This window comes from Microvirga terrestris (genome assembly GCF_015694425.1).
In the GTDB taxonomy this organism is placed as follows: domain Bacteria; phylum Pseudomonadota; class Alphaproteobacteria; order Rhizobiales; family Beijerinckiaceae; genus Microvirga; species Microvirga terrestris.
In genome coordinates, this window is sequence record NZ_JADQDN010000011.1 from 1 (window position 1) to 57,671 (window position 57,671).

Here is a 57,671-nt window from a genome sequence, read left to right on the forward strand (position 1 = left end):
GCCGAAGCCGGCGTTCACACCGACGTAGAAGCCGGTCCAGGTGAAGATCGGAGCAGCTGCAATGATCGGAGCCGGAGCGCGGCGAGAAGGAAGGTCAGCAGCGACAGCGCCGGTGGCGAGGCCGAGCAGAGCGACCGAAGAGAGGAGGATCTTTTTCATTGGTTTGGTCCATCTGTAGGAAGGATGTGGCCCAGCTTGTAACCCAGACCTGACGCTCCGTCTGTCACTTTCCTGCCACAGTCGAGATTTCGCCGACGCCTTCGCCGGTTTGTTTGCCGTCGTGCTTGTGGATCTCGCCCTAAGTAACCGGCATATGCGACCTAGTCCCGTCACAGTACCAGCTCAGAAATTTATTCTATGTCAATAACTTAACTCTGATCTTAACCGGCATTGCGATCTCAAAGATCAACAGTAACCAATCATTGACCATGATTGCGGAGAGCGCCGCAAGGAGCGTTCAGAACTATGGTTAATCCTTGTTCAGCCACAATCTGAGGGCCTGCGTAACCTGTTCGGGCTGCTCCAGGGTGGACAAGTGTCCCGACTCGGGCACGACAACCAGTGAAGCCCACTCGATCATCTCAGCCATTTCACGCGCGATCTCTGGCGGCGTGATCGCATCCCCCTCCCCGACGAGAACGATGGTTGGGATCTCGATACTCGGGAGATTCGGGCGCGAGTCGGCGCGTGCCATGATCGCCCGCTGCTGGCGGATATACGCGTCGACTCCCGTCTCCCGCATCATGCCGAGCACAACCTCCTGCAGTTCTCGATCGGCCTGACGCTCCGGATGGACGAGCCGCGGCCAGAGCTTCGAATGGATGTCCTCGAAGCGCCCGGCCTGCGCCAATGCGATCAGACGCTCGCGATCCTGGCTCGCTTCCACCGAGTCCGGGCGAGCGCTCGTGTCGAGCAGGGCCAGTCGTGCCACCCGCTCCGGTGCCTGACGCATGACCTCAAGAGCGATGTATCCGCCCATGGAGAGCCCGGCGACGGCAAAACGCTGTGGCGCCTCCTGCAGGAGCCGGGCCGCAATGGCCGGTATCGAATCATCTCGGGTGTGATCCGCAACCAGAATCGCGCGCTCCGACCCTAACGCGGCCATCTGCGGCTCGAAGAGGCGGGCAGTGCAGGCCAGACCGGGAATCAGAACGAGTGTTTCAGCCATCAAATGTTCCTTCGCCGCCCTCTGGCAACTTTCCTTGGATTGACAAGCTCATAGCTTCTCTTATGGTCCCGCCACTCCTTAACTTGAGCAAGAGCCTCAGGTGAAACCAGTTTCGCGCCTGTTTGTTGCCGTAGAGCGCGGCCGGCACTGAAGAGCGCGCCCAGCCCCAACGGTAATGAGAATTCATGTCCTTCGCCGAACTCGGACTTAGCGAGAAAGTTCAACAGGCCGTATCCAGCGCAGGCTATACGGAGCCGACACCGATCCAGGCTCAGGCCATCCCTCATGTGCTCGCCCGCCGGGACGTGCTGGGCATCGCCCAGACCGGCACAGGCAAGACAGCGGCCTTCACCCTGCCGATGCTGACGCTGCTGGAGACCGGCCGGGCCCGGGCCCGCATGCCGCGCACGCTCATCCTCGAGCCGACCCGCGAACTCGCCGCCCAGGTCGAAGACAATTTCGACAAGTACGGCATCAATCACAAGCTTTCCGTCGCCCTTCTGATCGGCGGCGTGTCCTTCGGCGACCAGGACGCCAAGATCACCCGCGGTGTCGATGTGCTGATCGCGACCCCAGGCCGCCTCCTCGACCATTTCGAGCGCGGCAAGCTTCTGCTCACGGGCGTCGAACTCCTGGTCATCGACGAGGCCGACCGCATGCTCGACATGGGTTTCATCCCCGATATCGAGCGCATCGTGAAGCTCGTGCCCTTCACCCGGCAGACCCTGTTCTTCTCAGCGACCATGCCGCCGGAGATTCAGCGCCTGGCGGACGCCTTCCTTCATAACCCGGTCAAGGTCGAGGTGGCCCGCGCCGCCTCGACGGCTTCGACGATCACCCAGCGCCTCGTGGCGACCGGCCGAGAGGATTTCGAGAAGCGCGAGACCCTGCGCGAGCTGATCCGTAACGCCACGGATTTGCAGAACGCCATCGTGTTCTGCAACCGCAAGCGCGACGTGGCGGTCCTTCACCGCTCCCTGCAGAAACACGGGTTCGCCGCAGCGGCGCTCCATGGCGACATGGATCAGCACGCCCGCATGGCGGCTCTGGACAGCTTCCGCACCGGGGAAATGCCCATCCTCGTCGCCAGCGACGTCGCGGCCCGCGGCTTGGATATTCCGGCCGTGAGCCATGTTTTCAACTACGACATCCCGCACCATGCCGAGGATTACGTGCATCGCATCGGTCGCACGGGCCGCGCCGGGCGTGCCGGCCAGTCCTTCACGCTGGTGGGTCCAGGAGATGAAAAGTCCCTCGCGGCAATCGAGAAACTGATCGGCCAGCCGGTCGAATGGCAGGGCCCGACACTCGCTGAGCGTCCGCAATCCGAGAGCTCGTCCCGCCGTCGCGGCGGACGTAGTGAGCGGGGCGAGGAACGGTCCCGCGGCCGCAAGGTCAAGGTGCGCTCTTCGGGACGCTCTCAAGAGCCTGCGGACGCGGCACGAGAAGAAGCTCCGGCCCCACGACTGGTTCCGCCTCAGGCTACGCGTGAGGAGCAGCCGAATCGCAGCCCGCGCCGCGAACGAGATCGGCCTGAACGCGCTAGAAGCTCAGATCAGGGGTATCAGGGCCGCTCGCGTCGGGAGGATGACGACGAGCGCATCGTCGGCCTCGGCGATCACGTTCCGGCCTTCCTGATGCGGCCGGTGACCGTCAAGAAGGTCAAGTAGCGGGCTCGGGGGCTTGCTTTCGGGACCTCGTTACCGGCTTTCTGGCTGAAGGCGCCTTGCCGCCTTTGCGAGCTTTGGCACGCTGGGCTGCAGTTCGGGCCATGGCCGCAAAGTCCCGAGCTTCATCAGGATCGTCAAGAGCGGACTCCGGCATGAGCCAAAAGCTCGTGATAGTTGTGCGACCATCCCGCGTCTCGAATGTAAACGGGCGGGAGCCTAGCTCCTGCAAGGCTTTGATGCCCTCCTCGTCTACTTTAAGGTACAGCTCGCCACAGCTCTCCATGGCAAACATCAGTTCGTCCCGGTAGATCCCTCTGCCGCCGAACATCCTGCGAATCTGAACAGGGCCGAAGCTACGGAAAATCTCACGAATGGCCTCGGCGTCCATATATCACTCCACAGATTGAAGGGCATTCGGCGTCGCGGGCGTGATGGCGACAGACTCGCCACAGCCGCAAGCCGAGGTCTGGTTCGGGTTGTTGAACACGAACTGGGATGACATCTTGGTGGTCTGGAAGTCCATTTCGGTGCCGAGCAGGAACAGGACCGCCTTCGGATCGATGAGCACCGTCACGCCCTTGTCCTCCACCACCTCGTCGAGAGGGTTGACGCTTTCCGCATATTCCATGGTGTAGGACATGCCGGCGCAGCCGCCGTTCTTCACCCCGACGCGAACGCCGACGATGGAACGGTCTGCCTTGCCGATGATATCCTTGACGCGGTTTGCCGCCGCGTCGGTCAAGCTAACGACCTTGAAGCCGGGTAGAGCCATAATTCTCTCCTGACAGCCGGGTTCAAGGCCCGGGCAGAACGAGTTCACATAATGACTAGATAAGGGGTCGAAGGCCAAACGTCGAGACCATTGAGGGTTGCCTGAACGGCCGAGGTCGACCATATCGGGATGAAGCCATCCCAAAAATCGACGGTCCGAAGGAGAGCAGATGCCGCATCACACGCCGCTGATTTCAACCATCGTTGTCGGCTTGGTTCTGGCATTTGTCTTTGGCGCTCTCGCGCATCGCTTCCGTCTTTCCCCTCTGATCGGCTACCTGCTCGCAGGCGTCCTGGTCGGTCCCTTCACCCCCGGCTATGTCGCCGACCAGGGACTGGCCAACCAGCTCGCCGAGATCGGCGTCATTCTGCTGATGTTCGGTGTCGGCCTGCATTTCTCGCTGAAGGATCTCCTCTCGGTCCGAGCGATCGCGATTCCCGGAGCGGTCGTCCAGATTACCAGCGCGACGGCTCTGGGCATGGGCCTCGCCTGGCTGATGGGCTGGAGCATCGACGGCGGCATCGTCTTCGGCCTGGCGCTCTCGGTCGCCAGTACGGTCGTGTTGCTCAGAGCCCTGCAGGAGCGCCGCCTCGTCGAGACCGAGCGGGGGCATATCGCCGTCGGCTGGTTGATCGTCGAGGATCTGGCCATGGTCCTCACCCTGGTGCTGCTGCCGGCCTTCGCGGAAGCCACCTCCGGGGGATCGGCCGATCTCGAATCCATCGTGATCTCCCTTGGCCTCACACTCGGCAAAGTCATTGCCTTCGTGGCCATCATGCTGATCATCGGTCGACGCGTCATCCCGTGGATCCTTCACTATGTGGCGCATACCGGCTCACGGGAACTCTTCCGCTTGGCCGTCCTGGCCATTGCCTTAGGCGCTGCTTTCGGCGCGGCCGAGCTATTCGGCGTCTCCTTCGCCCTTGGGGCCTTCTTTGCCGGCATGGTCTTGAGCGAGTCTGAACTCAGCCATCAGGCCGCTTCCGAGACCCTGCCACTGCGGGACGCCTTTGCGGTCCTGTTCTTCGTCTCGGTCGGCATGCTGTTCGACCCGATGATCCTGATCACCGATTTCGGTCCTGTGATTGCGACCGTCCTGATCATTGTCGTGGGTAAGTCGCTGGCGGCCTTCGCCATCGTACGGCTTTTCGGCCATCCAAACTCGACTGCGCTGACCATTGCCGCGAGCCTCGCCCAGATCGGCGAGTTCTCTTTTATCCTGGCAGGCTTAGGCCTCGGCCTTCAGATCCTGCCTGAGAAAGGGCACGACCTCATTCTTGCCGGCGCCATCCTGTCGATCCTGATCAACCCGTTCCTCTTTACGGTGCTCGACCGGTGGTTCGCAAAGCGAGAAACAATCCGAGCCCAAGCGAAGGCCGATGCTGTCGCGGCCGAGAAGGAAGCGATTGCAGCGCAGAAGGCGGCTACGGACGCAGCGCGCGAGCCGCTTCCTGTCACGTCTCTTACCGATCATGTGGTGCTCGTCGGCCACGGGCGGGTCGGCAAATATATCAGCTGCAAGATGGCGTCGATCGGCGCGCCCCTCCTCGTCATCGAGACCAACAAGGAGCAGGTTGTCGACATTCAGAAAGATGGCCGCGAGGTCATCGTCGGCAACGCGGCCGATCCCGAGGTGGCCGCGGCCGCCAATATCGGGAAGGCGCGCTGTCTCCTGGTCGCCATTCCCGATGCCTTCGAGAGCGGCCAGGTCGTCGAGCAGGCCCGCAGGATCAATCACGATTTGCCGATCATCGTTCGCGCCCACTCCTTCGCCCAGGAGGAGCATGTGATGAAGCATGGCGCGACCAGGATCGTGATGGGTGAGCAGGAGATTGCCCGCGCCATGTTCGCCGCCGTGCCCGACGCTCCCCGCACGCCGGTGCTGTCCTCGGTCGAGGAGGCCGATGACATCGTCGACGAGGATCATGACGGGACGGGGCCAGGCCACGACACAGCGGCATCGTCAGCGTACATGCTCCGGCCGAAAGCCGATGCCGACGAGGCGGGCGGGAATGCGCCGGAACAGGGGCTGTTGCGCCAGCCACCGAATGAGCCAGGGCGGTGAGACCGGCTGCGTGCTGTTGAGGAGTGGCGTGATCAGCCTGTTCTGAAGCAGCACCTGAAGCCTCTGGGTCATCCTCGTCGGCCACTCGCGTCGTTTCTGCACCAGGGCGAGTTGCTCAGCATCGACGGGGCCGTGCTTGAGCAGCGGACCGAGAATATTGGCGGTCGCCACCGCATCCTGGATTGCGAGATTGATGCCCACCCCACCTGCAGGCGACATGGCATGGGCCGCGTCGCCAATGCAGAGCAGCCCCGGCCGGTACCATTGCTTCAGTCGGTCGACGGCCACCGTCAGAAGCTTGATGTCATCCCAAGCCCCCAGTTCCTCCAGACGATCTCCCAGAAAGGGGGCTATCCGCGCGAGCTTTTGGTGGAAGGCAGGCAATCCTTCTTGCTTAATCCGTTCCAGCGATCCCTTGGCGATGAGGTAGGCGCATTGCCAGTAGTCACCCCGGTCGATCATCACCAGCATCTGACCGGCTTCGATGCGCCCGAGCAGCTGGCTCGGATCGCCGGGATGCTTTGATACCCGCATCCAAAGCACATCCATCGGCGCACCGACATCCAGCACCTCCAGACCCGCTTTCTCGCGTACCACGGAGCGCCGACCATCGGCAGCCACAAGGAGATCGGCTTTCACTTCCAGAAGTCCTTCAGGTGTGGAAACCCGTACACCCGTCACCCTGCCCTGCTCCTCGATCAGATCCGTTACCTCCGCCTGCATCCGAAGCTTGAAAGACGGGTACTCGCGGGCGTGATCGGCCAGGAAGTCGAGAAACTCCCATTGCGGCATGAAGGCGATGAACTTGCAGTGGGTCGGCAGATGCGAGAAATCGCCGAGCGTCAGCGGAACGCCGCCGACCACCAAGCTGACTGTCTGCGTCTGCTGATGCGGCCGGGCCAGGAACTCATCGAGCAGCCCAAGGTCATGCATGACCTCAAGGGTCGACGGGTGGATGGTATCGCCGCGAAAATCGCGCAGGAAATCCGCATGCTTTTCGAGGACCAGCACCTCGACGCCCTGCCGGGCGAGCAGAAGCCCCAGCATCATCCCGGCTGGCCCACCGCCAACGATACAGCAGCGGACCTGGAGGGTTTGAGGCGCTTGAGCTGTGTTCATCGGCTCCCTCGCGAGAATCCATAAATGTTCGGATGCAGGCCAGCCTACCGTCTTTTCTTCCTCAGCCAAACTCAATGAGGCGGGTGAAGGGAAACTATGCCCTTTCACAGAAATCGGGCGCAGAAAGCGGGTCGGAACCTAAGAGGGAATTTGAGATCCCAATCACGAGCCGCGTGCTCAATGAGGAAAGATCTCAGACATGACCATACTGAAGAACAAAACTGCCATAGTGACCGGCGCCAGCTCGGGCATCGGCTACGCGACAGCCCGACTGTTTGCGCGCGAGGGGGCCAACGTCATCGTCACCGCACGACGGCTGGATGCCCTCAACATGCTGGTCTCGGAGATCGAGGCGGAGGGCGGCCGGGCGGTCGCCCGTGCCGGCAACATCCAGGACGAGTCTCTGGCCCATGCGCTGGTCGAGACCGCGATCCGCCATTTCGGCGGCCTCGACATCGCCTTCAATAACGCCGGCATGAATGGTGAGATGGGGCCGACGCCGGGCGTCTCGCTTGCGGGATGGAACGAGGCTCTCGCGGTCAATCTCACGGCGGCCTTTCTGGGTGCCAAGTACCAGATCCCGGCCATGCTCGACCGCGGAGGCGGCTCCGTGATCTTCACCTCGACCTTCGTCGGCTACACGGCAGGATTCCCCGGGGCAGCCTCCTACGCTGCCAGCAAGTCGGGGCTGATCGGCCTCACCCAGTCTCTCGCCAGTGAATTCGGCCCACAGGGTGTCCGCGTCAACGCCTTACTGCCGGGCGGCACAGACACGCCTTTGGCCGAAGCCTGGATCAGCACACCCGAAGCAAAGGCGTTTATCGAGGGCCTCTACGCTCTGAAACGGCTCGCCAGGCCCGAGGAGATCGCCCGGTCGGCGCTTTACCTTGCCTCGGATGCGTCGAGCTTCACGACGGGAAGTGCGCTGCTCGTCGATGGAGGCGTGTCCATCAACCGGACGTAAATGCCCAGCTGTTATTCCGGGCTGCGCTCTGCGCTCCCGGAATAACAGCGGTGCCCGAAGCATCATGGCCGGGACAAGCCCGGCCATGATGCAAGAGAGTGATATTAGGGTCGAAGGCCTTACCACATGTCGAGCGCGACGCGCGCCTCGTCGGACATCCGGCTCTGGTCCCACGGCGGGTCGAAGACCATGTTGACCTTGACGCTCTGCACACCCTGAACGGTGGAGACGGCGTTTTCGACCCAGCCCGGCATCTCGCCGGCCACGGGGCAGCCCGGGGCTGTCAGGGTCATGTCGATGGCGACATTGCGGTCGTCATCGATGTCGACGCGGTAGATCAGGCCGAGTTCATAGATGTCGGACGGGATCTCGGGGTCGTAGACGGTCTTCAGGGCCGCGATGATGTCGTCCGTCATGCGGTCGAGCTCTTCCGGCGGGATCGCGGAGCCAGGGGACACCTGCAGCGCGTTGGATGGGGATTGATCGTTCACAGGTTCATCCTCAAGCAAACAGGGTTTCCGCCTTCTGCAGGGCATCCACCAATTTATCGACTTCTTGCATGGTGTTGTAGAGGCCAAAGGAGGCCCGGCAGGTCGAGGTCGCTCCGAAGCGCTCCAGCAGCGGCATGGCGCAATGGGTGCCGGCCCGCACGGCCACGCCCTGCCGATCAATGACGGTCGCTACGTCGTGGGCATGAGCGCCCTTCATCTCGAAGGCAATGATCGCGCCCTTGCCCTTGGCCTGGCCGATAATGCGCACCGAGTTCATGGCCCGCAGACGCTCATGGGCATAGGCCGAGAGCGCCGCTTCGTGGGCCTGAATGTTCTCCCGGCCGAGCTCCATCATAAAGCGGAGCGCCGCATTGAGGCCAATGGCCTCGATGATTGGCGGTGTGCCGGCCTCGAAACGGTGTGGTGGATCGTTGTATGTGATCGCGTCCTGGCGCACCTCGCGGATCATCTCGCCGCCGCCCGAATAGGGCGGCATCTTCTCCAGCCATTCGCGCTTGCCATAGAGAATACCAATGCCGGTCGGGCCATAGACCTTGTGGCCGGTGAAGACGTAGAAATCGGCATCGAGATCGCGCACGTCCACCTGGAGATGGACCGCGCCCTGCGCGCCATCAACCAACACCGGAACCCCATGAGCGTGGGCGATACGGATGATCTCCTTGATGGGAGTCACGGTGCCCAGCACGTTGGACATGTGGGTGATGGCGACGATCTTGGTACGGGGCGAGAACAGCTTCTCGAACTCCTCAACGAGGAAGTTGCCTTCGTCGTCCACCGGCGCCCACTTGATCACTGCCCCCTTCCGCTCCCTCAGGAAGTGCCAGGGCACGATGTTGGAATGGTGCTCCATAATGGAGAGGATGATCTCGTCGCCCTCGCCGATATTCATGCGCCCGCAGGAATCCGCCACGAGGTTATAGGCCTCGGTCGCAGATTTGGTGAAGACGATCTCGTCGGTCGACCCGGCATTGAGAAATTCCCGCACCGTCTCGCGAGCATGCTCGAAGCCTTCGGTCGCCACATTCGCCATGTGGTGCAGGCCGCGGTGAACGTTAGCGTAACCCGTCTGCATGGTGTTCACCATGGCGTCGATCACCGCGCGCGGCTTCTGGGCCGAGGCGGCGCTGTCGAGATAGACCAGCGGCTTGCCATAGACCTGCTGGCCTAGGATCGGAAACTCCGCCCGGACGGCTTCGATGTCGTATGGCTTCACTTGCATGTTCATCGCTGCCTCGTTCCCCTCCCCGTTGCGGGGAGGGGTCAGGGGTGGGGGGCGTGCAGGAGACGCTTAATGCAGTCTATTCTGCACGACCCCCACCCGACTTCCGTTCGCTGGCACTCACTCCAGCCGCCCTCCCGCAAGGGGGAGGGCAAAATCAGGTCCGCGCCTTCAACCAGCCCTCGACCGTCTCTATCAGAGCCTCTCGAGCAGCCTCGTTCTCGACGAACTCCAGCGCCTCACCCAGGAAGGCCTGAACCAGGAGCCTTTCGGCCTCCTTCTTCGGCAGGCCGCGGGCCATGAGGTAGAACAGGAGGTCCTCATCGAGCTGGCCGCAGGTGGCCCCGTGGGCGCATTGCACGTCGTCGGCGAAAATTTCAAGTTCCGGCTTGTTGTTCATCGAGCCACCCTCCTCCAGGAGGAGCGCTGCCGACATCATGCGGCCGTCGGTCTTCTGGGCATGATGCGGGACGATGATCTTGCCCTGGAAGACGCCGGTCGCCTCGTTGTCGATGACGGTCTTGAACAGCTCGCGGCTCTCGCAATGGGGAGCGGCATGCTCGACCACGAGGGTCGAGTCGGCGTGCTGCACGCCTTTCAGCATCGTCGCGCCGTTGACGCGCAGGTTCGTGTTCTCACCATCGAGAACGGCGAAGACCTGGTGCCGCGAAGTGGCCGAACCGGCCACCACGTTGATGCTGTTGAACAAAGCGTCCCCGCCGATCCTGGCGGCAAGCGTGGAGAGGGCCAGCGCCTTGTCGCCCTCGGCATTGATGCGGACATGCTGCACATTGGTGCGATCGCCTGCGATCATCTCGATCACGTCGTTGGGCTGGTGGTTTGCTCCATCGGTGCTTTCGTGTGTTTCAAGCAGGGTCACCGAAGCGCCCTCCTCCACGACCACGAGGATGCGGGTCGCGGTGGCGACCGCCGAAGCCGCAGATGTGACAAAGCGCAGGTGAACCGGCATCTCGACCGGTCCTGCGATCCGGATCATCACCCCGTCGGCCATGAAGGACGTGTTGAGTTGGTAGACCGGATTGTCGTTGGCCCACGGAACCGGACTCAGGCGGGCGAGCCAGTCATGGTTCTCGGCCAGAGCCTCGGCCAGCGGCACAATCTCGACATTCTCGGGCAGATTGTGGAAGTCCACTGCCTCGCGCACGAAGTGACCGTTCACGAACGGCACCTGCAGCGCCTTGACGCTCGCAAGGGCTTTTGCGCCTGCCAGGGCTGCCCTGGCCTCGTCCGCAGCGGGAACACCGGCGAACGGCGCGATCTCGCGCATCATGGCGCGCAGGTCGGTGTACTTGAACTCCTCGACCCGGCGGTGCGGGAGACCGCGCTGGGTGAATTGCTCGAAGGCCTGGGCACGCGACTCGGCCTGACCCGGCAGACTGGTCTTCGCGCTCTCGAAAGCCTGCGCCAGCGCGGTTTCCGCCGGCGTCTTCATGAGGGTGACGTCAGCCATGTTATGCGGCCTCGCTGTCCCGGTAATCGGCATAGCCGTTGGCCTCGAGCTCGAGCGCCAGTTCCTTGCCGCCCGTCTTCACGATGCGGCCGGACGACATGACATGCACCGTATCGGGCACGATGTAGTTCAGCAGCCGCTGGTAGTGAGTGATGACGAGGAAGGCGCGGTCGGACGACCGGAGCGCATTCACGCCCTCGGACACGATGCGAAGGGCGTCGATGTCGAGGCCGGAATCGGTCTCGTCCAGGATGCAGAAGGACGGCTGGAGCAGCGCCATCTGCAGGATCTCCATGCGCTTCTTCTCGCCGCCGGAGAAGCCGACGTTCAGGGCGCGCTTGAGCATGTCCTTCGGGATCTCGAGCTGGGTGGCGGCGGCGTTCACGCGCTTGATGAAGTCCGGCGTGGTCAGCTCTGCCTCCCCACGCGCCTTGCGCTGGGCATTCAGGGTAGCCTTCAGAAAGGTCATCGAGGCAACGCCAGGGATCTCCAGCGGGTACTGGAAGGCCAGGAACACGCCCGCGGCGGCGCGCTGATCCGGCTCCATCTCCAGCACGTTCTCACCGTTGAGGAGAATCTCGCCGTCGAGCACTTCGTAGTCCTCCTTGCCGGCGATTACATAGGACAGGGTCGACTTACCGGAGCCGTTCGGCCCCATGATGGCGGCGACCTCGCCCTTGTTCACGGTGAGGTTGAGGCCGTTGAGAATGCGCTTGTCCTCGATCTGGACAATGAGGTTCTTAATTTCGAGCATTGTTGAATTCCATTCGCGTCATCCCGGACGGCTGAAAGCCGATCCGGGATCGTTATCCGAGTTAAACTGGTTTCGCGATCCCGGCTCTTCGCTCCGCGACGTCCGGGATGACGTTTGTTCATTAACCGACCGAGCCTTCGAGCGAGATCGAGATCAGCTTCTGCGCCTCGACCGCGAATTCCATGGGCAAGTGCTGCAGCACGTCCTTCACGAAGCCGTTCACGATCAGCGCCGTCGCCTCCTCTTCCGAGAGGCCGCGCTGCTGGCAGTAGAACATCTGATCTTCGGAGATCTTCGATGTTGTCGCCTCGTGCTCGAACACGGCGGTGGCGTTCTTCGACTCGATGTAGGGCACCGTATGGGCGCCGCACTGGTTGCCGATGAGCAGCGAGTCGCAGTTCGTGAAGTTGCGCGCGCCGGTCGCCTTGCGGTGGGCTGAGACCAGACCCCGATAGGTGTTCTCGGAGCGGCCCGCCGCGATGCCCTTGGAGATGATACGACTCGTGGTGTTCTTGCCGAGATGGATCATCTTGGTGCCGGAATCCACCTGCTGCATGCCGTTGGATACCGCAATCGAGTAGAACTCGCCGCGGGAATTGTCGCCGCGCAGAATACACGACGGGTACTTCCACGTGATGGCAGAGCCGGTCTCGACCTGCGTCCAGGTGATCACCGAGTTCTTGCCCCGACAATCGCCGCGCTTGGTCACGAAGTTGTATATGCCGCCCTTGCCCTGAGCGTCGCCAGGGTACCAGTTCTGGACCGTGGAATACTTGATCTCGGCATCGTCGAGGGCGATCAGCTCGACCACGGCAGCATGAAGCTGGTTCTCATCGCGCTTGGGGGCCGTGCAGCCCTCGAGATACGACACATAGGAGCCCTTGTCGGCGATGATCAGGGTGCGCTCGAACTGGCCCGTGTTCTTCTCGTTGATGCGGAAGTAGGTGGACAGTTCCATCGGACAGCGGACGCCCGGCGGGATGTAGACGAATGACCCGTCCGTAAACACAGCCGAGTTCAGGGTGGCGAAGAAGTTGTCCGTCACCGGTACGACCGAGCCCATGTACTGGCGCACGAGGTCCGGATATTCACGGATCGCCTCGGAGATCGGCATGAAGATCACGCCGGCCTTGGCAAGTTCTTCCTTGAAGGTGGTGGCGACCGATACTGAGTCGAACACCGCGTCGACGGCGACCCGGCGCTGCGGCTCGACGCCGGCCAGGATCTCCTGCTCGCGCAGCGGAATGCCGAGCTTCTCATAAGTTTTGAGAATCTCAGGATCCACCTCGTCGAGGGACTTGGGCGCCTGGTTCTTCTTCGGTGCGGCATAGTAATAGATGTCGTTGTAGTCGATCTTGTCGTAGGACACGCGCGCCCAGGCCGGCTCCTTCATGGTGAGCCAGCGCTTGTAGGCGTCGAGGCGCCACTGGAGCATCCACTCGGGCTCGCCCTTCTTGGCCGAGATGAAGCGGATCACATCCTCGGAGAGGCCCTTAGGGGATTTCTCCATTTCGACTTCGGTCTCGAAGCCGTACTTATACTGATCGACGTCGATCAGACGGACCTGATCGATCGTTTCCTGCACTGCAGGCATCTGTCTCTCCCACCGCTCACGGCTTCAAGGACCGCGGGTTGATGACGTGGAATGCGAGAGCGAGGCCGTTCAGGCCGCACTCGCCTTCCGCTTATATAAGGTGCCGACAACCCTTTCGCACGCCTCCGCAAAGCGGATCACGTCCTCTTTCGTGGTCGACCACCCCAAACTCACGCGCAAAACGCCCTTAGAGAGGGCCGGCTCCACGCCCATGGCGTCGAGCACATGCGACCGCTTGACCTTTCCGGACGAGCAGGCCGAACCGGAAGACAGGGCAACCCCTGCCAGATCGAACGCGATCAATGCCGTTTCGGCCTTGAGGCCGGGTATGGCAAAGGCGAAGGTATTAGGCAACCGCTCAGCTTGCGCGCCCACAACAACCGCATCCGGCGCGATCCGGCGGACCAGAGCCTCTGCCTCGTCACGCAGGGTCCGAAGCCGTTCGGCCTCTCGCTCCAGCGCGCCTGAGGCTATCTCGGCCGCAGTTCCAAAGCCCGCGATGGCCGCCACATTCTCGGTGCCCGCCCTAAAACCCTTCTCCTGTCCACCGCCCCGGATCAGCCGCTCGGCGATCTCGAACTGGTCGGAAGCGAGAACCACCGCGCCGATTCCCTTCGGCCCGCCGATCTTGTGGGCCGAAAGCGTGAGCACATCGATGCCCAGTTCAGTCATGTCGACCGGTATCTTCCCGGCGGCCTGGACCGCATCGGTGTGGATCAAACCGCCATGCTCATGAACGAGACGGGCCGCCTCGGCCACGGGTTGGAGCACGCCAGTCTCATTGTTGGCCAACTGGACGGAGATCAGGACATGCTCGTCGCCAGCCTCCCGGAGGCGGGCTTCGAGCCAAGCCAGATCGAGGATTCCGTTGGAATCGACGGGGAGGATCTCGACAGCGTCTGAGGAGAACCTATGCCCGTTGAGCACGCAAGGGTGCTCGGCAGCGCCCAGGAGGAGCCGGGTGCATCCCGGCTTGCCGAGGCGCCGGAAGCCCGGTGTCAGAACGAGGTTGGCGGCCTCAGTGCCCCCGCTGGTGAAGACAACGTTTTTCGCTCTCGCGCCGACGAGGCGGGCCACCTGCTCCCGTGCCCTCTCGATCTCGGCCCGGGCGGCGCGGCCCTCGGCATGAACCGAGGAGGCATTTCCGGGAAGCTGAAAGGCGCGCAGCACGGCCTCGGCAACCTCCGGCCGCAGGGGCGATGTCGCGTTATGGTCGAGATATGTGCGCTGGCCTGCCGCCATAGCTGCCGTGAGCCTCACGAAATTCTTGCAATCGACCTGGGTTGCCGTGCTAAAGCACCGCAACCACATCTGTCCGATGTCTCGTCCGAGGGTGGAAGCCGCCCGGATAAAATGAAACATTGGAACAATTTAGAACTATTCTAAGGGTTCTTTTATGAGGATCCGCAGCCTGGAGTCAAGGCTGTCACGGGTTTTCCCTCTCCCAACGGGGAGGTGAGCAAGAGGTTCGCGTTCATGCCTGAAGTCATCTTTACGGGTCCTGCCGGTCGCATCGAAGGACGCTATCAGCCTGCCAAGGAAAAAGGCGCTCCCATCGCCATCATCCTGCACCCGCACCCGCAGTTCGGCGGGACGATGAACAATCAGATCGTCTACAACCTGTACTATGACTTCGCGAAGCGCGGCTTCTCGGTGCTGCGGTTCAACTTCCGCGGCGTCGGTCGCAGCCAGGGAGCCTTCGACCACGGCCAGGGCGAACTGTCCGACGCAGCAGCTGCCCTCGATTGGGCCCAGGCCATGAACCCGGACGCCCGCGCGTGCTGGATCGCCGGTGTGTCCTTCGGTGCCTGGATCGGCATGCAGCTCCTCATGCGCCGTCCGGAGATCGAAGGCTTCATCTCGATCGCCGCCATGGCGAACCGCTACGACTTCTCGTTTCTCGCCCCCTGCCCGTCCTCGGGCCTTTTCGTTCACGGCTCGGAAGACCGCGTCGCTCCGGTCAAGGACGTAGTCAGCGTCATCGAGAAGGTGAAGACCCAGAAGGGCGTGAAGCTCGAACACGCGGTCATCGAGGGCGCCAACCACTTCTTCGACGGCCGGGTCGATGAACTGATGGTGTCCGTCGACGAATATCTCGACAAGCGGCTCGGCACGGCAGAAGTAGCTGCTTAGGAGCCTCTAACTTTTCACAAGAAAAAGGGCGCCGACATTCGATCTGTCAGCGCCCCTTTTGTTTGACCCAGATTTCAGAAGTTGCTGCTGACCTTACACGAGCAGGAAGTTCAAGTGTGTCAGTGCCATGTTTCTCGAGATATCGGCAAACTTGATTTGGACCCCATTTCCCACACCATCTGCATCGTAGAACAGCTCACCGGTCGCGCTGTTGTAGATGATCTGGCTGTATTGCGTAGTCGCACGGCTTCCGATGCTGAAGTTCCACTCCACGAGACCGCCCGAGTTGTACGAACCGAGGCCAGCAAACACTCGGCCATCCAACTCGATCTTGTCCTCTGAGACACTGAAATCTACGATCATATCGACATTGGACGGGCCAAGTGCCGTGTCGAACCGGAAGCGATCCGCACCGGCAGCACCAATGAGATAGTCGGAACCAGTACCACCAGAAAGCGTATCGCCGCCTTCACCTCCGTGGATATGATCGTTGCCGCCACGGCCCTGCAACAGGTCAGTTCCCTCGAGACCTGAGAGTGCGTTGCCGCTCTCGTCACCTTTCAGTGCATCGCCGAAAGTCGAACCCTGAAGGGCGTGGATAGACTCAAAATAATCGCCAGCCGCTTCTCCGGTATTGGCACCGCGATTAGCAAGATCTACGGTCACGCCCGAGTTGGCATCGATGTACGAGGCCCAGTCGAAACCGCCGCCGCCCACGAGTGTATCGGCTCCGACACCACCGTTGAGGATGTCATCGCTGCCACCGCCATTCAGATAATCGTTGCCACCACGGCCATGCAAAACGTCGGTGCCATCAAGGCCGGATAGCGCATTGCCGTTGCCATCGCCTGCGAGTGAATCGCCATAGTTCGAACCCTGCAGCGCTTCGATCTCGATAAAGCCGTCGCCTGCAGCCTCACCGGAGTTGACACCCCAATTAACTAGATCCACGCGCACACCGGAGGTCGCTTCAGCGTATGATGCCCAATCAAATCCTTCTCCGCCCACCAGCACGTCGGCACCCAGGCCGCCACGCAAAATGTCGTCCGAACCCAAACCATAAAGAATGTTGTTCTTGGCATCGCCGGTTAGGATATCGGTAGACGCGGTGCCAGCGACATTCTCGATGCCGTCATAAGTATCGCCCACAGCCTCACCAGAATTAAACTGAGGCTTCGCAAGATTGACCGTTACACCCTGGCCATTGACAGAGTTGTAAGCCACCATGTCGCCGAGACCCGCGCCACCGATCAGAAGGTCGGCACCGGCGCCACCATTGAGAATATCGTCACCCTCGCCACCTTCCAAGGTATCGTTACCGGCACGACCGGTGAGGATGTCATTTCCGCCGAGGCCGGCTAACGCATTGCCTAGAGAGCTGGAATCTCCAGCTAAGTGATCCGCATGGTTCGAGCCCTGCAATCCGCGGATCTCGATATAGGTATCGCCTGCAGCTTCACCTGTGTTCAACGCGTTGTTCGCAAGGTCGGCTACCACGCCGGAAGTTGCTTCCATGTACGACGCCCAGTTGAAGCCTTCTCCGCCCACCAGAACGTCGGCACCTAGCCCTCCGCGCAGGACGTCATCGGAGCCGAGGCCGTAAAGAATGTTGTTCTTGGTGTCGCCAATCAGCACATCCCCAAAAGCCGTGCCGGCCACGTTCTCAATGCCGTTGTAGGTGTCGCCCGCAGCCTCGCCCGTGTTGAATTGCGGGTTGGCCAGATTGACTGTGATGCCTTGCCCATTCGTTGAGCCATAAGCCACCATGTCGCCGAGACCGGCGCCGCCGTTCAAGCGGTCAGCGCCAGATCCGCTATAGAGAATGTCATCGCCAGCACCACCATCAAGGGTATCGTTGCCGGCACCACCGGTCAGGATGTCATCTCCATTCCGTCCTTCAAGAATATTGGCAGCCTGATTGCCCAGAATTTTATCATTGCCGGTTCCGCCAATAGCATTTTCGATCAGAGAGCGAGTATCGCCATTGTAAAGGAACGGATTGTAAACATTCCCCTTAACCGTTGCGCCGGAAGAGTTCTTCTTTGCCAGTTGCTCATCGGAAAAGCGTGAAGATCCACCAGGCGTGAGATCAATCAATGCATTACCGCTGTACTTCGACATATCGTAGGTGTCGATGCCGCCGCCATCCCAGAGCGTCAGGAAGATGAAACCGCCGGAGGCCTCCCCGAGACTCACCCCATTGACGTAGGTCTCACCCGAATCCGGACGCCAGCTGTAAATCGTATTGCCGCTATTCGTGGTGAAATCAGCGCCGTACATGGCCTGCAAGGCAGCAATGTCATACTGCATGAAAGACTGCGGGCGATTTGTCGTCTCATTGTATGACATCACCGTGTACTCGGTGGTGTCGCGAGCCTCCGACATCCTGGGAATTCCGTCCGCATGGTCGTGGCTATGCTTCATACCGAGCGCATGCCCTAATTCATGCATGGCCAGAAAATAGGAGTGGCTTCCCTTTTTGTAGTTTACCGAATCTCCGGTAGTCAGCCATGTATCGCCACTGTAGACGGGAACACCCGGATAATAGCCGTGGCTACGTGTAATGACATTCCCAGGGTCGAAGCCTGCGATTTGGATCTTGGCATTACCGCGGCCTGAATAGACAATTCCAGTATTTACATATCCGGCAACAACCACATCCATGATGTTCCGGATGCCGTTTTCAGCCTGGACAGACAGGCGCTCGAACCCGTCCGCACTCGGATTGATGAGTTCATAGTCAGACCGGTGATCCGGCATCGAGTAGGTAATCGTCGATCCGCTCCACTTGGAGCCTGCCATCAGGGCGTTGACATCATTATCGGCGTGCTTCGGTAGAAAATATTGAACGCTTCCGAAAGACCATGAAGGGAAGACCGTTCCCATGGCTGCAAAAAATTTTAATGGAAGGCCCGAAACATTGTCGCTTAGCCAGTTCCAAGCGGAATCGATCTGATCGCCAAACCAGTCCCCAATATCTTCTACCTTGTCGACAACCCACTGACCAGCGGATCTAAAGGCATCTGAAACCCAGGACATAGAAGCACCTTAATTTAATAATGTTACATTAACATAATCTATGGCCCAGCTTTGTCAACGTCGCCCCTTTTGTCTAGGAACATAATCTTACTAATGAGGCAAGTTTGCCTGCTAGTTCGGCTTACTGACAAGCTCTTGAAGGAAGATACACTTGCCGGATCTCTGATGAAACTGAGTGAAATCCCGCTACGAAGCTGCTAGAGGGTCGCCCTATCCGAGGTCAAGACAGACGAGAGAGACGCGATGAACGCGCCGAAATCCGATTTTCTGAAGGTGCTCACCGAGCGGGGCTTCATTCACCAGACCTCGGATTTTGAGGGGGTTGATACCGCTGCCCTCGAGAGCCGACTGATGACCTATGTCGGGTATGATTGCACGGGCCCGTCGCTACATGTCGGGCATCTTCTGTCCATCATGATGCTGCACTGGCTTCAGAAGACCGGGGCCGGAAAGCCCATCACCCTCATGGGTGGCGGCACGACCCGGGTGGGCGATCCCTCGGGCAAGGATGAAAGCCGCAAGCTTCTGACCGTCGAGCAGATCGAGGCCAACAAGGACAGCATCAAGACGGCTTTCTCGCGCTTCATCCGCTTCGGCGACAGCAAAACCGATGCCACGATGGTCGACAATGCCGAGTGGCTGACCAAGCTCAATTACATCGAGTTTCTGCGCGACGTGGGCCGACACTTTTCGGTCAACCGCATGCTGTCCTTCGACAGCGTGAAGTTGCGCCTCGACCGGGAGCACGAGCTTTCGTTCCTGGAATTCAACTACATGATCCTCCAGGCCTACGACTTCGTGGAGCTGAACAAGCGCTACGGCTGCATCCTGCAGATGGGCGGCTCGGACCAGTGGGGCAATATCGTCAACGGCATCGATCTCGGCCGCCGCCTCGGCACACCGCAACTCTACGCCGTGACCTGCCCTCTCCTGACGACCGCGTCCGGCGCCAAGATGGGCAAGACGGCCTCCGGGGCAGTGTGGCTCAACGCGGACATGCTGAGCCCGTACGATTACTGGCAGTTCTGGCGCAACACCGAGGATGCGGATGTGGGTCGCTTCCTCAAGCTCTTCACCATCCTGACTATGGACGAGATCGCCAGACTGGAGGCTCTTCAAGGCGCCGATATCAACGAGGCGAAGAAGGTTCTCGCAACGGAAGCAACTGCCCTCCTCCATGGTCGCGAGGCGGCAGATTTGGCAGCGGAAACCGCCCGCAAGACCTTCGAGCAGGGTGCGCTGGCGGAAAGCCTGCCGACCGTCGAAATTCCGTCCAATGTGCTCGAAGGCGGGCTTGGCGTGCTGGCGGCCTTCGGACCTGACTACGCCAAGCTGGTGCCGTCATCGAGCGAAGCCCGCCGGCAGGTCAAAAGCGGCGGTCTCAGGGTAAACGATCAAGCCGTGTCGGATGAGCGCGGCACCCTGAGCTTGTCGGACGTCACGGCCGAGGGCGTGATCAAATTGTCCTTCGGTAAAAAGAAGCACGTGCTCCTGCGCGCTGTATAAGTCCTTATCGGTCAGAAGTCGCCGGCAGTGACCCTGTCTGCGGCGCCTGCTCGGCTCCTACGCCAAACAGCTTGCGCAGGAAGCCGGGCGCCACCGCCGAGAGCGGGTTGACCGACAGGGACGGCGCGCTCGCCTGCCCGTTCAGGCGGAAATTGACTGCAAACAGCCCTTCATTCTGCCCGCCGCCCAGCAGCGGCCCGAACAGCGGCACCTGGGCGAACACGTTGTTGAGCCCGTAGGCCGGCACGAAGGTTCCCGATACGTCGAGACGGTCGCGGGCATAGTCGATGAAGCCGCCAAGGGTGAATCCGATCTGGTTGCCCCAGATCGCCGCATCCTTGAAATCGAGGCGCCCGGCACCGCGGGAGAACTCGAGCCGCGCCTTTGTGAACTGGACCTCGTTTACATCCACACGGACCAATTGCGGCTTGCCGGCCTGATCGCGCCCCGCCACGACCTGGGTCTGGGTCGGGATGATGCGGCGCAGGGCCGGCTCGTTGACCAGCGCGAAGGAATGCATGATCACATGCCCGGCCTGCGGTTCATCCCCGGTGGAGAGCTGAAGGATGAGATTGCCGCGCGACATGCGCTTGTAAATGTCCGTGAAGCGCAGGAGTGCGCCCGCATCTTCCGCCTGGATGATCACCACCGGGCTGCCGCCGCTCTGGGGAATGGTGCGGCCAAGAATGTCGGTTGCCCCAAGCCGCCCCTTTAGATCGAGCTGGCGCAGGCTGTCCTTGCGCATGGACGCCTTGACGGAGGCGTTGGTGATCGCCTCCTCGTTGAAGCCGGTCAGGATGTTGAGGTTGAGATCGAGATCGAAATCCTTGATGTCCTTACTCGCCGCCCCGCTGCGCCCGGCTGACGGGGCTGTTCCTCCGCCTTTCACAAAAGGCCGCGCATCGCCCACATTGCCCCGGATCGTGACCTTGTAGACCCCGTTGGCACGCTCGATCTGAGCGCGCATGTCGTCGCCGGGCGAAAGCTTGAAGGTCGAGAGCTCCGCCTTGTCCAGGCTACCCTCATCAGTGAGCGTGGCATGGCCCCGCAGCTGGACATTGCCGCTGTCGAGCTGCAGATCGCGGATCTCGCTCGTCGGTCCCTCGACCATGGTGAAGGTGAGCTTGCCCGGCCTGCCGACCGGCTTCACCCAACCGGGAACGAGCTGATCGACGCCGGCTTTGGCCAAGTCCGCTTCGACATTGATGACGGACGGCGCATTCTCGCCCAGAGGCAGGCTAGCCTTCAGGCCCACGGTCCCGGTCAGCTGAGAGCCGAAGGACAACCCGCGCCGGCTGCGTGCGGCCTCGTCCAGGGCGAAGGCCACGCTCGCCTGCCCGCCCTGCCGGCTTTTCTGGAGGTCGATGGCGGCCGCGCTGCCGGCGAGTTTACCGTTACCTTTGACGGACAGATCGCCCCGGTCATACGCGATGGTCAGGTCGGCGCCTTCCAGGCGATCCTTCCCGAAGAAGCCATCAACGCCGAAGTCGCTGACCGTTCCACCGACCTTCAGAGGCAGGTCGATGAATTGGGGAATGTCATTGATGGGTAGGCCGATTCCGACTCGCAGATCCGTCTTGCCCTTCATGGTAGCCGGATCGATGTTGAAGCCCGCAATCTGCTTGATCCGCGGCTCCAGCAGAAGCGCCCCGAGGCCGTCGGCTCCCCCCGTAAGGCGGAAGTCGATGCGCGCCACTCCGTTGTCGTCCCAGTAATTGTCCAGGACAAAGGCGCCCTCGGAGGCCGACAGGGATCGATTGTTCGCCATCTGAACGAGCCCGGTCGGCGCGCGAACGTGCACCTTCATTCCGGTGACATGTCCCGTCGCGTTCATGCCGGAGATCGGCGGGATGCCCTCATCGACCTTCAAGGTGCCGTTGGAAACCGCGAAGTCGATCTTGAGGGATTCGTCAGGGGTCGGACCGCCGTTCAGAGCCTTCTCGATGTCGGCGCCGGTCATGGCGACCTTGAGATCGATGGACTCGAGCATCCCGGCCTTTAGATGGGACACCAGATACCGCCGGACCGCCGGAGCCACGGCTTCCGGCCAAATTCGCAGGGCGGAGCGAACCTCTGTTTTCTCGGCGCGCACATCGAGCCTCAGCCCCTTCGGGTCGGCATTGGCCGCCAGGAGACCGCTGATGCGGGCGGAAAGATCCGGACCTTTGAGCGTAATGCCGTTGATCCTGACACCGTCGTGCCCGGAAAGATCTGCCGCGAACTCGCTGACCCGCAGGGGCCGGTCCCCTTCGGCAGCTCCTGACCAGGTGATGTCCCGCCCCCCCAGGCTCAGGCGCCAAGGGTTATGTCCATCCGCGGCCAACAGGCGGCCCTGCAGACGCAGATTTGTATCTACGCCTTTTGCCTCGATGCGCTGGAGCTCGAGCGCTTTCGCAGGCTCGTCCCAATGGGCCTCGATGACAGCCTTCTCGACCGGGAACGGAGAGGTGTCCGGGTCCTGGATCTGGATCGTGCCAGGGCTGCTTTCCAACCGCGTTTTTAGCTCCGTTACGCGCCCCTCTGCAAAGGCCAGGTCAAAGCGGCCCGAAAACTCGAGATCCGTGGTCGCCGGGACTTCGGAGGCGCCGGAGAGCAGGAGAATGTCCGTGATGGGCGCCCGCTCGGCCACGACGCTGGCCCGGTAAGCGTCCTTGCCTTCCACCCTGGCGTCGCCGTTCAGCTGCCAGGGTCCTTGCGGCCCTTCGACCGTTGCAGCGAACTGCCGACCGCCGTTCTCTGTCCAGTCGAAGGCGGCATCGACACGCTGAAATCTCGCCCGCTCACGACCGTCCGCATCGATGAAGACCAAGCGCGCATTGGTCAACTGGGCCTGGTTGAGCGAATTCAGAACGCTTCCGGGACCGACGATGAGTTCGAGCAGCGATCCGACAGCTCCGGAGACGGGAGAAGGCCCGTTCACGTCGCGGGCCATTGAAGCGGCCGCTTCCTTGGAGGGCTCCGGTGTGGCAGGGCCGGGCTGGGCTCCCTCCTCGTCAGCCCCTTGCACGGGCGAGAAGGAGAGCGAGCCGTCGCGGTTAACCCGGACCCGCAATTGCAGGTCACGAACCTCGATGGCTTTGGGCTGGAGATTAGCCGTCAGGAGCGAGGTCATATCCGCGCTCAGGATGGCATAGGGCGCCCGGAGAACGAGATCGCCGCCAGGGGCGCGGATATCGAGGCCATTCGCTCGAAGCGCCGGGGAACCGTCATGCAGCTCGATCGCCGTATTACGTAGCGTTACTGTCCAGCCAGGCCCGATCCGTGACGCCAGCGCCTCCGCGACCCGCTCGGGCAGACGGCCGAAGCTCATGGGGGCAGCGGACAGGCGCAGGTAGAGAAGCCCGAAGGCAGCGGTCAGGAAGACGATCAACCCAAGCTTCACATAGAGAGTGCCACGCACCACGCGCCGAAGGAGGCTTCGCTTGACCGGGTCTCGCCGGGACAACGTGTTACGCAAGGGCAGCTTCATTCCTGTGACGTTTGGCAATCCGGTTCTTGCGCTTGGGCGCTATTCAGGGAATCAAGAGGTGTGACCTTAACCGCCTTGGGAGCGTCCCGCGACTGTTTCCCCCTCAGTCGTGCACACCAGAGGTTTCCAATCAGTACATTCCGCCAAAAGGAAGGCGTTTCATGGCTCTTAGCATCGGAACCAGGGCTCCGGACTTCTCCCTGCCTGCGACAGATGGTCGGGAGATCAGCCTCGCTGGCCTGAAAGGCCGCAAAGTCGTGCTCTACTTCTACCCGAAGGACGACACCAGCGGCTGCACTCTGGAGGCGCAGAACTTCCAGGCCTTGAAAGCCGAGTTCCTGGCTGCGGACACTGAGATCGTGGGAGTGTCGCCCGACAGCTTGAAGAGCCACGACAAGTTCCGCGCCAAATACGGCCTGGATTTCACCCTGGCTTCGGACGAAGCCACGGCCATGCTGCAGGACTTTGGCGTCTGGGTGGAGAAGAGCATGTATGGCCGCAAGTACATGGGCGTTGAGCGCACCACGGTGCTGATCGACCGGAACGGCGTCATCGCGCAGGTCTGGGCCAAGGTGAAAGTGCCGGGCCATGCGGAAGAGGTGCTCAAGGCGGCCCAGGCGCTGGGTTAGCGACAGGATGGCCCATTGCGGCTGCCTATCAAATATTCCTAATGTCCGCCATCCACTGATCCCTCCTGCGCAGTGACCCCCAATGTCGAGCTACACAGCCATTCTCTCCGGCCAAAGCTGGAATGCTTATTCTTCCCTGAGGACCACCAAGCGACCTGTCTTCCTCACCTATTCCTTCAATGCTGTGTCCGAGGGAGCGTCAAAGTTCGGCAGCGCCGAGAAAGCTATGGCCCAGAAGGCTCTGAAAATGTGGGGGGATGCCAGCGGCATCCGGTTCATTGAGGTCAGGAAGGGCGGTGCCGAACTGATATTTCAATGGGACTGGAACTGGTACACGGTCACCGCCTGGGCGGAGTTCCCGGAACTTGCCCGCGATACCTTCGACGGATGGACGGATCAGGCGCGGGACGAAAGCGGCGGGAATGTTTACCTGAACACCCAGAACCGATCGGAGATCACCCGAAACCCGAATTTCATGCTCTACGTCCTTCTTCACGAGATAGGCCACGCCCTGGGTCTCAAGCATCCCTTCCATAAGATGCCTCATAACAAGGAACTGCTGAGTTCAGATCTCGACAACGTCAAGCACACGGTCATGAGCTACACGGATGGCGACGTCGATATGGGCCCCGTCGGGCTTGGAGCCTTGGACATCGCGGCCATTCGCGCGCTCTACGGCGATCCTTCGCAGGATGGGCATCAGGTGGCGAAATGGTACTGGAACAAGACGAAGGAAACCCTGTCCCAAACCGGCAAGAGCAAGGCGGACACTATCTATGGCGTCAACGCCAAAGACATCATCAAAGGCGTCAGCGGCAATGACAAGCTCTATGGCTTTGCCGGCAATGACAGTCTGGATGGGGGATCCGGCAACGATGTCCTAAGCGGCGGGGATGACGACGATAAACTGTATGGGCACTACGGCAACGATGTGCTGAGAGGCGGAGACGGCAATGATCTGCTGCAGGGCGCCGCAGGCTATGACAACCTCGGCGGTGGATATGACGATGACCTCCTCTACGGTGAATCCGGCAACGATGTCCTGAAGGGTGACGATGGTAATGACACCCTGCAGGGAGGCGCGGGTAGCGACAATCTCGACGGTGGCGATGACGATGACATGCTGAACGGAGACATCGACAACGACATCCTGAGCGGTGGGGATGGCAACGACATCCTGCAAGGTGGCGACGGCGCCGACAACCTGGATGGTGGTTTCGAGAACGACACGCTTCATGGAGGCGCGGGCAGTGATGTCCTGAAAGGCGGCGCAGGCAGCGATCAGTTCGTTTTCGACACCTGGTTCAACGGTGTCGACGACGTGGATCAGATCGTCGATTTCGGCGGCTGGGCGGGGGACAAGATCCTCCTATCATCAACTGTCTTCAGCACCCTCACCAAGGGCTCATTGCGCTTTGAGGTGTTCGTGGAGGGATCGGTGGCGAAGGATGCGGATGACAGGATCCTCTTCGACTTCGCTGGGCGATCTCTCTCCTATGACGCGGATGGCTCCGGCCCCAGTGCCGCTTCGTGCTTTGCGCGATTCACGCAAACGGTGACGGTTAAGTCCTACGACTTTCTCATCGTGTAGATCTGGCCGCCGATAGCAAAGGCCTATCCTTGCCTGAGGATAGGCCTTTGCTCGACCTCAGCCCCACATCCATAGACACACTGAAAGAGTGAGGCTTCCGACAAACTCAGGTCGCGGTTACCGAGCGGGTAAAGGAAAGGTGAGTCTTGCTCACATTTCAAGGGTGAGAGGGTTGTCATCGAACATCAAAAATATTAGGAATAAATGAATCGATATAACGTATAGAGATAATATATGTGCTTTGCTTGTTATGGCGCTACTCTTGGAAGCTCATTCTTGCGACATGAAGCGAAGAGCCCTCCTAAAGGTAAGGCAATCACAAATTATAAGGCTTTACTGTCTGGACATAGTTGGGTGACTCCTGAGGGAATGAAGCTCACGAAAAGTCCCGTCTTCATCACCTACTCATTCCCTTCCAAGATCGCCGATCATGAAAAAGGGGCCAATCCTGACCTTGTCGACACTTGGCATGCCTTCTCAAGGAAAGAACAACAGGAGGCTCGCGATGCACTGAAGCAATGGGGCGACGCAAGCGGGATCACCTTCTTAGAAACGAAAGGTGGCAAAGGCGATATTCAATTCAGCTGGATGTATACTGGGGGCGATAATTCTGGGCTAGGCTATCAACCATCTGCTTACACTCCTTATCCGGAAAAACCTCAATACTATACTTACTTCGATGATGTTGGAGGCGACATCTACCTAAATTCTCTTCTAGAGACCTACTTCAATGAGAATAAGAACTTTAAAGCTTACGTCCTTCTCCATGAAATTGGTCATGCTTTGGGATTCAAACACACTTTCGATTCATCGAAACCTATGAATCCCGCGGTGCTCACAGAAGCTTACGACAATACGAGCTACAGCGTCATGAGCTATACCTATACGGAGCCTCCAACAAAGCTAGGGCCTTTTGACATTCAAGCCGCCAGAGCGCTTTACGGCTCACCAAAAATGGACGGCAAGCAGACTGCCGCGTGGTCCTGGAATGCCAAAAAAGAGATTCTTACGCAGGTGGGCAAGGCAGGAGCGGATATACTCCGCGGAACGAGCGTCAAGGACGTGATCAAGGGCGCTGCCGGAAACGATGTCATTCAGGGATTCATAGGCAATGACACGTTGTCCGGCGGGGATGGCGAGGATGTGATGATCGGCGGCCCTGGACGCGATGTCTTTATCTTCGATACAGCCCCAGCCTTGTCCGGTGATGGCGATACCATCTACGACTTCGTCGCCAAGGATGATGCCATCAACCTCTCATCTAAGATATTTCTAACTCTTGGCCCGAAGGGGAAACTCGCAGGCGACAGTTTCGTTATCGCCAGCAAAGCTCAAGATGAGTCCGACAGGATTATCTTTGATGGTGGGTATACGGGCAGTCTCTTCTACGATCCCGATGGAACAGGTTCAATCCAGCAGATCAAAATTGCTTCCCTAAGCTACGAAGCAAAGCTTAAGGCTGGCCACTTTCTGATTACCTGACACGTATTACATCATCGACTTGTGAAAAGAGGCAGCGCTCAAATCATTAAAGCAGCCTCTCATCCATGATCGTTAATCGATATCCTCGACCTCGGCTTCACCCCCATAGACGCGCTGGGCGAGCGAGGCTTCCATGAAGGGGTCGAGGTCGCCGTCAAGCACGTCCTGCGGAGCAGTCGACTGGGTTCCCGTGCGCAGGTCTTTCACCATCTGGTAAGGCTGCAGCACATAGGAACGGATTTGATGGCCCCAGCCGATATCGGTCTTGGCGGCGGCCTCCGCGCTGGCCTTCTCCTCGCGCTTCTTCAACTCGGCCTCGTAGAGGCGGGCGCGCAGCATGTTCCAGGCTGTCGCCCGGTTCTTGTGCTGCGAGCGCTCCTGCTGGCAGGCCACCACGATGCCGCTCGGGATGTGGGTGATACGCACGGCCGAGTCGGTGGTGTTCACGTGCTGGCCGCCCGCGCCCGAGGAGCGGAACGTATCGATGCGGCAGTCGGATTCCTTGATCTCGATGTTGATGCGGTCGTCCACCACTGGATAAACCCACACCGACGCGAAGCTCGTATGGCGGCGGGCGTTGGAATCGTAGGGCGAGATGCGCACGAGACGGTGCACGCCGGACTCGGTCTTGAGCCAGCCATAGGCGTTGTGGCCCTTGATCAGGAGCGTGGCACTCTTAATGCCGGCCTCTTCGCCGTCGGTGATTTCGAGGAGCTCGACCTTGTATTTCCGGCGCTCGGCCCAGCGGGCATACATGCGCTGGAGCATGTTGGCCCAGTCCTGGCTTTCCGTGCCGCCGGCGCCCGAATGCACTTCCACATAGGTATCGTTGGCGTCGGCCTCGCCTGAGAGCAGGGTCTCGACCTGACGGCGGGCGGCCTCGGCCTGAAGGCCGCGGATTGCTTCCTCGCCCTCCTTGATCGTGTCCTCGTCGCCCTCGGCGTCACCGAGTTCGATCAGGGTGATGGCGTCCTCAAGTTCCTGCTGAAGGCGCTTGACAGCCGAGATCTGGTCTTCAAGCGACGTGCGCTCGCGCATGATCTTCTGCGCGACATCGGCATCGTTCCAGAGGTTTGGATCTTCGGCCTGGGCGTTCAGTTCTGCGAGGCGGCGCTGGGCAGTATCCCAGTCAAAGATGCCTCCTCAGCAGCCCGACAGACTGCTTGGTCTCTTCTACGAGGTGTTGGATTTCAGCGCGCATTGTTCCGTTCGTTCTGTCCGTGCCTGTGATGACGGCTTCTTAGAGTATCGAGCCTCAAAGGGGAATGCACTTCGAGGCCCATGACCGTCCCGAAAGAGGCAAGCCCCTGCCTCCTTTTCAGGAGGTAGGGGCCCTGTCTCGTTCCTGTCTCGTTATCGGGAGTGCATTGATATGTGGGCTGGGCCGGTCAGTACAATCCGCCGGGTCCCACACCTCCGGCTTGCCGGGGCGCGGGGCCGCCCTGATATTCCGCCTGCGGGACCTCTTCAGGCTCAGGCGGGACGAATTCCGGCGGGGATTGTCCGGGCTTGAAGGCTTCGAGGATCGTGCCGCCGCCATCGCCGCCTGCGCGGGTTCCGGTCGAGGCATTGACGCGGATGAGCTTGATGCCGGCCGGCACGCGGAACGGCGTCGCAGGCTTGTCCTTGAGCGCCATCTGCATGAAGTCGCGGAAGACCGGAGCCGCGTATTGGCCGGCCGTGGCCGCATTGCCGAGCGACTTCGGCTGGTCGTAGCCGAGGAACACACCCACGGCGAGATCCGGCGAGAAGCCGACGAACCACACGTCTTTGGCGTCGTTGGTGGTGCCGGTCTTGCCCGCGAGCGGCTTGCCGACGGCCTTGACCGTCTGGGCGGTGCCACGCTGGACCACGCCTTCCAGGATCGAGGTGATCTGGTAGGCGGTGAGCGGGTCGATTACCTGCTCCCGGTTCTCGGTGAGCTTGGGTGCGGCGCCGCCGTCCCACTTCTCCGCATTGCAGTTCGCGCATTTGCGGTCGTCGTGACGGTAGATCGTCCGGCCGTTGCGATCCTGGATCTGGTCGATCAGGGTCGGCTTGATGCGGCGGCCGCCATTGACGAACATCGAGTAGGCCGCCGTCATGCGCATGACCGTGGTCTCGCCGGCGCCGAGCGACATGGAGAGCAGCGGCAGCATGTCGTCATAGACGCCGAAGCGGCGGGCATATTCGGAGATCGTGGGCATGCCGATCTCATTCGAGAGACGCACCGTCATCAGGTTCTTGGAGTGCTCGATGCCGTAGCGGAGCGTGCGCACACCGGCCGATTTGCCGTCATAGTTCGACGGCGCCCATGCCGCCTGCCCCGGCCCCATGTCGAGAACGAACGGCCCGTCGAGAACCTGCGACGACGGCGTATAGCCGTTGTCGAGAGCCGTGGCATACACGATGGGCTTGAACGAGGAGCCCGGCTGGCGCATGGCCTGGATGGCGCGGTTGAACTCGCTTTGATCGTAGGAGAAGCCGCCCACCATGGCGTGGACGCGGCCCGTATTCGGGTCCATGGCCACGATGGCACCGGAGATCTCAGGGATCTGGCGCAAGCGGAACTGCCCCTCCTTGTCGGCCAAGGGCTCCACATAGACCACATCGCCAACGGAAACGGCACGCTCGACGGGTCGGCGGGTCCATTTCGCGCCGTCGGCGGTGACAAGGCCGGTTTCACGATCCTTGACCAGTTGGCCTGAGGCCTCGCGCTTCGGCTGCAAGCCGACTTTGGCACGTCCGCCGGTTACCTCAAGCACGACGGCCACGCGCCAAGGCTGGATATCGCCGAGCACCGGCACCTCGGCCAGAGCCAGACCCCACTCACGGCCCGCCAAATCGATCTTCTGCTGGGCGCCGCGCCAGCCGCGCGCCTCGTCGAAGCGCACGAGGCCGTCCACAAGCGACTTGCGGGCCATGGCCTGCATCTTGGGGTCGAGGGTCGAGCGGATCAGCAGGCCGCCCTCGTAGAGGGTCTCTTCGCCGTAGCGCTCGGCGATGTCGCGGCGCACGCCTTCGGCGAAATAGCCCGACGCGATGCTGTTCGGAGAAACGTTGCGAGGCTTGACGTTGAGCGGCTCCTTCTGGGCCGCATCCGCCGCCTCCTTGGAGATATAGCCGTTGACGGCCATGCGCTCGATCACCCAGTTGCGGCGCTCGACGGCGGCCTTGCGCTGGCGGTACGGGTGGTAATTGTTCGGTCCCTTCGGCAGGGCCGCGATATAGGCGGCCTCGGCGATGGTCAGCTCGTGGATCGACTTACCGAAATAATCCAGGGCAGCGGCCGCGATGCCGTGCAGATTGCGCCCGGGGGTCAGGGTCCCGAGGAAGATCTCGTTGAGATAGAGCTCAAGAATCTTGTCCTTCGAGAAGGTCGATTCCATGCGCAGCGCGATCAGCGCCTCGCGGATCTTGCGCTCATAGCTGCGCTCGTTGCCGACCAGGAAGTTCTTGGCGACCTGCTGGGTGATGGTGGAAGCGCCCTGCTCCCGCGATCCGCCCGAGCGGAGGTTGATCACGATGGCGCGCATCAGGCCCTCCGGGTCGATGCCCGGGTGCTTGTAGAAATTCTTGTCCTCCGCCGACAGGAAGGCTCCGATGATGAGCTTGGGCACAGAATCGATCGGCACGTAGAGCCGGCGTTCGCGGGCATATTCGGCGATCAGGCTACCGTCGGACGCATGGATGCGGGTCATCACCGCCGGCTCGTAATTGGCGAGCTGGGCGTGATCCGGCAAATCCTTCGAATAGAACCAGAATCCATAGGCAAGCCCGACAGCGCCGATCAGGAAGAAGATCGCTCCAACGCTGAAGAGAAAGCCGAAAAATCGTAGGACGAAGCGCATCCGAAGGTGTTCCATGACGGCGCCTTCAGGCGCCCGTTTATATAGATATTGAAACGCGGACCCTCGTTAGCCGATGAATCGCGCCCCCGCTACGGGTATCCACACCCACTCTATGGTAAAACTGCGGCGGCAGCGCCTCGCCGGGCGAGCCGTGTGGCGAAAAATCGATCCACGGCATTCGACATGGCCGAGACCATTTTGGCCCGCCATTCGTCCGACATCAACAAATCTAAGTCTTTTTGGCTCGACAGATAGCCAAGTTCGACAAGGACGGACGGTACATCATGCGCCCGCAGCACCTGGAATCGGGCCTGCCGGTGAGGATTCTTATTGAGGCGGGCGACCGAATCGAACTCGCCCACGAGGCGGCTGGCGAAGCCGTGGGAGAAGCCGCGGGTCTCCCGAAGGGTCAGGTCCATCAGGATGTCGGAGACGTCGTCCGGCATGTCGCCCGAATCGACACCGGCCACCGCATCGGCCTTGTTTTCGCGATCGGCCAGCCGGGCGGAATCCGCGTCGGAGGCTCGCTCGGACCCGGTATAAATCGTCAGCCCGCGCACGTCCTGCCCGCCCGAGATCGAATCCGCATGGATGGAGATAAAGAGGTCAGCCTGGACAGCCCGCGCGGCGCGCACCCGGTCGCCGAGGGAGACGAACACGTCCTGGTCACGGGTCAGGAGCACCTTGTAGCGGCCGCTCTCCTCAAGCTTCTTCTTCAGCCGCTGGCCGAAGGAAAGCACCAGATCCTTTTCGGCCACGCTTCCCGAGGAGGCTGCAGCGCCCGGATCGATGCCGCCGTGGCCGGGATCGATCATGATCACCGGGCGGGCGTCCTTCGCCGCCTGGGCCACAGGTGCAGGGGTGTCTTTCGCCGGCGGCGCGCTTCCGGCCGCAGACTTGCGGAACTCCTCCCGATCGACGCGGGACAACTCGATGGTCAGAATCGTGGCGGCACCCGTGGGGTCGGGTGCAGTCGTCATTCCGGACACGACAGCGGGCTGCGTCAGTTCCATCACCACGCGGGAACGGCCCGTCGCGAAGAGACCGTAGCGGTAGGAGGCGATGAGCCCCTCCTTGCTGCGCCCGGCCTCGGCCGGAAGATGGAAGGCGACCTCCGGCAGGTCGATGATCAGCCTGTCCGGGCGCTCCATGAGAGAGACTTCTGCCGTCACGGGCTTCGAAAGGGTCACCTTGAAGCGTGTCTTCGCCCCATCCGTTTCAACCGCGGCAGCTGCGGCGACGATCGGGGTCGCAGGCTTCGCACCGCCTCCCAAAGCCCAGGCAGGCCCTGCCCCAGCGGCGAGGATGATCGCCACAAGGCACGCACCGATAAGGCGTATGAAGAGGGTAAGAGGCATCGCTGATCGCTAGGTTTCGAGCGTCCTGTCCTATACTCATAGCCAGCGTTTGGTTAACGGAACCTCACGCCGAGCGGCACTTTGCTGAGACTCTGTTGCATTCAAGGCACAGTGAGACAGCATCTTGCCAATTGCCCCATTTGATCTGTAATGATCTTGATCCCGTCCGGCATGGCCGAATCTGACGGCAGCTCCGAGGGAGACGGTTGTGTTGACCGATCCTTCAGGGACCGCCTCACCCTCGACAGGCTACGGACAGGATCATAGGGCGACGTCTGTCGCCGCTCGCCGATGGCCGGTTCACCCGGCCCATCGATATCTACGAAAGGGCCGTCTCGAATGGTTGCACACACGAAGTCAGCTATGACCTTCGTTTCTGCATCGTTCGAATCGCGCGTATCCCTTCGCGCACGCCCCAGCACCACCCTTTCCGGCCCCGAGCCGGCCCAATTCAACCCAGAATGCGCCCCTTCGCGGCGCAGGATGGCGATCGACAGCACTCCGAACGCAATTTCAGCCCGTCGCCTTCGTTTGCGGCGTGCCTCACCGCCCACAATGCGGCCCCTGCCTCAGGTCCTGCCCTCGATCGCCATGTCGAGAGTTCAACATGGCAAACAAGATGCTCATCGATGCCTCCCACCCGGAAGAAACCCGGGTCGTGGTGGTACGCGGTCAGAAGGTCGAAGAATTCGACTTCGAATCCGCTAACCGGAAGCAGTTGCGCGGGAATATCTATCTCGCCAAGGTCACCCGGGTCGAACCGTCTCTCCAGGCGGCCTTTGTGGAATACGGCGGAAACCGCCACGGGTTCCTGGCTTTCAGCGAAATCCATCCCGATTACTACCAGATCCCGGTCGCCGACCGGCAAGCCCTGCTCGAAGCCGAGGCGGAAGCCCAGCGCGAGGAGGAGCACGAGGAGGAGCGCCGCAGCAGCCGCGGCGGGCGTCGCCGCCGGTCCTCCCCGCGCCGCGCCGACAACAGCGAGACTGTGGTCTCCACGGAGGCCGAAGCCGGCACCGTAGAGGCCGATCAGGCGGTCGATGCTGCCGATCAGTCGGATGCCGGCGAGATGAATGAAGCTCCGCAGGTGGAGGCTTTCGAGGACGGATCGGCCAGGATCGAGACATCGGAAGCTCGTGAGAGCGCTGAAGAGGCCGCGGTCGAAGCGGTCGAGGGATCGGCGCATGCCGCCTCCGCTCAGGACGAGGATGCCTCTGACGAAGCCGAGGCCCGTTCGACTGATGGCGATCAGGAATCGTCCGACGATGAGGACGAAGAAGACGAGGACGAGCTCGAGGAGCACGAGATCGTCGAGCAACTCGGCGGCGACGACGCCATCGAGGATCTGCCCCAGCGCCGCCGCACCCCGCGCAAGCAGTATAAGATCCAGGAAGTCATCAAGCGCCGCCAGATCCTCCTGGTCCAGGTCGTCAAGGAGGAGCGCGGCAACAAGGGCGCGGCGCTCACCACCTACCTGTCGCTTGCCGGCCGCTACTCGGTGCTCATGCCCAACACGGGCCGGGGCGGCGGCATTTCCCGCAAGATCACCAATGCGGCCGACCGCAAGCGCCTGAAGGAAATCGCCCAGGAGCTGGAGGTGCCCGAAGGCATGGGCATCATCCTGCGCACGGCCGGCGCCTCGCGCACCAAGCCCGAGATCAAGCGCGACTACGAATACCTGATGCGCCTGTGGGAGAGCGTGCGCGAGCTGACCCTCAAGTCCGCCGCCCCTGCCCTCGTGTACGAGGAAGGCTCGCTGATCAAGCGCGCCATCCGCGACCTCTACAACAAGGACATCGACGACGTGATGGTCGCCGGTGAGGAGGGCTATCGCGAGGCCAAGGACTTCATGCGGATGCTCATGCCGAGCCATTCGAAGCTGGTCCAACCCTACCGCGACCCGCAGCCTCTCTTCGCCAAGTTCGGTGTCGAGGCCCAGCTCGATGCGATGTTCTCGAACGTGGTGACGCTCAAGTCGGGAGGCTACCTCGTCATCAACCCGACGGAAGCCCTCGTCTCCATCGACGTGAACTCCGGCCGCTCCACCCGCGAACACAATATCGAGGACACGGCCCTTCGGACGAACCTCGAAGCCTCCGAAGAGATCGCCCGCCAGCTGCGCCTGCGCGATCTCGCCGGCCTTGTCGTCATCGACTTCATCGACATGGAGGAGAAGCGGAACAACCGCGCCGTCGAGAAGAAGCTGAACGAGTGCCTGAAGAACGACCGCGCCCGCATCCAGGTGGGCCGCATCTCGCCCTTCGGCCTGCTTGAGATGTCGCGCCAGCGCATCCGCACGGGCGTGCTCGAATCTTCCTCGATCCCCTGCCCGCACTGCGCCGGCACCGGCTTCGTGCGCTCGACGCCGTCCGTCGCCCTGCAGGTGCTGCGCTCGATCGAGGAAACCCTCATCAAGAATGCCAGTTACAACCTCGTGGTCCGCACCAGGATGGAGGCAGCCTTCTACATCCTGAACCAGAAGCGCATTCACCTGCGCGAGCTCGAGAGCCGCTTCGGCGTCGCGATCTCCATAGTGGCCGACGACACACTGCAGGGCCACACGACCTACGCCATCGACCGCGGCGAGCCGGCCCTCAAGCTGGAACACAAGTCCGCCGCGACCGGCATCCAGATCGACGCCATCATCCCCATCGACGAGCCTGTCGAGGAAGATGAGGTCGAGATGGAAGAGGAAGCCGCCGAGGACACCCAGGCCGCCGGCGAGGAGCGCGGCGAGCAGGTCGAAGGTGAAAGCGAAGGCGATCGCCGCCGTCGCCGCCGCCGCCGTCGCCGTCGGGGCCGCGACCGCGAGGCTTCTGCCGGAGCGGACCAAGGCGACGAGAGCGCCGAGGGTGACGAATCCGAGGGCGAGGCCGGAGAGGACGAGGCAGAAGGCCAGGTGTCCGAGGCTGCATCGACCGAAGCTGGTGAATCCGACGATGAGCGCGGCGGACGTCGCCGCCGTCGCGGTCGCCGCGGCGGTCGTGGACGCGGCCGTGACGAGACGGTCGAGTTCGCGCAGGAAGAAGGCTTCGTGGCCCCCGATCAGTCCCAGGCTGCACCGGCCTCCGACGAGGCCTCTCCCGCAGACCCCCAACCCGTGGCCGCGGCTCATAAGCCTGCCGCCGAGGAAGAGCGCATCGTGGCGCCTCAGCAACCTGTGGCGGAAGAGCCTGCCGCTCCCGCACCGGTCATCCCGGAGCCCGAGCCGGTGGCGGTCGTGCTGACCCCGCCCGACCCGGAGCGCCCGAAGCGCGCGGGCTGGTGGTCCAAGGCCAAGTCGGTCCTGAGCGGATCGTAAAGTCAAAAAGAAATGCCCGGCTCAACGCCGGGCATTTTTGTTTGAACTCTATACTGCTGCAGCCATCTGCTTTCTGGGAAACACAACCCTCATCCTGAGAGGCTGGCTCATAAGAGGACCACGCCTCGGCTTCCGTCATGGCCGGGCCTGTCCCGGCCATCCCGATGCTGAAAAGCGCAGCGCTACAAGCCATCGGGATCACCGGCACAAGGCCGGTGATGACGGGAGCAGCGCTACTTCAACCACCCCTTCAACCGGGCCACCGTTTCCCGACAGTCGTTCTCCGAACCCGCGAAGGACAGGCGCAGGTAGTGCGATCCTTCGATAGGATCGAAGTCGAGACCGGGTGTTGCGGCAACGCCCGCCTCCTCCAGCATCCGCTTTGAGAAACCGATGGAATCGTTCGTGAAGCGGGCGACATCGGCATAGATGTAGAAGGCGCCGTCGACTGGATGCATATCGGTGATGCCGACCCCCGGCAGCTCCTCCAGCAGATAGGCGCGGTTGCGGGCGTAGCCTGCCTTGACGGTCTCCAACTCGTCCATGGCATCGAAGGCGGCGAGCGCCGCCACCTGAGAGAGGTAGGGCGGCGAGATGTAGAGGTTCTGGGCCAGCCGCTCGATGGGTCGCACCAAGCGCTCCGGCACCACGATCCAGCCGATGCGCCAGCCGGTCATGCAGTAGTATTTCGAGAACGAGTTGATCACCACCGCATCGTCGTCCGAGGTAAGCGCCGTCGAAGCCGGCTCGCCATAGGTGAGGCCGTGATAGATCTCGTCGGACACGAACCACAGGCCCATGCGGCGGCATGTCTCGCCGAGTTCGGCCAGTGCCTTGCGGCCGATCATGGTGCCGGACGGGTTCGCCGGGCTCATGGCCAGAATGCCGTGCAGGGGCTTTTCCGCATGGGCCTTCGCAATGGACTCGGCGGTCATGATCCAGCCATCCGCCTTGGTGAGCGAGATCGTCACCGGCTCGATGCCCAGCGCCTCCAGGATATTGCGATAGGCGGGATAACCTGGTGCCGTGATCGCCACCCGCTGGCCCGGATCGAAGAGGCTCAGGAAGGCCAGCACAAACCCGGCCGAGGAGCCGGTGGTCACCACCACCCGTTCCGGCGCGATAGTTACGCCATAGGTGTCCTTGTAATGCTTGGCGATCCGCTCACGCAGGGCGGACATGCCCAGCGCCTCAGTGTAGCCGATACGCCCGAGGTCGAGGGCCGCCTTCGCGGCCTCACGCGCTGCCCGAGGCGCAGGTGCCGAGGGCTGGCCCACCTCCATGTGGATCACGCTGTCCCCCCGCCTCTCCTTCGCCGCCGCCGCGCTCAGTACGTCCATGGCGAGGAACGAGGCGACGCGATCCATGCGGCGCGCGATGAGAGGCTTATGGAGATCGGCAGGTGATTTGGTCATGGGGAGGGTCGTAGCCCGTTGGAGAACTGGTCTCAAGATGCTTCCAGGTGTCATTCCCGGGAGGACGCGTCAGCGAAGGGTAAGGAAATCCGCTCACAACCTCAGCGCTATGGATCCCCTTCCCTCGCCTACGGCTCGCCGGGGATGACAGAGGATCCACCTTGCAACAAACCCGTGATTTGACGCCGCACGCCTCAAGCCGCTAACTCACCATAGAACAGACGTGTCTCAAGTCTGCCTCGAACCATCGTTACAGACGAGACTTGTCTCAAGAAATTCTCCGCAAAGGACCGAATATGCGCTCTTCGCTTCTCAAAATCGGCCAGGCCGTGGCTCTGCTCGGCACGTTGGCCATGCCCCCCGTCGCGATGGCGCAGAGCTCGGTTTTCACCAACCAGCAGAAGCAGGCCATCGGCGAGATCGTGAAGGACTACCTCCTGAAGAATCCGGAGGTCCTGACAGAGGTGATCGCCGAACTTGAGAAGCGCCAGGGGGAAGCGCAGCAGGTCGCACAGGCTGGCGCCGTGAAGGAAACCCGGCAGTCGCTCCTGAACGCCTCGCACTCCTACGTGGTCGGCAATCCGTCGGGCGACGTGACCCTGGTCGAGTTCTTCGACTACAATTGCGGCTACTGCAAGAAGGCGCTGGCGGACGTCCAGACCCTCATGAAGAGCGATCCCAAGCTCCGCGTGGTCCTGAAGGACTTCCCGGTGCTCGGGCCCGATTCCGTCGAGGCCAGCCGGGTGGCGCTCGCGGTCAAGAACCAGCTCCAGGGCGGGAAGCTCTTCGACTATCACGTGAAGGTCATGGACACCCGCGGCCGCGTCAACGGCGAGCGCGCCATGACGGTCGCCAAGGAAATGGGCCTCGACATGGCCCGCCTGCAGAAGGACATCGAGAGCGCCGAGATCCGCAATGCCCTCCAGGAGAACATGGCGCTCGGCGACAAGCTGAGCCTTTCCGGAACCCCGGCCTTCATCGTCGGCGAAACGGTCATCCCCGGCGCGGTCGGCCTGGAACCCCTGAAACAGCTCGTGGACAATGTCCGCCAGTGCGGCAAGGCGAATTGCGGTTAGAACTGTCTCGCCGTCATCCCCGGACTTGTTCCGGGGATCCACGTCTTAACCCTGCTCGAAAACGTGGATGGCCGGGACAAGCCCGGCCATGACGCTTGAAATAAGGCCCTCTGCCCTTTCGGAACCCACGCCAAGCTTGGGAAAGCCCCGGTTTTCCCCTTCCCCCCTGCCCGCCTTTTGGCTAAGAGGGCGTTTCGGCTCCGCCTGATGGGGCTTCATGGAATGCTCCTTATCCGATGACCACCGTCTTTGTCCTCAACGGACCCAACCTCAACCTGCTCGGCCGCAGGGAGCCTCAGATCTATGGCAGCATCACGCTTGCCGACATCGAGAAGCTCGTGCGCGAGAAGGCCGAGGCTCTTGGGGCGGCAGTCACCTTCCGCCAGTCGAACCACGAGGGACATCTGGTCGACTGGATCCACGAGGCAGGAGCGCAAGGAGCAGGCATCGTCATCAATGCCGGCGCCTACACCCACACCTCGATCGCGCTCCGCGATGCCATCTCGGGCAGCGGCGCTCCGACGGTCGAGATCCACCTTTCGAATGTTCATGCTCGCGAGGGCTTTCGCCATCGCTCGCTCATAGCGCCCGTCTCCGTCGGCGTGATCTGTGGTTTCGGGCCCATGAGCTACCTGCTCGGCCTGGAAGCGGTTCACCGGGTGATGGCCGAGCGGGCCCGTCCGGCAAAACCCTCCCAGCACTAATTCCTCAGAAAAGCAGAGGTAAGCCCCATGGCCAAGGAAAACCCTTTCGATCCTGATCTCGTCCGCGAGCTGGCGAACCTGATCGCCGACACGGATCTCAGCGAGATCGAAGTGGAGAAGGGCGACCTTCGCATTCGCGTGGCGCGCATGGTCACCGCCGCCGTTACTGTTCCGGTGGCGGCCCCGGCAGCTCATCACGCCCCCGCCCCGGTCATGGCGCCGCCGCCCTCCGTGGCTGCCGCTGCGGAAGCCGCCACGAAGGCAGCCGCGCCCAATCCCGGCGCCGTGCTCTCACCCATGGTCGGCACCGCCTACCGCAAGCCCTCGCCCGATGCGAAGAACTTCGTCGAGATCGGCTCCAAGGTGCAGGCCGGCGACAAGGTCCTGCTCGTCGAAGCCATGAAGACCTTCAACGAGATCGTGGCCCCCCGCGCCGGCACCGTGACGGCCATCTATGTCGAAGACGGAACTCCTGTTGAATACGGCGAACCCCTCCTCGTCATCGAGTAAGGCGCGATATGTTCGATAAGATCCTGATTGCCAATCGAGGCGAGATCGCTCTGCGCATCCTGCGCGCCGCGAAGGAGCTCGGCATCGCCACCGTGGCGGTGCATTCCACCGCCGACGCGGATGCCATGCACGTGCGCCTTGCCGACGAGAGCGTCTGCATCGGCCCGCCGGCCGCTCGCGACAGCTATCTCAACATCCCCGCCCTGATCGCCGCCTGCGAGATCACCGGCGCCGACGCGATCCATCCCGGCTACGGCTTTCTCTCCGAGAATGCGCGCTTCGCGGAGGTGCTGGAGCATCACCGCATCGCGTTCATCGGCCCCAAGGCGGAGCATATCCGCATCATGGGTGACAAGATTGAGGCCAAGCGCACGGCCAAGCGCCTCGGCATTCCGTGCGTGCCCGGCTCGGAAGGCGGCATCACCGACGACGACGAGGCCAAGCGCGTCGCCAAGGAGATCGGCTACCCGGTCATCATCAAGGCAGCGGCCGGCGGAGGCGGGCGCGGCATGAAGGTGGCGCGCACCGAGGAGGACCTCGTCCACGCGCTCCAGACCGCCAAGACCGAGGCGAAGGCCGCCTTCGGCGATGACGCAGTCTATATCGAGAAGTATCTCGAGAAGCCGCGCCACATCGAGATCCAGGTTCTCGGCGATGGCAAGGGCAACGCCATTCATCTGGGCGAGCGCGACTGCTCGCTCCAGCGCCGCCACCAGAAGGTCTGGGAGGAAGGCCCTTCGCCGGCCCTCAACGTGGAGATGCGTGAACGCATTGGGGGCGTCGTGGCCAAGGCCATGCAGGAACTGCAATATGCGGGCGCCGGCACCATCGAGTTCCTCTACGAGGACGGCGAGTTCTACTTCATCGAGATGAACACACGCATCCAGGTGGAGCACCCGGTCACGGAGATGATCACCGGCATCGATCTGGTGAACGAGCAGATCCGCGTGGCGGCGGGACACCCGCTCTCGGTGAGGCAGGAAGACGTTAGGATCGAAGGCCATGCCATCGAGTGCCGCGTGAATGCCGAGCACCCCTCGACCTTCCGCCCCTCGCCCGGCACGATCAGCTATTTCCACCCACCGGGCGGATTGGGCGTACGCGTCGATTCGGCGGCCTATCAGGGCTACCGCATCCCGCCGCATTACGATTCCCTTGTGGGCAAGCTCATCGTCCATGGCCGCACCCGCAACGAGTGCCTCATGCGCCTGCGCCGGGCTCTCGACGAGTTCGTGGTCGACGGCATCGACACGACGCTCCCGCTCTTCCGCACCCTGGTGCGCAACCCGGAAATTCAGAACGGCCAGTACGACATCCATTGGCTGGAGAACTTCCTGAAGACGGGCGGGTTGGGCGACGAGCAGGTATAACAGCTTGTTATAAAATATCGGGGCCGCTATTCTGGCTGCAACAGAACAGGGGCCCCGTCATTGAAGGCGAGGTCATGGAAATCATGCCTCGCTTTCTTCATGTGGGCTGCGGCCCAAAGCGTAAGAATCAGACCGTAAAGGCTTTTGCCTCGTCAGAATGGGAGGAGGTTACGCTCGATATCGACAGAAGCGTGAAGCCGGATCTCATCGATAAACTTCCTGAGCTGTCCCAGGTGGAATCGAACAGCTTTGACGCCGTCTACTCAGCCCACAACATCGAGCATCTCTACCCACACGAAGTGCCCTTGGCGCTGAAAGCGATGCGCCGAGTTCTCAAGTCGGACGGCTTTGTGATCCTCACCTGCCCGGATCTTCAAACAATCGGTGAGCGTTTGGCCTCGGGCGATATCGAAGCACCGATCTACACCAGCGGCAGAGGGCCGGTTGCACCCCTCGACATGATGTACGGGTTCAGGCCTGCGATGGCGGACGGGAACCTCTACATGGCCCATCATACGGGCTTTACGCTCAAATCTCTCGGCGATGCTTGTGTCCGAGCTGGATTCGTCAACTTCTTCGGACTGAGACGCCCGAAAAGATATGATTTATGGGGATTGGCAACAAAGCTGCCAAAAACCGACGACGAGATGAGGCAACTCGGCAAAATCTATCTAACACCGGTCTGACTTCGCGTTCAGGCTATCCTATTTTGAAGGACAGCCTGATTGATCAGATATGTTGATGAATGACACACCCTTCCGACCACGCCCCTGAGATTACCCCCGATATCCTGCTGAAAGCCTACGCAGCCGGGATTTTTCCTATGGCGGAGGATGCGGATGATCCGTCTCTGTTCTGGGTCGAGCCGCGTGAGCGTGGGATCATTCCCCTCAACGGCTTCCACGTCTCCAAGCGTCTTGCCCGCACCGTTCGTTCTGACTTCTTCGAGGTTCATGTGGATCGGGATTTCGACGCAGTGATCGCCGGCTGCGCCGCGCCGGCTGCCGACCGGGAGAAGACTTGGATCAGCCGGCGGATCCGCGAACTCTACGGCGAGTTGTTCGATTCCGGCTACTGCCATACGGTGGAGGTCTATCAGGAGGGCCGCCTCGTTGGCGGCCTTTACGGGGTCAGGCTGAACGGCGCGTTCTTCGGGGAGAGCATGTTTCACACCGAGCGCGACGCCTCGAAGGTGGCGCTCGTGCACCTCGTAGCGCGCCTGTGCCGAGGCGGCTTTTCACTGCTTGACACGCAGTTCGTGACCTCGCACCTAGCGCAGTTCGGCGCTACCGAGGTCCCGCGGCGGGCTTACAAGCAGATGCTGCGCAATGCCATGGAGCATGCGGCCGACTGGGATGTCTGGCCGAGAGGCAGGACCGTGAGCGGCGAGGAAGCGCTCGCCGCGATCAGCTTCCCCTAATTAGGACGATCGGAATTGATGATCGGCGCAGCCGGTCGCCGGGCGGGCTGCTGGCGCTGAGGCGCCTGCTGCCGCAGGGGTGCCGTCTCGACGGCGGGCGGACGTGGGGCCGTGCCTCCCGCCGGGGTCATGATGTCACCGGGCCGCGCCGGATCGTTGGGGCCACGGGCTGCATCCTGGATCGGCGGCAGCTCCTCGGGGGTCTCCTTCGGCTCGGCGATCACCTCGGTGCCGCCTTTGCAGTCCACGAGCCAGATGTCGTAGACCGGGTGCTCAAGGCCGTGCAGGCCTGGGCTTGCGGCGAAGAGCCAGCCCGAGAAGACCCGCTTGCCCTTCCCCTCGGATCCGGGCTCGTCCACCTCGATGAAGGACGTAGTGTTCGGCGTTTCCGTGGCCGGCTTGGTGAAGCAGACCCGCGACGTCACCTGAAGGGCGCCGAACTGGACAGTCTCATCCACAGCCACCTCGAACGAAACAATTCGCCCGGTGATCTTGTCCAAGCCGGAGAAGACGGCTGTGGGATTCTTGATCCTGTCCGCCTGCGCGGCGGTCAGGCCACCGATAAGCGATGCGAGCACCAGGGGAGCCCGCGTCCATCCGAGTTTCATCATGCTGTCCAAGCCAAGTTCGATTTGGCGTTTGCTGTCCGGCCGAGCTTGGCCGCACCTTTGTTCGTTCGGCAACGCGATAGCACGTGAACCATGATGGAAAAAGGGCAGACCGGGAAGATAGAACCCCGGTCCCCCGCCCTGAAACTCAGCCAGCCCGCGAAAGCGACCTGAGCGCCCCCCGAAGGTCATCCGGCGGCAACTGCGGCAGGCTAGCCTCGATGGCGGCATGGAGGTCGCGCCAGATCGGAACGGCTGCGGCCAGCACCTCCCGCCCCTTGTCCGTGAGGCAAAGAAGCCGGCTGCGGCCATCCTCCGGGTCGCGGGAGATGGTCACGAGTCCATCCCGTTCAAGCGGCTTTAAGGCGGCGGTCAGCGTCGTCCGGTCCATTGCCAGTAGCTGCGCGACGGGACCGATCGGCGGAGGCTTGGGTCGGTTAAGGGCGTTCAGAAGAGAGAACTGGCCAGAGGTAATCCCGGCAGGCCGCAGAGCTTCATCGAAGCGTCGCGACAGCGCACGGGCGGCCCGCTGCGCATGCAGGCACAGGCAGGTGTCGCGCACCTGATGTGTTGTCTCGAAGATTATGTCTCGGCTGTTTGACATGGCCTATTTATGTTGATATCAACACAGTTGTCAAGGGACTAGGCCCAAAGCCAAGGGAGATAGCGATGTCATATGTGGATGGGTTCGTGCTGGCCGTTCCAGCGGACAAGAAGGAAGTATACCGCAAGCACGCGGCCGAGGCGGCGCCCCTGTTCAAGGAGTTCGGCGCTACCCGCATGGTCGAGTGCTGGGGCGACGACGTGCCGGACGGCAAGCTCACCGATTTTCGCCGCTCCGTCCAGGCTAAGGACGACGAGGTCGTCGTGTTCAGCTGGATCGAGTATCCGTCCAAGGAAGTTCGCGACGCTGCCCAACAGAAGATCATGACCGATCCGCGCATGGAGGCGATGGGCCAGCAGATGCCCTTCGACGGCAAGCGCATGATCTTCGGCGGCTTCATGCCGATCCTCGACGTATAAGGATCTACGTCATGGCCAATCAGCACGGCGACTTCATCTGGTACGAACTCCTGACGAAGGATGCGGATGCAGCCGCCCGCTTCTACGGCGCTGTGATCGGCTGGCAGAACCGACCGGCGGAAGGCTCAGACCGCGGCTACCGGGTCTTCGGGATCAACGGCACGGATGTGGGCGGCCTCATGCCCTTCCCGCCCGGCGCCGAGAACGCGGGCATGCGCCCGATGTGGCTCGGCTACGTAGCAGTCGAGAACGTCGACGCCGCAGCGGCCGACGTCGTCCGGGACGGCGGCGCGCAGCATATCCCGCCCACCGACATCCCGGGCGTCGGCCGCTTCGCAATGCTCTCCGACCCGCAAGGCGTGATGTTCTACATCATGCGTGGTACGGTGGATGGCACGAGCACCGCGTTCGACCAGAGCAAGTTCGGCCATTGCAACTGGAACGAGCTCGCCACCGGCGACCCGCAGGCTGCGCTCGCCTTCTACCGGGCCCGCTTCGGCTGGGAGAAGGGCGATGCCATGCCTATGGGCGAGATGGGCGATTACCAGTTCATCAACCATGGCGGCCGGACCATCGGGGCCGTGATGCCATGCATGCCGGAGGGTCCGCCGCCCCGGTGGACATTCTATTTCGGCGTCGAAGACATCGATGTCGCGGCACAGGCTGTGCCCGGTCAGGGCGGCACGATTCACTACGGCCCCGCCGAAGTCCCGGGCGGCGTCTTCATCATTGTCGCCAGCGATCCGCAGGGAGCCCCGTTTGGCCTCGTCGGTCCGCGTAAATCTTGAAAGGTCGGCCTTCGAGGAGCATCCCATGAGCGACAAGCTTGTCCACGCTGAAGAACTCGCGCGCCGCTCGCCGGTGCGCTTTCCGAACGAAAGCGCCGAGTATCGTGCTGCCCGCACAGCCCTGCTGGCAGAGGAGATCGAGTTGCGGCGTCATCTGGAACGTGTCGCTGAGCAGCGCCGAGCCTTGCCGCCCGGCGGGGCGGTGACAGGCGACTATCACTTCGAGGGTGAGAACGGTCCGGTGAGCTTCGCCGACCTTTTCGGCGACAAGCAGTCGCTCGCTGTCTACAGCTACATGTTCGGCCCTCAGCGCGAGCGCCCCTGCCCCATGTGCACCAACTTACTGGGAGCGCTCGAAGGTAACGGCGCCGACATCCAGCAGCGCATGGCACTCGCCGTCGTGGCGCGATCCCCGATCGAGCGGCTGGCCGCCTGGAAGCGGGAACGCGGCTGGACAAACCTGCGGCTCTACACCGATCTCAACGGCAATTACTCCCGCGACTACCACGGTGTCCTGCCGGACGGGTCGGAGATCCCGAGCCTCAACGTCTTCACGCGCCGCGATGGGACGATCCGGCATTTCTGGAGCGGAGAGATGACGGGCGAGTCCGCCGATCCAGGCCAGGATCCCCGCGGCGCCCCGGATCTCGCACCTCTGTGGAACGTGCTCGACATGACGCCCGAGGGTCGTGGCACGGATTGGTATCCCAAGCTGGATTACGGGGTGTAGTCTCTCAAAAATGCACCAACGCTCCAATATTTCGTTGGGCTGTTCAGGATCAGGTTCGATCGACTAAGCTTCCAGGCGTGCGAGCGACCTCGGAGCGAAGATACCTGCATGAGCGAAGCCCAGACTCCTGGTGATGAGTCCCGTCAGCGGCTGGGCTTTCTGTCGGCCGCAGAAGCCGCCGCCCTCACCCATCGTGGCGTTCTGATCCCGGATCCGACCTCTGTGTTGGTCTCACCGGGCGTCCGGCTTGGAACCGGAGCGGTGCTTTGGCCCGGCGTCATCCTTGACGCTCGAGATGGCGGAGCTATCGTCATCGGTGCCGGCACGCAGCTTTTCCCCGGGAGCAGGCTTGTTGCCTCCGGCGGCTCGATCAAGGTCGGAGCTCATGCCGAGATCGGGGAAGAAGGCGGCTTCACCCTCAAGGCTGAGGCAGGCGACGTGATCGAGGTCGGCGACGGGGCGCGGCTTCTCGGTGGAGGGTCGCTCACCCGGTCCAATCGAATCGGGCGCGGCGCGCAGATCCTCGGACCCATCCGTTGCCAGAACTGCACCTTGGGTGACGGCGGAAGCTATCGTGATCCCGAGCCGGATGCGCGCGGCGCTGTCCTCAAGGGCTCGGGCGTCGCCCGCCAGATCGATGTTCCGATCGGCTGCGTGATCCAGGCTTTCGGGCTCTTCTCTGAAGGCGTTCTCAGGCAGCAATCCTATTTCCATCCCAAACCAGCCGGGTAAAACTCATGCTCCAAAAGTTTACTCAACCCGGCCTCAAGCTCGGGCTGGGCCTGCTCTCGATTGGCCGCGCATGGGGTGTGAATCAAAGTGCGCCAGCGGACGAGAATGAGGCACGTGCTCTCCTTTCCAAGGCCCTGGAACTGGGCATTACCATCTTCGACACGGCCCCCGCCTATGCGGAGAGCGAAGCCCGGCTGGGCCACTTCCTCGATACCCTTGAGCCCTCGGCCAAGCACAGGCTCACCATCATGACGAAGGCCGGAGAGCATTGGGACTTCGCTCGCGGCGCCAGCTTTGTCGATCACAGCCGCGATGCGCTGGTCCGAAGCATCGACCAGAGCCTGTCCCTGCTCGGAACCATCGATGTCCTGCAGATCCACAAGGCGACGAGCGATGTCGTCACCCATCCCGATGTGATCGCCGCAATGGATTATGCAAAGCGGTGCGGGGTCACGGCCTTCGGGGTGAGCGTCAGCGATGTGGAAGCCGGGCGGCTTGCGCTGAAAAGCGGATTATATGACGCGCTGCAATTTCCGTTGAACATGTCGAGCCAGACCATGGCCCCGTTGCTGCCGGAACTGAAAGCGAGCGACCGCACCGCGATCGTCAACCGCCCCTTCGCCATGGGTGGCCTGCTGGCTGGGCAGCCGTTCGAGGAAGCAGCCGCTGCCGCGTTCCGCTATATCGAAGAACGACTGCCAAGGGCCGTTATTCTCAGCGGAACAGGAAAGGCCGCGCATCTCGTGCAGAATGTTCAGGCCTTCCACAAGTGCCGACTTAATCCTGCTCTTTGAGCTTCAGGACCAGTCCTGCTCCAGCGGATCAGGCGCCGGCTCGGTCATCGGATCGCCCGCCTTCAGGCGCTTCTCGAAATGTGCCGTTGAGCAGGCATGGGAGCAGAGGAGCCCGCGCTCGGACCAATAGGCCGGGCCGCTCTCGATCCGACCCGCGTGATGGACAAAATCCGGGTGGTCATAAGGCAGGCCGCACTCGATGCAGGTGCGGGCCTGGGCTCTCTTCAGCATGGCGGGTCAGGAGGCTGCTTGGAGCCTCACTCCCCGGGCGTCCACGGCACGTAATCGCCGGTGGCGGCGGGGCGCTGGCCGGAGCCGAGCTGAGACCCTTGCGGCCGGTAAGCCTGGGTGGTGCCGGTCATGTTCGGCACATAGGGCTTTTCCCAGCAATGCGGCCGGTAGGTTTCCTCGCTCGGCGGAATGTCGCCGTTGTGGCACAGCCAGGCACGCCAGCCGGGCGGCACCTTCGAGGCATCGGCCTCGCCGTTATAGACGACCCAGCGGCGCTCGGCGCCCACATTCGAGTCGATCGCCTGCGGCTGGACATAGCGGTAGTAGGTATTGCCGAACTCGTCCGTGCCCACGAACACGCCCTTGCGCCAGGTGAAGAATCGGGTGCCGAGGGTCTGTCCGTTCCACCAGGTGAAGAACTGGGTGAAAAACTCTTTCATGCTGCTGCCGCCGGAGGGGTTCGTGAAGTTGCGCGGAATATGGCCGCAAGGGGGAGTGAAGTCCAGCCTCACGAGGCGCGAAAACCCCGACTGATTCTCCGATCTGCAGCTTCCCCAGCGGCGGGAGCGGAATTTCCCGTAATCAGGCCATTTCGGCTCCGGAGCGGTCGTCCGGAGCCGGGACCACGGATTGATGCGCCGGCACAACATATACCCGCCGTTAAGCATGACCGCATGCGGGTCCTTAAGCCGGCGAAGCTTGGCCATTGCAAAAACCGGGAACGGATTCTCAGAGGAGTCTGAGAGGCTTAGCCGGAGGGGTCCGGGTTATCCACAATTCACACAGCTACACACAACATGTAGTTCGGAACACTTCAGGCTGACACTAGTTCTTGACGTGAGGCTCGCAACACGACTAGCTTGCCGGGGTGCCGACCAGAGACCGGCGACCAGCCTGAAAGGGCCGGTTGAACACTCCCCAGAGTAGGCGTCAGAGCCCGTGGCAACAACGTTGCCGCGCCACCTGTGACGCCCGACCGGGGCCGTAACTCAGGCGTGTTGCGTGGGCGGTCCGAAAGAGCGGATCGTTGGGGCGTTGAACAATAATTGTGGGCTGATGAGCTGCGGGGCAAATCGCGGCCATGGGGACGTTTGTCCTCAATACTTAGGATGTGACCTATGCGGATCGAGCGGCGTTATACGAAGTCTGGCCAATCGCCTTATTCCTCCCTCGCCTTCCGGCTCGCCACGAGCGAGATCCGCAATCCGGATGGCTCGGTGGTCTTCAAGCTCGAGAACATCGAGGTTCCCGGGACCTGGAGCCAGGTGGCCTCCGACGTGCTGGCCCAGAAGTATTTCCGCAAGGCCGGCGTTCCGGCTCGCCTGAAGAAGGTCGAGGAGAACGACGTTCCATCCTGGCTCTGGCGCTCCGTGGCCGACGAGGCCGCCCTCGCCGCCCTCCCCGAGGATCAGCGCCTCGGCTCCGAGATCTCCTCCAAGCAGGTGTTCGATCGCCTCGCCGGCTGCTGGACCTATTGGGGCTGGAAGGGCGGCTATTTCTCGTCCGAGGAAGACGCCCAGGCCTTCTATGACGAGCTGCGCTTCATGCTCGCCAACCAGATGGTGGCGCCGAACTCCCCGCAATGGTTCAACACCGGCCTGCACTGGGCCTACGGCATCGACGGTCCCGGCCAGGGCCACTATTATGTAGACTACAAGACCGGCAAGCTGACCAAGTCCAAGTCCTCTTACGAGCACCCGCAGCCGCATGCCTGCTTCATCCAGGGCGTCGAGGACGACCTGGTGAACGAGGGCGGCATCATGGACCTGTGGGTCCGCGAGGCACGCCTGTTCAAGTACGGCTCCGGCACCGGCTCCAACTTCTCGAAGCTGCGCGGCGAGGGCGAAAAGCTCTCCGGCGGCGGCCGCTCGTCCGGCCTCATGAGCTTCCTCAAGATCGGCGACCGGGCGGCCGGCGCGATCAAGTCGGGCGGCACCACCCGCCGCGCCGCCAAGATGGTGGTGGTCGATGTCGATCACCCGGATATCGAGAGCTACATCGACTGGAAGGTGAAGGAGGAGCAGAAGGTCGCCGCGCTGGTCACCGGCTCCAAGCTCGCCGCCAAGCACCTGAAGGCCATCATGAAGGCCTGCATCAACTGCGAGGCCGAGGGCGATGCCTGCTTCGACCCGGAGAAGAACCCGGCTCTGAAGAAGGAGATCAAGCTGGCCCGCCGGGTGCAGATCCCGGACAACTACATCAAGCGCGTCATCCAGTTCGCGCGTCAGGGCTACACGGATATCGACTTCCCGGTCTACGACACCGATTGGGATTCGGAGGCCTATCTCACCGTCTCCGGCCAGAACTCCAACAACTCCGTGTCGCTCACCGACGACTTCCTGCGCGCCGTCGAGAACGATGCCGACTGGCACCTCACCGCCCGCAAGGACGGCAAGGTGGTGAAGACCCTCAAGGCCCGCGACCTGTGGGAGCAGATCGGCCACGCCGCCTGGGCGTCCGCCGATCCCGGCCTGCACTTCAACACCACCATGAACGATTGGCACACCAGCCCCGCCGGTGGCCGCATCCGGGCGTCGAACCCGTGCTCGGAATACATGTTCCTGGACGACACGGCGTGCAATCTCGCCTCCGCCAACCTGCTGCAGTTCTTCGACCGCCAGAACCACAAGTTCGACGCGGAATCCTTCGAGCATGCCTGCCGCCTCTGGACGGTGGTGCTCGAGATCTCCGTCATGATGGCGCAGTTCCCCTCGAAGGAGATCGCGCAGTTATCTTATGAGTACCGCACCCTCGGCCTCGGCTTCGCCAATATCGGCGGCCTGCTCATGACCATGGGCCTGCCCTACGACAGCGATGCCGGCCGTGCGCTCGGCGGCGCCATCACGGCGATCATGACCGGCGTGTCCTATGCCACCTCGGCCGAGATGGCCGGTGAACTCGGGCCGTTCCCGAACTACAAGGCCAACGCGAAGCACATGCTGCGCGTGATCCGCAACCACCGCCGCGCGGCCCATGGCGAGGCTCAGGGCTATGAGGGTCTGGCCGTCAACCCGGTCCCGCTCGATCACGCCTCCTGCCCGGACGCCGACCTCGTCGCTCATGCCAAGTCCGCCTGGGACAAGGCCCTCGAACTCGGCGAGAAGAACGGCTACCGCAACGCGCAATCCACCGTGATCGCCCCCACGGGCACGATCGGCCTCGTGATGGATTGCGACACCACCGGCATCGAGCCCGACTTCGCCCTGGTGAAGTTCAAGAAGCTCGCCGGCGGCGGCTATTTCAAGATCATCAACCGGGCCGTGCCCGATGCGCTCCGTGCGCTGGGCTACCGCGAGCATGAGATCGCCGAGATCGAGGCCTATGCGGTGGGCCACGGCTCCATGCGCCAAGCGCCCGCCGTCAACCCCGGCTCGCTGCGCGCCAAGGGCTTCACGGACGACAAGATCGACGCGGTGGAGAAGGGCCTGAAATCGGCCTTCGACATCAAGTTCGTGTTCAACCGCTGGACGCTCGGCGAGGATTTCCTCACCGGTACGCTCAAAGTGCCGGCGGACAAGCTCAACGATCCGTCCTTCGACCTGCTCACGTTCCTCGGCTTCTCGAAGGCCGACATCGAGGCCGCGAACATCCACATCTGCGGAGCGATGACTCTCGAAGGCGCACCGTTCCTCAAGGTCGAGCATTACCCGGTCTTCGACTGCGCCAACCCGTGCGGCAAGATCGGCAAGCGCTATCTCTCGGTGGAAAGCCACATCCGCATGATGGCGGCGTCGCAGCCCTTCATCTCGGGGGCGATCTCCAAGACCATCAACATGCCCAACGACGCCACCGTCGAGGATTGCAAGAACGCCTACATGCTGTCCTGGAAGCTGGCGCTGAAGGCCAACGCCCTCTACCGCGACGGCTCCAAGCTCTCGCAGCCGCTGAACTCCGCCCTCATTGCCGATGAGGACGAGGATGCGGACGACGCGGTGGAAGCGCTCGCCGCCATGCCGGTCGCCGCGAAGGTCGCGCATGTGTCGGAGAAGATCGTCGAGAAGGTGATCGAGCGCGTGGAGCGGATTCGCGAGCGCGAGAAGATGCCGGACCGCCGCAAGAGCTACATCCAGAAGGCCGTGGTCGGCGGCCACAAGGTGTATCTCCACACCGGCGAGTACGACGACGGACGCCTCGGCGAGATCTTCATCGACATGCACAAGGAAGGCGCCGCCTTCCGGGCCATGATGAACAACTTCGCCATCGCGATCTCGCTCGGCCTGCAATACGGCGTGCCGCTGGAGGAATACGTGGAGGCCTTCACCTTCACGCGCTTCGAGCCCGCCGGCTTCGTCCAGGGCAACGAGCGCATCAAGTCCGCCACCTCGATCCTCGACTACGTGTTCCGCGAGCTCGCCGTGTCCTATCTCGGCCGCAACGACCTCGCCCACGTGGACCCGTCGGAAGCCGGCCCCACCACCATCGGCAAAGGCGAGGACCAGTCGAAGGCGCCGGAGCCCGCTCCCGCCACGGCCATCGTGTCCCGCGGCTTCGTGCGCGGCAATTCCGACCGCCTCATGCTCATCCCCGGCGGTGGTGCCGGCGGCACAGGCATTACTCAGCGCACGGGTGGCATGACCGTCGGTGCGACGGCGCTGAAGGCTGAACTCCCGCAGCCTGCCGTGCACGCGGAGGAGAAGCCGGTCGGCGAAGCCGAAATGGCGAAACTTGGGTTCTCGGCACCATCCGTCGCCGACCGGCGCGCCGAAGCCAAGATGAAGGGCTATGTCGGTGAAGCCTGCCCCGAATGCGCCAACTTCACGCTGGTCCGTAATGGGACGTGCTTGAAGTGCGACACGTGCGGCAGCACGACGGGGTGCTCGTAGGAGGTGAGCTTCTAAAGGTTTGGAGGGAGCTATGGGTAAAAACTATAGAGCCCCCCACATCCTGACTGAGGCGACCATTACGAAGTTCGCAACCGACCATCGGTTACACTCGCCAACGGCGAGCGTTGCGAACTTCGACATCGTTCGTTTCTTCTATGAGGAACTCCAGGACATACTCGGCCACCCAGTTGTTCTGGAACTTCGGGACTTATCCGGGCCTGACGATGATCCCGCTTTCGTAAGCTTCAAGCCACTCAAACTGGTTTGCGATTACGAGGTGTGGAGGAACGCAAAACTTGGTGACCCGGATGCGCGGTACGTGATCGCACATGAACTTGGACACCTCGTCTTTCATAGTGGGCACGAGCTACACTTCAGTAGCCCTGATAGCGTGTTTCATAGTTGGTATCCGGAACACGAGGGAACCGAATGGCAAGCGCATAATTATGCCGAGAAGGTTTTGCTGCCAGATTTCGTGGTTAAGCCGTTCACAAACCATAAAGAGCTGGCCCAAGCTTGCGACGTGACAGAAGCGCTAGCACTGAAGCGCTTCAGAGAAGTAAACAACATAAAATTCTCCGGCGAGCCCTGCCCACACTGCCATGACTTCACTATGGCTTGGCACAAGAACAAACATTATTGCTATAAGTGCGGTTAACTGCGCAGGCTCGGTCAACACCTGCATTCTTCGCACACTGCAAAGGCGCGCGCCGAATGGTATCGCAGTTGTACTGCATAAGGGCATCCAGTCCCTGCCCATTTTACATTCCGACACATAAATCTCTCCGTCATGGCCGGATCAAGTCCGGCCATGACTGGGAAGCTTGGTTTCTCCTCCTCTGATCAGTAAGTAAGCCCATCTTTTTCAATTTTATCTCGATCGCCTGCTTCGAGACCTCAAAATATTGAGAAAGATTTGCTAATAATTGATCGAAAGGTAGAAAGTTACACGGCTGGTCATCGACAAATATGTAGCCGTGCCCGCGATCTCGGATATCAAGGCGGGTTCGAGCTACTTCAATCGCGACGAGAAATACGTGACTGGGCATAATGATGTTGGACGAAAAGGCATTGGCTTGGAACTCAAGGCGCTCATAATTGAAGCCACTTTCAGTCTCTCTGTTGATAAAAAGATCACGTTCAACAATTGTTTCTGAACGCAGATACCGACCATGATTCAAACAAAAGTGCCCGATCTCGTGTCCTAGGGTGAACCTCTCTTGTTTACTGTTCGCGTGAGAATTTATCTTGATCGATTTGCGATCGAAATTTGCTGAACCCAGTATGGGCGTGCCATCCTCATCCTCAATCAACTGCTCACTGAATTGAAGGTCTATAGACAGCACAGAGCAAATTTTCTTGAGATCGACCGGGCCAGACTTGTAACCCACCCGTTCCAAGATCTCCCGAGCTGATTTTTCTATTTGTTCCTCGGGAAGATACGGCACGGACACTCGGGCGCTTTCACCCTCGTTTTCATCATCGCTGGATAGACCGGGTTCAAGGCTACGAAGAAAATGATTGATGGCGCAGAAGAATTTTCCGTCATGAAACGCCGAAAATTTCAAAGACTTAATAGAACGGTCATTCCGAAAGATCTGTGATTTTACAAAACGGCTCTCTAAGCAATAATGACCTCTGCGATCCGCTACGACTTCCAGTCCAGCCTTGTCATATTTAATGATCCCCATGGATCTGCTTCTGGCGAGGTTATCCGCACCCGATTGCAGACGTGAAGATACGACTAAAACACCTTTGGCTGCATGCCCGAAGATCCGCCCTAATTTATCCGAAAAGTCAGTTACGCATGTCTCCGGAATGCCTCCTTCATAATTCTTGCATTCAAAAACAGTGTAGAATGATGGCTTACTCCTGCCCTGTTGATAAATCTCTATAACAACATCGAATTGAACGTCAGACCCTCGTTCCTTGCAATAGTAACCTTTCTTCTTAAAAATCTTGCAGTTTGCTGGGGGATGTAAGTCGTAGACAAGTTCACCGCGACGCTGTTGTTCGATGAGATATTCGTAGAACTCATCTTCCAGCTTATCGCCCTTTTCCGTGGAATTCACGAGAGGCCCTCAACCTTGGCAACAGAAGGATGATAATCCAATTATCCGCCACTTTGCTATTTCTAAGTTGGTGGCGCCTTTAGGGCGGCGCGACACCTGATGAGAATGCTCGCAAAGGATGGCCATATCCAAGTCTGACGCGCATGGTGGTTCTTAAGATGTGGATGGCCGGATCAAATCCGGGGATAACGACAACCCTACCTCCACGGATTGTCGCCTCGAACCACACAACCTTGAAGGCACTTAAATGCGCATTGCTATCTAAGATGGCCTGAGGAAGGCTATCTGCTATTGTCGCGTTCATCGTTTCCATAAGCCCGTCCGATGCTTCGCGATCTACGGGCTTAAGCGAACAACCATGACGAAAGCGACAGCAACCATGAAGGCGAACGGCGCTTCAACGGATGGAACCGCAGAACCCTCCCCCTCCCAACAGATCGACGCGCATATCCAGCACCTGAACGACTGGCGCGGCGAGACGCTGGCGCGGGTCCGGGCGCTCATCCTGCAGGCCGTGCCCGATGTGGTCGAGGCGGTGAAGTGGCGTGGGGTTCCGGTGTGGGAGAAGGCCGGGATCATCTGCACGGGCGAGACCTACAAAAGCGCCGTGAAGCTGACCTTTCCCAAGGGCGCTTCGCTTGACGACCCGTCCCGCCTCTTCAACGCCAGCCTCGACGGCAACACCCGCCGCGCCATCGATCTCCACGAGGGCGCAGCCCTCGACGAGCAAGCCTTCAAAACCCTCATCCAGGCCGCCGCCGCCCTGAACACCACTAAGCCCGCCAAGCGCTCGAAAACGGCATCGGCGCGGGCCAGGGCCTGAGGGCATCGGGGATCGATTTGACGCCCTGCCCCAACCGAAAGGCATCCCGCTCCTCAACCGCCTTCGTAAGAAACCGCGCGAGCCTGCGAGTCACGGTCCAGCCCTAGATGACCGCCACAAGCTTGGCGAAGGCGTTCAGGACCTCGGTCGCCAGATTGATGGCGTTCGCCATCTTCTTTGCTCGCTCGTACGCCTGCGTGAGAGTATCCTTCGAAGCCCGAAACGCTGCCGTCAGGGGCGCATAGACATGGCTGGTGCTTGCCAGTTTCTGATTGATCACGGCCGTCAATTCGGCCGTAAGGGCACGCATGGCGTTGACATAGCGCTGGAGCGTGCCCTCGTCGGTCGTGATGTCCGCCAAAGCACGCAAGCTGTTCTTGGCTGCGATAATGCCCTTCTCGGCGTCGTTGAGACTGATCTTCGTATTCGCTGAGAACGCCAGGGTCATAGCCGTCGCCAAACGCTCATAGAGCGACGGAGCTTGTTTGGGCAGGTTGGCCTCTATCGCCTCGAACTCCTGCAGAGCTGCCGCGAATTCGGCCTGGTCTTGCTCAAGAGCCATCACGTACTCCCTTTCTTGTCGTCCTGCTTCGCTGCCGCAGCAACGAGGTCGACCAGATCGTTCGTCAGGGCGACGAAACGCTTGATCGTCAACTCTGCGTTGGGATCTCCAGACGCGAGAGCGGCATGAGCTTCGGCAAGCTGATCGAGGACGGTGGCATATTGACCGACGGCAACGGCAAGAGCAGCCTGTGTGGCCACTTCCTGGCGGGCGGTCTTGTACTCATCGTAGAGACGCAGGCGATCCACCTTCGGGTCTCGCCGGATGAGCAGCAGACTCACCTTGCGCTGGTATTCCAGATCCTTTGCCTGCTCCGAGAGCAGCACGGAAACTCCCGCCAGATCATCCTTTAGGGCAGCCACCAGGGCACGAACATCCGGATCGCGCGCGACGATGACGGCTTGGATTTCACCCGCATAGGCATTGCCGAGCAGGAAACCGACGGTGCGCGATACAAGCTTCACGGCAGGCGCAGCGGCCGGAGAACCCGCGGTTGTGAATTTGCCGGCAGCGGTGCCGAGATTGACGGATGCCTGCTCCAATTGGTCGACAAGACCTTGATCGGCTGCGAGCTTGAGAGCCTTGCCGTATGCTTCCAATGCGCGGAGGGCCTCCAGGCGCGGCTTGAAATTCTCCGGATTCAACATGGCGTCCGGAGTATCGGCGAGTGTGAAGGAACCTCCCCTTACATATCGAGCGGCTTGATCCTCCTCACCGATCCGTAATGCGAGTGTCCGGTTCGCGGTGGCTGCGTTCTGCAGAAGTGCGCTGCCGGCCGCGGTGGCCCCGCCGAAAGCATCCACCTTCTGTGAGGACGGTAGCGTGCTGCAGCCCATGAGCAGTGAAACGCACATCACGATATACGCGAATTTCATGGCTTGCCCCCTTTTCAGCGGACACGACGATGTTGCGTCAACCCAGCCAATCGCCTGTCCGGCGCCGTGCCTCAGCTCTCGGAAATCACCTCCGCAAGGACTGTCGCAATCTCTACGGGAATGATGCCATGACTGCGCAACCCGCAAAATGCAATGATTGGCATTACTCCCTAAGAATGATGGATATCTTCCGGCATGCGAGCCCTGGCAGACAGATCAGGACAATTTAGGATGTGCCTCGACGGCAAGCGGGCCACGGCGAGCGCCCCTCGCCGCTGCGCTCATGGATAAGCGTATCTTTCCCGCTTCCATGCGCGCATAGTGATGGGAACCCCGGAGGGTGCCATGATGGCGAGGATCAAGTCCTACATCTCCTATGAGAACGAAGCGCTTGCGGTGTCCGGTCTGGCCTTCTTGTTCTGCGCCGGGGTGATCCTGGGGTTCCTGTGATGCTCTCCCAGTCCCTCTACGCCGTCCTGCTAATCGCCGTGGTTCTGGCGGTTTATGTTCTGATGATCAGAAGTCATTGAGGCACCGCGCCTCAACGCTGGATGAGGTTTCCTTCGCACCAAAGACGTGTGAGGCCGCAACCCATGCGCCCCTCACCCGGTGATAGCTACACGGCGACCGGGCGGTCGTAGTACTGCGCCACGTCCTGGTGCTGGCGCAGGTTTTCCGGTCGGTATGGTTTCATCTCATCGTAATGGAGCACCTGCGGCTGCTCGAACCGCTCCTTGACCGAAGCGTGCAGCACAGCGTCCTCGGACACATCCCGAAGCCCCTTCTCCCAGAGATGGCCGAAGCGGCCGCTCTTGCACTCGTCGTGCTGAGGGCCGGCGGCGGACGGGTAGAGCTGAAGCACATCGCCGTCGATCCTGATGCCGTTGGGTACGGCCTGCGCGGCCTCGACCATCCATTGCAGCGCGGTGTCGGAGAGGCGGGATTCGTTCTCCGGGTAACTGCCGCCTACATCCGAGTGGTTGCCCGCAAACCAGACTTGCTCGAAGCGTCCGCCCTCGTTGTCCATGCCCTCATTGGTCCAGGGCACGCGGGCAAAATCGGCCCTGTTCTCGTCGATGGACAGGGCGTGCTTGGCGTAGAGCACATCGGGATTGAGCTGGTTGTCGTAAAACTTCATCTTGAGGTGGGTGACGTGCAGGGTCTCCCAGAACGTGTAGCCCTCGAGGCCAACGGCGTATTTCACGTAAGTCTTGAGAAAGCCGATCCCGGCAAGCACCAAAGCCGCGGCTACGAGGAGCCCGAACCAGATCCAAAATGTGAATGCAAACAGTGACAATAGCCCCGCAGTTGCCGCCATGATTGCGACGGCACCGAGAGCCAGCAGCGCCATGAGGCCATAGCTGCCCAGCGCCGCCACCGTGTCGAACACGCCGATGAAATAGGGAATGGCGTTGGCCTTGCCCCCGGCATCGGAACCGTGCTGTGCCCGGAATCGCGCGGCGAGCGCC

47 protein-coding genes (1 of these 47 running past the window's edge) are annotated in these 57,671 nt (G+C 61.5%); 23 read left to right on the forward strand and 24 right to left on the reverse strand.

Features of this window, described 5'->3' with window-relative positions; all coding sequences use genetic code 11:
* Positions 1–469: 469 nt before the first annotated feature.
* On the reverse strand, positions 470–1,168 hold the full coding sequence (locus tag I2H36_RS16970) for an alpha/beta fold hydrolase (RefSeq protein ID WP_196265089.1): 699 nt from the start codon (positions 1,166–1,168) through the stop codon (positions 470–472).
* A 185-nt stretch (positions 1,169–1,353) separates the two neighbouring features.
* Here I2H36_RS16970 and I2H36_RS16975 point away from each other — a divergent pair, with 185 nt between their 5' ends.
* A complete protein-coding gene (locus I2H36_RS16975) occupies positions 1,354–2,838 on the forward strand; it encodes a DEAD/DEAH box helicase (protein WP_196265090.1) in 1,485 nt (494 codons plus the stop codon).
* Here I2H36_RS16975 and I2H36_RS16980 read toward each other — a convergent pair.
* Together I2H36_RS16980 and I2H36_RS16985 are read right to left on the reverse strand one after the other, a co-directional pair.
* Positions 2,831–3,226 carry a TfoX/Sxy family protein gene (locus I2H36_RS16980; RefSeq protein ID WP_196265091.1) on the reverse strand — a complete coding sequence of 132 codons (396 nt, stop codon included), beginning with the start codon at positions 3,224–3,226 and terminating at the stop codon, positions 2,831–2,833. The two genes, I2H36_RS16975 and I2H36_RS16980, sit on opposite strands and share 8 nt — an antisense overlap.
* A gap of 3 nt (positions 3,227–3,229) precedes the next feature.
* On the reverse strand, positions 3,230–3,610 hold the full coding sequence (locus tag I2H36_RS16985; RefSeq protein WP_196265092.1) for a HesB/IscA family protein: 381 nt from the start codon (positions 3,608–3,610) through the stop codon (positions 3,230–3,232).
* Between the two features lie 169 nt (positions 3,611–3,779).
* Here I2H36_RS16985 and ybaL point away from each other — a divergent pair, with 169 nt between their 5' ends.
* Positions 3,780–5,675 (forward strand): YbaL family putative K(+) efflux transporter, encoded by a 1,896-nt coding sequence (ybaL, locus tag I2H36_RS16990; RefSeq protein ID WP_196265093.1) that lies wholly within the window; start codon positions 3,780–3,782, stop codon positions 5,673–5,675.
* On the opposite strand, the gene I2H36_RS16995 is transcribed toward ybaL, so the two are convergent.
* Complete coding sequence (locus tag I2H36_RS16995) at positions 5,574–6,794, reverse strand: FAD-dependent oxidoreductase (protein ID WP_196265094.1); 1,221 nt, start codon at positions 6,792–6,794, stop codon at positions 5,574–5,576. The two genes, ybaL and I2H36_RS16995, sit on opposite strands and share 102 nt — an antisense overlap.
* 199 nt (positions 6,795–6,993) lie before the next feature.
* Here I2H36_RS16995 and I2H36_RS17000 point away from each other — a divergent pair, with 199 nt between their 5' ends.
* Positions 6,994–7,758, forward strand: a complete 765-nt coding sequence (locus tag I2H36_RS17000; RefSeq protein WP_196265095.1) for an SDR family oxidoreductase — start codon at positions 6,994–6,996, stop codon at positions 7,756–7,758.
* Positions 7,759–7,877: 119 nt separating this feature from the next.
* Here I2H36_RS17000 and I2H36_RS17005 read toward each other — a convergent pair whose 3' ends face one another.
* From I2H36_RS17005 to I2H36_RS17030, 6 genes are all read right to left on the reverse strand, one after another.
* Positions 7,878–8,174 (reverse strand): SUF system Fe-S cluster assembly protein, encoded by a 297-nt coding sequence (locus I2H36_RS17005; RefSeq protein WP_246718876.1) that lies wholly within the window; start codon positions 8,172–8,174, stop codon positions 7,878–7,880.
* An 85-nt stretch (positions 8,175–8,259) separates the two neighbouring features.
* Positions 8,260–9,495, reverse strand: coding sequence for a cysteine desulfurase (locus I2H36_RS17010; protein ID WP_196265097.1), 1,236 nt, complete (start codon positions 9,493–9,495; stop codon positions 8,260–8,262).
* 151 nt (positions 9,496–9,646) lie between these two features.
* On the reverse strand, positions 9,647–10,960 hold the full coding sequence (sufD, locus tag I2H36_RS17015; RefSeq protein ID WP_196265098.1) for a Fe-S cluster assembly protein SufD: 1,314 nt from the start codon (positions 10,958–10,960) through the stop codon (positions 9,647–9,649).
* A gap of 1 nt (position 10,961) precedes the next feature.
* The gene (gene sufC / locus I2H36_RS17020; protein ID WP_196265099.1) at positions 10,962–11,714 is read right to left on the reverse strand and encodes a Fe-S cluster assembly ATPase SufC; all 753 of its coding nucleotides are present in this window, start codon (positions 11,712–11,714) and stop codon (positions 10,962–10,964) included.
* Between the two features lie 121 nt (positions 11,715–11,835).
* Positions 11,836–13,308, reverse strand: coding sequence for a Fe-S cluster assembly protein SufB (gene sufB / locus I2H36_RS17025; protein ID WP_196265100.1), 1,473 nt, complete (start codon positions 13,306–13,308; stop codon positions 11,836–11,838).
* Positions 13,309–13,377: 69 nt separating this feature from the next.
* Positions 13,378–14,550: a cysteine desulfurase family protein gene (locus tag I2H36_RS17030; protein ID WP_196265163.1), complete on the reverse strand. Its 1,173-nt coding sequence runs from the start codon at positions 14,548–14,550 to the stop codon at positions 13,378–13,380.
* Positions 14,551–14,784: 234 nt separating this feature from the next.
* Here I2H36_RS17030 and I2H36_RS17035 point away from each other — a divergent pair, with 234 nt between their 5' ends.
* A complete protein-coding gene (locus tag I2H36_RS17035) occupies positions 14,785–15,441 on the forward strand; it encodes an alpha/beta hydrolase (RefSeq protein ID WP_196265101.1) in 657 nt (218 codons plus the stop codon).
* 93 nt (positions 15,442–15,534) lie between these two features.
* Here the strand turns inward: I2H36_RS17035 and I2H36_RS17040 are convergent, their stop codons facing one another.
* On the reverse strand, positions 15,535–18,480 hold the full coding sequence (locus I2H36_RS17040) for a M10 family metallopeptidase (RefSeq protein ID WP_196265102.1): 2,946 nt from the start codon (positions 18,478–18,480) through the stop codon (positions 15,535–15,537).
* A 243-nt stretch (positions 18,481–18,723) separates the two neighbouring features.
* Between I2H36_RS17040 and tyrS the strand changes: the two genes are divergently transcribed.
* Positions 18,724–19,986 carry a tyrosine--tRNA ligase gene (tyrS, locus tag I2H36_RS17045; protein WP_196265103.1) on the forward strand — a complete coding sequence of 421 codons (1,263 nt, stop codon included), beginning with the start codon at positions 18,724–18,726 and terminating at the stop codon, positions 19,984–19,986.
* Between the two features lie 4 nt (positions 19,987–19,990).
* On the opposite strand, the gene I2H36_RS17050 is transcribed toward tyrS, so the two are convergent.
* The gene (locus I2H36_RS17050) at positions 19,991–23,443 is read right to left on the reverse strand and encodes a YhdP family protein (RefSeq protein ID WP_196265104.1); all 3,453 of its coding nucleotides are present in this window, start codon (positions 23,441–23,443) and stop codon (positions 19,991–19,993) included.
* A 173-nt stretch (positions 23,444–23,616) separates the two neighbouring features.
* Between I2H36_RS17050 and I2H36_RS17055 the strand changes: the two genes are divergently transcribed.
* From I2H36_RS17055 to I2H36_RS17065, 3 genes are all read left to right on the forward strand, one after another.
* Complete coding sequence (locus tag I2H36_RS17055) at positions 23,617–24,084, forward strand: peroxiredoxin (RefSeq protein WP_196265105.1); 468 nt, start codon at positions 23,617–23,619, stop codon at positions 24,082–24,084.
* 82 nt (positions 24,085–24,166) lie between these two features.
* The gene (locus tag I2H36_RS17060) at positions 24,167–25,675 is read left to right on the forward strand and encodes a matrixin family metalloprotease (protein WP_196265106.1); all 1,509 of its coding nucleotides are present in this window, start codon (positions 24,167–24,169) and stop codon (positions 25,673–25,675) included.
* A 369-nt stretch (positions 25,676–26,044) separates the two neighbouring features.
* The gene (locus I2H36_RS17065; protein WP_196265107.1) at positions 26,045–27,157 is read left to right on the forward strand and encodes a M10 family metallopeptidase; all 1,113 of its coding nucleotides are present in this window, start codon (positions 26,045–26,047) and stop codon (positions 27,155–27,157) included.
* A gap of 72 nt (positions 27,158–27,229) precedes the next feature.
* Here the strand turns inward: I2H36_RS17065 and prfB are convergent.
* The 3 genes from prfB to I2H36_RS17080 all read right to left on the reverse strand — a co-directional run bounded on the left by prfB (position 27,230) and on the right by I2H36_RS17080 (position 32,345).
* Positions 27,230–28,358 (reverse strand): peptide chain release factor 2 gene (gene prfB / locus I2H36_RS17070; RefSeq protein ID WP_196265108.1). Its coding sequence is split into 2 segments (ribosomal slippage): positions 27,230–28,288 and positions 28,290–28,358, totalling 1,128 coding nucleotides; the frame shifts between segments, so codons are not numbered across the junction.
* A gap of 187 nt (positions 28,359–28,545) precedes the next feature.
* Positions 28,546–30,987, reverse strand: a complete 2,442-nt coding sequence (locus I2H36_RS17075; RefSeq protein WP_196265164.1) for a penicillin-binding protein 1A — start codon at positions 30,985–30,987, stop codon at positions 28,546–28,548.
* 110 nt (positions 30,988–31,097) lie between these two features.
* Positions 31,098–32,345 carry an N-acetylmuramoyl-L-alanine amidase gene (locus tag I2H36_RS17080; RefSeq protein WP_196265109.1) on the reverse strand — a complete coding sequence of 416 codons (1,248 nt, stop codon included), beginning with the start codon at positions 32,343–32,345 and terminating at the stop codon, positions 31,098–31,100.
* 607 nt (positions 32,346–32,952) lie between these two features.
* Here I2H36_RS17080 and I2H36_RS17085 point away from each other — a divergent pair.
* Positions 32,953–35,646: an Rne/Rng family ribonuclease gene (locus tag I2H36_RS17085; RefSeq protein WP_196265110.1), complete on the forward strand. Its 2,694-nt coding sequence runs from the start codon at positions 32,953–32,955 to the stop codon at positions 35,644–35,646.
* Between the two features lie 233 nt (positions 35,647–35,879).
* Here I2H36_RS17085 and I2H36_RS17090 read toward each other — a convergent pair whose 3' ends face one another.
* Positions 35,880–37,061: a pyridoxal phosphate-dependent aminotransferase gene (locus tag I2H36_RS17090; protein WP_196265111.1), complete on the reverse strand. Its 1,182-nt coding sequence runs from the start codon at positions 37,059–37,061 to the stop codon at positions 35,880–35,882.
* 296 nt (positions 37,062–37,357) lie between these two features.
* On the opposite strand from I2H36_RS17090, the gene I2H36_RS17095 reads away from it, so the two are divergent.
* The 6 genes from I2H36_RS17095 (at position 37,358) to aat (ending at position 42,141) form a co-directional block, all read left to right on the forward strand.
* A complete protein-coding gene (locus I2H36_RS17095) occupies positions 37,358–38,137 on the forward strand; it encodes a DsbA family protein (protein ID WP_196265112.1) in 780 nt (259 codons plus the stop codon).
* Positions 38,138–38,373: 236 nt separating this feature from the next.
* Positions 38,374–38,841: a type II 3-dehydroquinate dehydratase gene (gene aroQ / locus I2H36_RS17100; protein WP_196265113.1), complete on the forward strand. Its 468-nt coding sequence runs from the start codon at positions 38,374–38,376 to the stop codon at positions 38,839–38,841.
* Positions 38,842–38,868: 27 nt separating this feature from the next.
* Positions 38,869–39,351, forward strand: coding sequence for an acetyl-CoA carboxylase biotin carboxyl carrier protein (gene accB / locus I2H36_RS17105; RefSeq protein WP_196265114.1), 483 nt, complete (start codon positions 38,869–38,871; stop codon positions 39,349–39,351).
* An 8-nt stretch (positions 39,352–39,359) separates the two neighbouring features.
* Positions 39,360–40,721 (forward strand): acetyl-CoA carboxylase biotin carboxylase subunit, encoded by a 1,362-nt coding sequence (gene accC / locus I2H36_RS17110; RefSeq protein WP_196265115.1) that lies wholly within the window; start codon positions 39,360–39,362, stop codon positions 40,719–40,721.
* Between the two features lie 74 nt (positions 40,722–40,795).
* Positions 40,796–41,407: a class I SAM-dependent methyltransferase gene (locus I2H36_RS17115; protein ID WP_210331117.1), complete on the forward strand. Its 612-nt coding sequence runs from the start codon at positions 40,796–40,798 to the stop codon at positions 41,405–41,407.
* Positions 41,408–41,466: 59 nt separating this feature from the next.
* The gene (gene aat / locus I2H36_RS17120) at positions 41,467–42,141 is read left to right on the forward strand and encodes a leucyl/phenylalanyl-tRNA--protein transferase (protein ID WP_196265116.1); all 675 of its coding nucleotides are present in this window, start codon (positions 41,467–41,469) and stop codon (positions 42,139–42,141) included.
* Here the strand turns inward: aat and I2H36_RS17125 are convergent.
* Both I2H36_RS17125 and I2H36_RS17130 read right to left on the reverse strand, forming a co-directional pair.
* Positions 42,138–42,749, reverse strand: coding sequence for a DUF2155 domain-containing protein (locus I2H36_RS17125; protein WP_196265166.1), 612 nt, complete (start codon positions 42,747–42,749; stop codon positions 42,138–42,140). The two genes, aat and I2H36_RS17125, sit on opposite strands and share 4 nt — an antisense overlap.
* Before the next feature lie 148 nt (positions 42,750–42,897).
* Positions 42,898–43,353 carry a MarR family winged helix-turn-helix transcriptional regulator gene (locus tag I2H36_RS17130; protein ID WP_196265117.1) on the reverse strand — a complete coding sequence of 152 codons (456 nt, stop codon included), beginning with the start codon at positions 43,351–43,353 and terminating at the stop codon, positions 42,898–42,900.
* Between the two features lie 65 nt (positions 43,354–43,418).
* Here I2H36_RS17130 and I2H36_RS17135 point away from each other — a divergent pair, with 65 nt between their 5' ends.
* From I2H36_RS17135 to I2H36_RS17155, 5 genes are all read left to right on the forward strand, one after another.
* Positions 43,419–43,772 (forward strand): DUF1428 domain-containing protein, encoded by a 354-nt coding sequence (locus I2H36_RS17135; protein ID WP_196265118.1) that lies wholly within the window; start codon positions 43,419–43,421, stop codon positions 43,770–43,772.
* A gap of 11 nt (positions 43,773–43,783) precedes the next feature.
* A complete protein-coding gene (locus I2H36_RS17140) occupies positions 43,784–44,560 on the forward strand; it encodes a VOC family protein (protein WP_196265119.1) in 777 nt (258 codons plus the stop codon).
* Between the two features lie 25 nt (positions 44,561–44,585).
* On the forward strand, positions 44,586–45,290 hold the full coding sequence (locus tag I2H36_RS17145; protein WP_196265120.1) for a DUF899 family protein: 705 nt from the start codon (positions 44,586–44,588) through the stop codon (positions 45,288–45,290).
* Between the two features lie 108 nt (positions 45,291–45,398).
* Positions 45,399–46,022 carry a hypothetical protein gene (locus I2H36_RS17150; protein ID WP_196265121.1) on the forward strand — a complete coding sequence of 208 codons (624 nt, stop codon included), beginning with the start codon at positions 45,399–45,401 and terminating at the stop codon, positions 46,020–46,022.
* Between the two features lie 5 nt (positions 46,023–46,027).
* Positions 46,028–46,816, forward strand: a complete 789-nt coding sequence (locus I2H36_RS17155) for an aldo/keto reductase (RefSeq protein WP_196265122.1) — start codon at positions 46,028–46,030, stop codon at positions 46,814–46,816.
* Between the two features lie 3 nt (positions 46,817–46,819).
* Here I2H36_RS17155 and I2H36_RS17160 read toward each other — a convergent pair whose 3' ends face one another.
* A complete protein-coding gene (locus I2H36_RS17160; RefSeq protein WP_196265123.1) occupies positions 46,820–47,047 on the reverse strand; it encodes a hypothetical protein in 228 nt (75 codons plus the stop codon).
* A 26-nt stretch (positions 47,048–47,073) separates the two neighbouring features.
* A complete protein-coding gene (locus I2H36_RS17165; protein ID WP_196265124.1) occupies positions 47,074–47,487 on the reverse strand; it encodes an NADH:ubiquinone oxidoreductase subunit NDUFA12 in 414 nt (137 codons plus the stop codon).
* A 678-nt stretch (positions 47,488–48,165) separates the two neighbouring features.
* Here I2H36_RS17165 and I2H36_RS17170 point away from each other — a divergent pair.
* Together I2H36_RS17170 and I2H36_RS17175 are read left to right on the forward strand one after the other, a co-directional pair.
* Positions 48,166–51,870 (forward strand): vitamin B12-dependent ribonucleotide reductase, encoded by a 3,705-nt coding sequence (locus I2H36_RS17170; protein ID WP_196265125.1) that lies wholly within the window; start codon positions 48,166–48,168, stop codon positions 51,868–51,870.
* A gap of 31 nt (positions 51,871–51,901) precedes the next feature.
* Positions 51,902–52,528 (forward strand): ImmA/IrrE family metallo-endopeptidase, encoded by a 627-nt coding sequence (locus I2H36_RS17175; RefSeq protein WP_196265167.1) that lies wholly within the window; start codon positions 51,902–51,904, stop codon positions 52,526–52,528.
* Positions 52,529–52,658: 130 nt separating this feature from the next.
* On the opposite strand, the gene I2H36_RS17180 is transcribed toward I2H36_RS17175, so the two are convergent.
* Positions 52,659–53,942 (reverse strand): ImmA/IrrE family metallo-endopeptidase, encoded by a 1,284-nt coding sequence (locus I2H36_RS17180; protein WP_196265126.1) that lies wholly within the window; start codon positions 53,940–53,942, stop codon positions 52,659–52,661.
* A gap of 358 nt (positions 53,943–54,300) precedes the next feature.
* On the opposite strand from I2H36_RS17180, the gene I2H36_RS17185 reads away from it, so the two are divergent.
* Positions 54,301–54,765: a DUF1801 domain-containing protein gene (locus tag I2H36_RS17185; protein ID WP_196265127.1), complete on the forward strand. Its 465-nt coding sequence runs from the start codon at positions 54,301–54,303 to the stop codon at positions 54,763–54,765.
* A 103-nt stretch (positions 54,766–54,868) separates the two neighbouring features.
* On the opposite strand, the gene I2H36_RS17190 is transcribed toward I2H36_RS17185, so the two are convergent.
* From I2H36_RS17190 to I2H36_RS17200, 3 genes are all read right to left on the reverse strand, one after another.
* A complete protein-coding gene (locus tag I2H36_RS17190; RefSeq protein ID WP_196265128.1) occupies positions 54,869–55,327 on the reverse strand; it encodes a hypothetical protein in 459 nt (152 codons plus the stop codon).
* On the reverse strand, positions 55,327–56,202 hold the full coding sequence (locus I2H36_RS17195; RefSeq protein WP_196265129.1) for a hypothetical protein: 876 nt from the start codon (positions 56,200–56,202) through the stop codon (positions 55,327–55,329). The genes I2H36_RS17190 and I2H36_RS17195 overlap by 1 nt, the downstream gene beginning before the upstream one ends.
* A gap of 616 nt (positions 56,203–56,818) precedes the next feature.
* A protein-coding gene (locus I2H36_RS17200) for a DUF2235 domain-containing protein (RefSeq protein ID WP_196265130.1) crosses the window boundary here: on the reverse strand, positions 56,819–57,671 show its 3' portion. The gene runs 524 nt beyond the window's last position; only the last 853 of its 1,377 coding nucleotides appear in the window; its start codon lies off the right edge, out of view; its stop codon occupies positions 56,819–56,821.

Coding starts and splice junctions, on each gene's coding strand:
- I2H36_RS17000 (WP_196265095.1), top strand. CDS start 6,994: ATGACCATACTGAAGAACAAAACTGCCATAGTGACCGGCGCCAGCTCG.
- I2H36_RS17040 (WP_196265102.1), bottom strand. CDS start 18,480: ATGTCCTGGGTTTCAGATGCCTTTAGATCCGCTGGTCAGTGGGTTGTC.
- I2H36_RS17115 (WP_210331117.1), top strand. CDS start 40,796: ATGGAAATCATGCCTCGCTTTCTTCATGTGGGCTGCGGCCCAAAGCGT.
- sufD (WP_196265098.1), bottom strand. CDS start 10,960: ATGGCTGACGTCACCCTCATGAAGACGCCGGCGGAAACCGCGCTGGCG.
- I2H36_RS17170 (WP_196265125.1), top strand. CDS start 48,166: ATGCGGATCGAGCGGCGTTATACGAAGTCTGGCCAATCGCCTTATTCC.
- I2H36_RS17095 (WP_196265112.1), top strand. CDS start 37,358: ATGCGCTCTTCGCTTCTCAAAATCGGCCAGGCCGTGGCTCTGCTCGGC.
- accB (WP_196265114.1), top strand. CDS start 38,869: ATGGCCAAGGAAAACCCTTTCGATCCTGATCTCGTCCGCGAGCTGGCG.
- I2H36_RS16970 (WP_196265089.1), bottom strand. CDS start 1,168: ATGGCTGAAACACTCGTTCTGATTCCCGGTCTGGCCTGCACTGCCCGC.
- I2H36_RS17185 (WP_196265127.1), top strand. CDS start 54,301: ATGACGAAAGCGACAGCAACCATGAAGGCGAACGGCGCTTCAACGGAT.
- I2H36_RS17065 (WP_196265107.1), top strand. CDS start 26,045: ATGAAGCTCACGAAAAGTCCCGTCTTCATCACCTACTCATTCCCTTCC.
- tyrS (WP_196265103.1), top strand. CDS start 18,724: ATGAACGCGCCGAAATCCGATTTTCTGAAGGTGCTCACCGAGCGGGGC.
- sufB (WP_196265100.1), bottom strand. CDS start 13,308: ATGCCTGCAGTGCAGGAAACGATCGATCAGGTCCGTCTGATCGACGTC.
- I2H36_RS17125 (WP_196265166.1), bottom strand. CDS start 42,749: ATGAAACTCGGATGGACGCGGGCTCCCCTGGTGCTCGCATCGCTTATC.
- sufC (WP_196265099.1), bottom strand. CDS start 11,714: ATGCTCGAAATTAAGAACCTCATTGTCCAGATCGAGGACAAGCGCATT.
- I2H36_RS16975 (WP_196265090.1), top strand. CDS start 1,354: ATGTCCTTCGCCGAACTCGGACTTAGCGAGAAAGTTCAACAGGCCGTA.
- I2H36_RS16995 (WP_196265094.1), bottom strand. CDS start 6,794: ATGAACACAGCTCAAGCGCCTCAAACCCTCCAGGTCCGCTGCTGTATC.
- I2H36_RS17135 (WP_196265118.1), top strand. CDS start 43,419: ATGTCATATGTGGATGGGTTCGTGCTGGCCGTTCCAGCGGACAAGAAG.
- I2H36_RS17075 (WP_196265164.1), bottom strand. CDS start 30,987: ATGCGCTTCGTCCTACGATTTTTCGGCTTTCTCTTCAGCGTTGGAGCG.
- I2H36_RS17175 (WP_196265167.1), top strand. CDS start 51,902: ATGGGTAAAAACTATAGAGCCCCCCACATCCTGACTGAGGCGACCATT.
- I2H36_RS17080 (WP_196265109.1), bottom strand. CDS start 32,345: ATGCCTCTTACCCTCTTCATACGCCTTATCGGTGCGTGCCTTGTGGCG.
- I2H36_RS17005 (WP_246718876.1), bottom strand. CDS start 8,174: ATGACGGACGACATCATCGCGGCCCTGAAGACCGTCTACGACCCCGAG.
- I2H36_RS17010 (WP_196265097.1), bottom strand. CDS start 9,495: ATGAACATGCAAGTGAAGCCATACGACATCGAAGCCGTCCGGGCGGAG.
- I2H36_RS17155 (WP_196265122.1), top strand. CDS start 46,028: ATGCTCCAAAAGTTTACTCAACCCGGCCTCAAGCTCGGGCTGGGCCTG.
- I2H36_RS16985 (WP_196265092.1), bottom strand. CDS start 3,610: ATGGCTCTACCCGGCTTCAAGGTCGTTAGCTTGACCGACGCGGCGGCA.
- I2H36_RS17150 (WP_196265121.1), top strand. CDS start 45,399: ATGAGCGAAGCCCAGACTCCTGGTGATGAGTCCCGTCAGCGGCTGGGC.
- I2H36_RS17130 (WP_196265117.1), bottom strand. CDS start 43,353: ATGTCAAACAGCCGAGACATAATCTTCGAGACAACACATCAGGTGCGC.
- ybaL (WP_196265093.1), top strand. CDS start 3,780: ATGCCGCATCACACGCCGCTGATTTCAACCATCGTTGTCGGCTTGGTT.
- I2H36_RS17195 (WP_196265129.1), bottom strand. CDS start 56,202: ATGAAATTCGCGTATATCGTGATGTGCGTTTCACTGCTCATGGGCTGC.
- I2H36_RS17035 (WP_196265101.1), top strand. CDS start 14,785: ATGCCTGAAGTCATCTTTACGGGTCCTGCCGGTCGCATCGAAGGACGC.
- I2H36_RS17165 (WP_196265124.1), bottom strand. CDS start 47,487: ATGAAAGAGTTTTTCACCCAGTTCTTCACCTGGTGGAACGGACAGACC.
- accC (WP_196265115.1), top strand. CDS start 39,360: ATGTTCGATAAGATCCTGATTGCCAATCGAGGCGAGATCGCTCTGCGC.
- I2H36_RS17145 (WP_196265120.1), top strand. CDS start 44,586: ATGAGCGACAAGCTTGTCCACGCTGAAGAACTCGCGCGCCGCTCGCCG.
- I2H36_RS17160 (WP_196265123.1), bottom strand. CDS start 47,047: ATGCTGAAGAGAGCCCAGGCCCGCACCTGCATCGAGTGCGGCCTGCCT.
- I2H36_RS17060 (WP_196265106.1), top strand. CDS start 24,167: ATGTCGAGCTACACAGCCATTCTCTCCGGCCAAAGCTGGAATGCTTAT.
- aat (WP_196265116.1), top strand. CDS start 41,467: ATGACACACCCTTCCGACCACGCCCCTGAGATTACCCCCGATATCCTG.
- I2H36_RS17090 (WP_196265111.1), bottom strand. CDS start 37,061: ATGACCAAATCACCTGCCGATCTCCATAAGCCTCTCATCGCGCGCCGC.
- I2H36_RS17190 (WP_196265128.1), bottom strand. CDS start 55,327: ATGGCTCTTGAGCAAGACCAGGCCGAATTCGCGGCAGCTCTGCAGGAG.
- I2H36_RS16980 (WP_196265091.1), bottom strand. CDS start 3,226: ATGGACGCCGAGGCCATTCGTGAGATTTTCCGTAGCTTCGGCCCTGTT.
- I2H36_RS17085 (WP_196265110.1), top strand. CDS start 32,953: ATGGCAAACAAGATGCTCATCGATGCCTCCCACCCGGAAGAAACCCGG.
- I2H36_RS17030 (WP_196265163.1), bottom strand. CDS start 14,550: ATGGCGGCAGGCCAGCGCACATATCTCGACCATAACGCGACATCGCCC.
- aroQ (WP_196265113.1), top strand. CDS start 38,374: ATGACCACCGTCTTTGTCCTCAACGGACCCAACCTCAACCTGCTCGGC.
- I2H36_RS17140 (WP_196265119.1), top strand. CDS start 43,784: ATGGCCAATCAGCACGGCGACTTCATCTGGTACGAACTCCTGACGAAG.
- I2H36_RS17055 (WP_196265105.1), top strand. CDS start 23,617: ATGGCTCTTAGCATCGGAACCAGGGCTCCGGACTTCTCCCTGCCTGCG.